This window comes from Rhizobium sp. 18065, assembly GCF_902706095.1.
Classification (GTDB): Bacteria; Pseudomonadota; Alphaproteobacteria; order Rhizobiales; family Rhizobiaceae; genus Allorhizobium.
In genome coordinates this window covers 1-55,707 of record NZ_CACSJP010000013.1, presented here as the reverse complement: position 1 = coordinate 55,707, position 55,707 = coordinate 1, and the positions used below count along the sequence as shown (strand labels likewise).

Annotated in this window: 55 protein-coding genes (1 of these 55 only partly in view); 19 read left to right on the top strand and 36 right to left on the bottom strand. The window is 63.4% G+C overall.

Translation table 11 applies throughout. The features are described 5' to 3' along the window. Nucleotides 1-646, top strand: the 3' portion of a protein-coding gene (locus GVK95_RS22430; RefSeq protein WP_159952908.1) for a DMT family transporter. Its footprint begins 260 nt before the window's first position; the window shows 646 of its 906 coding nt (coding positions 261-906); its start codon lies off the left edge, out of view; it ends in the stop codon at nt 644-646. A gap of 6 nt (nt 647-652) precedes the next feature. Here GVK95_RS22430 and GVK95_RS22425 read toward each other — a convergent pair whose 3' ends face one another. Beyond that, nucleotides 653-1,645 carry a DMT family transporter gene (locus GVK95_RS22425; protein WP_244618868.1) on the bottom strand — a complete coding sequence of 331 codons (993 nt, stop codon included), beginning with the start codon at nt 1,643-1,645 and terminating at the stop codon, nt 653-655. 72 nt (nt 1,646-1,717) lie between these two features. On the opposite strand from GVK95_RS22425, the gene GVK95_RS22420 reads away from it, so the two are divergent. Further along, nucleotides 1,718-2,488: a helix-turn-helix transcriptional regulator gene (locus tag GVK95_RS22420; RefSeq protein WP_159952907.1), complete on the top strand. Its 771-nt coding sequence runs from the start codon at nt 1,718-1,720 to the stop codon at nt 2,486-2,488. Between the two features lie 3 nt (nt 2,489-2,491). Here GVK95_RS22420 and GVK95_RS22415 read toward each other — a convergent pair whose 3' ends face one another. Then, nucleotides 2,492-3,106, bottom strand: a complete 615-nt coding sequence (locus tag GVK95_RS22415) for a L,D-transpeptidase (protein ID WP_159952906.1) — start codon at nt 3,104-3,106, stop codon at nt 2,492-2,494. 180 nt (nt 3,107-3,286) lie between these two features. On the opposite strand from GVK95_RS22415, the gene GVK95_RS22410 reads away from it, so the two are divergent. After that, complete coding sequence (locus GVK95_RS22410; protein WP_159952905.1) at nt 3,287-3,493, top strand: type II toxin-antitoxin system VapB family antitoxin; 207 nt, start codon at nt 3,287-3,289, stop codon at nt 3,491-3,493. Next, nucleotides 3,490-3,864 carry a PIN domain-containing protein gene (locus tag GVK95_RS22405; protein WP_159952904.1) on the top strand — a complete coding sequence of 125 codons (375 nt, stop codon included), beginning with the start codon at nt 3,490-3,492 and terminating at the stop codon, nt 3,862-3,864. Before GVK95_RS22410 ends, GVK95_RS22405 begins: the two co-directional genes overlap by 4 nt. A gap of 58 nt (nt 3,865-3,922) precedes the next feature. Here the strand turns inward: GVK95_RS22405 and GVK95_RS22400 are convergent, their stop codons facing one another. Both GVK95_RS22400 and GVK95_RS22395 read right to left on the bottom strand, forming a co-directional pair. Beyond that, nucleotides 3,923-5,584, bottom strand: coding sequence for an electron transfer flavoprotein-ubiquinone oxidoreductase (locus GVK95_RS22400; protein ID WP_159952903.1), 1,662 nt, complete (start codon nt 5,582-5,584; stop codon nt 3,923-3,925). Between the two features lie 202 nt (nt 5,585-5,786). After that, nucleotides 5,787-6,650 (bottom strand): DMT family transporter, encoded by an 864-nt coding sequence (locus tag GVK95_RS22395; RefSeq protein ID WP_159952902.1) that lies wholly within the window; start codon nt 6,648-6,650, stop codon nt 5,787-5,789. A 131-nt stretch (nt 6,651-6,781) separates the two neighbouring features. On the opposite strand from GVK95_RS22395, the gene GVK95_RS22390 reads away from it, so the two are divergent. Then, the gene (locus GVK95_RS22390; protein ID WP_159952901.1) at nt 6,782-8,194 is read left to right on the top strand and encodes a PLP-dependent aminotransferase family protein; all 1,413 of its coding nucleotides are present in this window, start codon (nt 6,782-6,784) and stop codon (nt 8,192-8,194) included. Between the two features lie 187 nt (nt 8,195-8,381). Next, nucleotides 8,382-9,293 (top strand): NAD(P)-dependent oxidoreductase, encoded by a 912-nt coding sequence (locus tag GVK95_RS22385; RefSeq protein WP_200844359.1) that lies wholly within the window; start codon nt 8,382-8,384, stop codon nt 9,291-9,293. Between the two features lie 58 nt (nt 9,294-9,351). On the opposite strand, the gene GVK95_RS22380 is transcribed toward GVK95_RS22385, so the two are convergent. Continuing rightward, entirely contained in the window at nt 9,352-10,626 is a 1,275-nt protein-coding gene (locus tag GVK95_RS22380; RefSeq protein ID WP_159952900.1) for a PHB depolymerase family esterase, read from the bottom strand. 204 nt (nt 10,627-10,830) lie between these two features. Between GVK95_RS22380 and GVK95_RS22375 the strand changes: the two genes are divergently transcribed. Continuing rightward, nucleotides 10,831-11,616 (top strand): SDR family oxidoreductase, encoded by a 786-nt coding sequence (locus GVK95_RS22375; protein ID WP_159952899.1) that lies wholly within the window; start codon nt 10,831-10,833, stop codon nt 11,614-11,616. 142 nt (nt 11,617-11,758) lie between these two features. Then, nucleotides 11,759-11,959, top strand: coding sequence for a hypothetical protein (locus tag GVK95_RS22370; RefSeq protein WP_200844358.1), 201 nt, complete (start codon nt 11,759-11,761; stop codon nt 11,957-11,959). Nucleotides 11,960-12,008: 49 nt separating this feature from the next. Here the strand turns inward: GVK95_RS22370 and GVK95_RS22365 are convergent, their stop codons facing one another. Continuing rightward, complete coding sequence (locus GVK95_RS22365) at nt 12,009-12,335, bottom strand: HepT-like ribonuclease domain-containing protein (protein ID WP_159952898.1); 327 nt, start codon at nt 12,333-12,335, stop codon at nt 12,009-12,011. Continuing rightward, on the bottom strand, nt 12,335-12,670 hold the full coding sequence (locus GVK95_RS22360; RefSeq protein ID WP_244618867.1) for a nucleotidyltransferase domain-containing protein: 336 nt from the start codon (nt 12,668-12,670) through the stop codon (nt 12,335-12,337). Before GVK95_RS22360 ends, GVK95_RS22365 begins: the two co-directional genes overlap by 1 nt. Nucleotides 12,671-12,855: 185 nt before the next feature. Here GVK95_RS22360 and GVK95_RS22355 point away from each other — a divergent pair, with 185 nt between their 5' ends. The 4 genes from GVK95_RS22355 (at nt 12,856) to GVK95_RS22340 (ending at nt 15,847) form a co-directional block, all read left to right on the top strand. Then, on the top strand, nt 12,856-14,148 hold the full coding sequence (locus tag GVK95_RS22355) for an Hsp70 family protein (protein WP_159952897.1): 1,293 nt from the start codon (nt 12,856-12,858) through the stop codon (nt 14,146-14,148). Between the two features lie 76 nt (nt 14,149-14,224). Next, on the top strand, nt 14,225-15,106 hold the full coding sequence (locus tag GVK95_RS22350; RefSeq protein ID WP_159952896.1) for a uracil-DNA glycosylase: 882 nt from the start codon (nt 14,225-14,227) through the stop codon (nt 15,104-15,106). A gap of 143 nt (nt 15,107-15,249) precedes the next feature. Continuing rightward, nucleotides 15,250-15,441 carry a hypothetical protein gene (locus GVK95_RS22345; RefSeq protein WP_159952895.1) on the top strand — a complete coding sequence of 64 codons (192 nt, stop codon included), beginning with the start codon at nt 15,250-15,252 and terminating at the stop codon, nt 15,439-15,441. A gap of 247 nt (nt 15,442-15,688) precedes the next feature. After that, the gene (locus GVK95_RS22340) at nt 15,689-15,847 is read left to right on the top strand and encodes a hypothetical protein (RefSeq protein ID WP_159952894.1); all 159 of its coding nucleotides are present in this window, start codon (nt 15,689-15,691) and stop codon (nt 15,845-15,847) included. Between the two features lie 95 nt (nt 15,848-15,942). On the opposite strand, the gene GVK95_RS22335 is transcribed toward GVK95_RS22340, so the two are convergent. Then, nucleotides 15,943-16,839: a hypothetical protein gene (locus tag GVK95_RS22335; RefSeq protein ID WP_159952893.1), complete on the bottom strand. Its 897-nt coding sequence runs from the start codon at nt 16,837-16,839 to the stop codon at nt 15,943-15,945. 376 nt (nt 16,840-17,215) lie between these two features. Between GVK95_RS22335 and GVK95_RS22330 the strand changes: the two genes are divergently transcribed. Further along, nucleotides 17,216-18,466 (top strand): MFS transporter, encoded by a 1,251-nt coding sequence (locus GVK95_RS22330; protein ID WP_159952892.1) that lies wholly within the window; start codon nt 17,216-17,218, stop codon nt 18,464-18,466. Between the two features lie 12 nt (nt 18,467-18,478). Here the strand turns inward: GVK95_RS22330 and GVK95_RS22325 are convergent, their stop codons facing one another. Then, nucleotides 18,479-19,417 (bottom strand): DMT family transporter, encoded by a 939-nt coding sequence (locus GVK95_RS22325; RefSeq protein ID WP_159952891.1) that lies wholly within the window; start codon nt 19,415-19,417, stop codon nt 18,479-18,481. A 309-nt stretch (nt 19,418-19,726) separates the two neighbouring features. Here GVK95_RS22325 and GVK95_RS25395 point away from each other — a divergent pair, with 309 nt between their 5' ends. The 3 genes from GVK95_RS25395 to GVK95_RS22310 all read left to right on the top strand — a co-directional run bounded on the left by GVK95_RS25395 (nt 19,727) and on the right by GVK95_RS22310 (nt 26,436). Further along, nucleotides 19,727-20,836 carry a methyl-accepting chemotaxis protein gene (locus GVK95_RS25395; RefSeq protein WP_159952890.1) on the top strand — a complete coding sequence of 370 codons (1,110 nt, stop codon included), beginning with the start codon at nt 19,727-19,729 and terminating at the stop codon, nt 20,834-20,836. Between the two features lie 246 nt (nt 20,837-21,082). Further along, nucleotides 21,083-23,731: an aminopeptidase N gene (pepN, locus tag GVK95_RS22315; RefSeq protein ID WP_159952889.1), complete on the top strand. Its 2,649-nt coding sequence runs from the start codon at nt 21,083-21,085 to the stop codon at nt 23,729-23,731. Between the two features lie 353 nt (nt 23,732-24,084). Beyond that, a complete protein-coding gene (locus GVK95_RS22310) occupies nt 24,085-26,436 on the top strand; it encodes an ATP-binding protein (protein WP_159952888.1) in 2,352 nt (783 codons plus the stop codon). 39 nt (nt 26,437-26,475) lie between these two features. Here GVK95_RS22310 and GVK95_RS22305 read toward each other — a convergent pair whose 3' ends face one another. The 21 genes from GVK95_RS22305 to GVK95_RS22205 form a co-directional block, all read right to left on the bottom strand. Then, complete coding sequence (locus tag GVK95_RS22305; protein WP_159952887.1) at nt 26,476-29,448, bottom strand: bifunctional [glutamine synthetase] adenylyltransferase/[glutamine synthetase]-adenylyl-L-tyrosine phosphorylase; 2,973 nt, start codon at nt 29,446-29,448, stop codon at nt 26,476-26,478. Between the two features lie 60 nt (nt 29,449-29,508). Then, nucleotides 29,509-31,002 (bottom strand): ATP-binding protein, encoded by a 1,494-nt coding sequence (locus GVK95_RS22300; protein WP_159952886.1) that lies wholly within the window; start codon nt 31,000-31,002, stop codon nt 29,509-29,511. Between the two features lies 1 nt (nt 31,003). Further along, nucleotides 31,004-31,759: a response regulator transcription factor gene (locus tag GVK95_RS22295; RefSeq protein ID WP_280178091.1), complete on the bottom strand. Its 756-nt coding sequence runs from the start codon at nt 31,757-31,759 to the stop codon at nt 31,004-31,006. A gap of 98 nt (nt 31,760-31,857) precedes the next feature. Further along, nucleotides 31,858-33,420, bottom strand: a complete 1,563-nt coding sequence (locus GVK95_RS22290; RefSeq protein WP_159952884.1) for a Do family serine endopeptidase — start codon at nt 33,418-33,420, stop codon at nt 31,858-31,860. A 159-nt stretch (nt 33,421-33,579) separates the two neighbouring features. Continuing rightward, entirely contained in the window at nt 33,580-34,023 is a 444-nt protein-coding gene (locus GVK95_RS22285) for a cytochrome c-type biogenesis protein (RefSeq protein WP_159952883.1), read from the bottom strand. Nucleotides 34,024-34,178: 155 nt separating this feature from the next. After that, the gene (locus tag GVK95_RS22280; protein WP_159952882.1) at nt 34,179-36,179 is read right to left on the bottom strand and encodes a heme lyase CcmF/NrfE family subunit; all 2,001 of its coding nucleotides are present in this window, start codon (nt 36,177-36,179) and stop codon (nt 34,179-34,181) included. Then, nucleotides 36,176-36,625 carry a cytochrome c maturation protein CcmE gene (ccmE, locus tag GVK95_RS22275; protein WP_159952881.1) on the bottom strand — a complete coding sequence of 150 codons (450 nt, stop codon included), beginning with the start codon at nt 36,623-36,625 and terminating at the stop codon, nt 36,176-36,178. The genes GVK95_RS22280 and ccmE overlap by 4 nt, the downstream gene beginning before the upstream one ends. Further along, nucleotides 36,622-37,815, bottom strand: a complete 1,194-nt coding sequence (gene ccmI, locus GVK95_RS22270; protein ID WP_159952880.1) for a c-type cytochrome biogenesis protein CcmI — start codon at nt 37,813-37,815, stop codon at nt 36,622-36,624. The genes ccmE and ccmI overlap by 4 nt, the downstream gene beginning before the upstream one ends. 223 nt (nt 37,816-38,038) lie before the next feature. Then, nucleotides 38,039-38,452, bottom strand: a complete 414-nt coding sequence (locus GVK95_RS22265) for a hypothetical protein (protein ID WP_159952947.1) — start codon at nt 38,450-38,452, stop codon at nt 38,039-38,041. A 131-nt stretch (nt 38,453-38,583) separates the two neighbouring features. After that, complete coding sequence (locus tag GVK95_RS22260) at nt 38,584-39,978, bottom strand: HAMP domain-containing sensor histidine kinase (RefSeq protein WP_159952879.1); 1,395 nt, start codon at nt 39,976-39,978, stop codon at nt 38,584-38,586. After that, nucleotides 39,975-40,640 (bottom strand): response regulator transcription factor, encoded by a 666-nt coding sequence (locus GVK95_RS22255; protein ID WP_159952878.1) that lies wholly within the window; start codon nt 40,638-40,640, stop codon nt 39,975-39,977. The genes GVK95_RS22260 and GVK95_RS22255 overlap by 4 nt, the downstream gene beginning before the upstream one ends. Before the next feature lie 89 nt (nt 40,641-40,729). After that, nucleotides 40,730-41,056, bottom strand: a complete 327-nt coding sequence (locus GVK95_RS22250; RefSeq protein ID WP_159952877.1) for a hypothetical protein — start codon at nt 41,054-41,056, stop codon at nt 40,730-40,732. 130 nt (nt 41,057-41,186) lie between these two features. Continuing rightward, the gene (locus GVK95_RS22245) at nt 41,187-41,396 is read right to left on the bottom strand and encodes a hypothetical protein (protein WP_159952876.1); all 210 of its coding nucleotides are present in this window, start codon (nt 41,394-41,396) and stop codon (nt 41,187-41,189) included. A gap of 47 nt (nt 41,397-41,443) precedes the next feature. Next, nucleotides 41,444-45,217: a glycoside hydrolase/phage tail family protein gene (locus GVK95_RS22240; RefSeq protein ID WP_159952875.1), complete on the bottom strand. Its 3,774-nt coding sequence runs from the start codon at nt 45,215-45,217 to the stop codon at nt 41,444-41,446. Nucleotides 45,218-45,220: 3 nt separating this feature from the next. Beyond that, nucleotides 45,221-45,724 carry an NlpC/P60 family protein gene (locus GVK95_RS22235; protein ID WP_159952874.1) on the bottom strand — a complete coding sequence of 168 codons (504 nt, stop codon included), beginning with the start codon at nt 45,722-45,724 and terminating at the stop codon, nt 45,221-45,223. 148 nt (nt 45,725-45,872) lie between these two features. Beyond that, nucleotides 45,873-46,769, bottom strand: a complete 897-nt coding sequence (locus tag GVK95_RS22230; RefSeq protein WP_159952873.1) for a DUF2163 domain-containing protein — start codon at nt 46,767-46,769, stop codon at nt 45,873-45,875. Continuing rightward, nucleotides 46,766-47,401 carry a DUF2460 domain-containing protein gene (locus GVK95_RS22225; protein ID WP_159952872.1) on the bottom strand — a complete coding sequence of 212 codons (636 nt, stop codon included), beginning with the start codon at nt 47,399-47,401 and terminating at the stop codon, nt 46,766-46,768. The genes GVK95_RS22230 and GVK95_RS22225 overlap by 4 nt, the downstream gene beginning before the upstream one ends. A 140-nt stretch (nt 47,402-47,541) precedes the next feature. After that, the gene (locus GVK95_RS22220; RefSeq protein WP_159952871.1) at nt 47,542-48,171 is read right to left on the bottom strand and encodes a phage tail tape measure protein; all 630 of its coding nucleotides are present in this window, start codon (nt 48,169-48,171) and stop codon (nt 47,542-47,544) included. Between the two features lie 176 nt (nt 48,172-48,347). Further along, complete coding sequence (locus GVK95_RS22215; protein ID WP_159952870.1) at nt 48,348-48,563, bottom strand: phage tail assembly chaperone; 216 nt, start codon at nt 48,561-48,563, stop codon at nt 48,348-48,350. Then, nucleotides 48,563-48,934, bottom strand: a complete 372-nt coding sequence (locus GVK95_RS22210) for a gene transfer agent family protein (RefSeq protein ID WP_159952869.1) — start codon at nt 48,932-48,934, stop codon at nt 48,563-48,565. The genes GVK95_RS22215 and GVK95_RS22210 overlap by 1 nt, the downstream gene beginning before the upstream one ends. Before the next feature lie 7 nt (nt 48,935-48,941). Continuing rightward, nucleotides 48,942-49,349, bottom strand: a complete 408-nt coding sequence (locus tag GVK95_RS22205; protein WP_159952868.1) for a phage major tail protein, TP901-1 family — start codon at nt 49,347-49,349, stop codon at nt 48,942-48,944. 217 nt (nt 49,350-49,566) lie between these two features. Between GVK95_RS22205 and GVK95_RS22200 the strand changes: the two genes are divergently transcribed. The 3 genes from GVK95_RS22200 (at nt 49,567) to GVK95_RS22190 (ending at nt 51,865) form a co-directional block, all read left to right on the top strand. Beyond that, entirely contained in the window at nt 49,567-49,848 is a 282-nt protein-coding gene (locus tag GVK95_RS22200; protein WP_244618866.1) for a nucleotidyltransferase domain-containing protein, read from the top strand. Continuing rightward, nucleotides 49,835-50,359 (top strand): hypothetical protein, encoded by a 525-nt coding sequence (locus GVK95_RS22195; protein ID WP_244618865.1) that lies wholly within the window; start codon nt 49,835-49,837, stop codon nt 50,357-50,359. The genes GVK95_RS22200 and GVK95_RS22195 overlap by 14 nt, the downstream gene beginning before the upstream one ends. Nucleotides 50,360-50,647: 288 nt before the next feature. Further along, complete coding sequence (locus GVK95_RS22190; RefSeq protein ID WP_159952866.1) at nt 50,648-51,865, top strand: MFS transporter; 1,218 nt, start codon at nt 50,648-50,650, stop codon at nt 51,863-51,865. A 141-nt stretch (nt 51,866-52,006) separates the two neighbouring features. On the opposite strand, the gene GVK95_RS22185 is transcribed toward GVK95_RS22190, so the two are convergent. The 6 genes from GVK95_RS22185 to GVK95_RS22160 form a co-directional block, all read right to left on the bottom strand. Next, nucleotides 52,007-52,405 (bottom strand): DUF3168 domain-containing protein, encoded by a 399-nt coding sequence (locus GVK95_RS22185; protein ID WP_159952865.1) that lies wholly within the window; start codon nt 52,403-52,405, stop codon nt 52,007-52,009. Continuing rightward, a complete protein-coding gene (locus tag GVK95_RS22180; protein ID WP_159952864.1) occupies nt 52,386-52,553 on the bottom strand; it encodes a hypothetical protein in 168 nt (55 codons plus the stop codon). The genes GVK95_RS22185 and GVK95_RS22180 overlap by 20 nt, the downstream gene beginning before the upstream one ends. Beyond that, nucleotides 52,550-52,897, bottom strand: a complete 348-nt coding sequence (locus GVK95_RS22175; protein ID WP_159952863.1) for a phage head closure protein — start codon at nt 52,895-52,897, stop codon at nt 52,550-52,552. The genes GVK95_RS22180 and GVK95_RS22175 overlap by 4 nt, the downstream gene beginning before the upstream one ends. A gap of 2 nt (nt 52,898-52,899) precedes the next feature. Further along, nucleotides 52,900-53,469 carry a head-tail connector protein gene (locus GVK95_RS22170; RefSeq protein ID WP_159952862.1) on the bottom strand — a complete coding sequence of 190 codons (570 nt, stop codon included), beginning with the start codon at nt 53,467-53,469 and terminating at the stop codon, nt 52,900-52,902. Nucleotides 53,470-53,731: 262 nt separating this feature from the next. Further along, nucleotides 53,732-55,120, bottom strand: coding sequence for a phage major capsid protein (locus GVK95_RS22165; RefSeq protein ID WP_244618864.1), 1,389 nt, complete (start codon nt 55,118-55,120; stop codon nt 53,732-53,734). 4 nt (nt 55,121-55,124) lie between these two features. Continuing rightward, nucleotides 55,125-55,652, bottom strand: a complete 528-nt coding sequence (locus tag GVK95_RS22160) for an HK97 family phage prohead protease (RefSeq protein WP_159952944.1) — start codon at nt 55,650-55,652, stop codon at nt 55,125-55,127. Between the last annotated feature and the right edge of the window lie 55 nt (nt 55,653-55,707).

The window sequence follows — 55,707 nt, the reverse complement described above, 5'->3', positions numbered from 1 at the left end:
TGCACCGTTCTTTCAGGTGGTCGCCTTCGGCATGCGCTCGACCCCAGCGTCGGCTGCCGGCGTGCTGCTGCCCGGTCTGATGCCGCTGGCAACGGCCCTGATCGGCGTGGCTCTGCTCGGCGAGAGACCCGACATGATGCGCAAGATCGGCATGACCGCGATCTTTGCCGGCGGGTTGCTGTTGCTGTTCGCCAATATCGGCGACGGGTCATTGTCCTGGATCAGCTACACCGTGCTGCCGACCGGCGCGACGCTGTGGGCCGTCTATACCCACGCCTTCCGGCGCTCCGGACTTTCGGCCTTCGAAGGTGCCGCGCTGATCTGCGTCTGGTCGACGATTCTCAATCTCTTGTTTCTGCCTTTCGTCGATGTGCACCTGCTTTCCGCGCCGTTTTCCGAAACGGGCCTGCAGATCCTCACCCAGGGCGTCTTGTCTGGCCTGGTCGCCACACTCCTCTATGGCACTGCCGTGCGCAGCCTTGGCGGCACCCAGGCGGCGGCCTATACCGCGGTAACACCCGTTGCGGCGGCGATCGGCGGCAGGCTCATTCTCGGAGAACCGCTCGGCATGGCAGCGATGGCAGCGGCATTGATCACCGGCGTCGGCGTCCTGCTGTCGACCGGTATCCTCTCGCGCCGGACCTGATCGGCTCTATCGCTGGTCACTGGTCGCCGCGGCAATTCGCATGGCGGATGGCTGACGCATACCGATCGCCACACCGGCCAACGCCATGCCACCGCCAACCAGATGGAAGAACGCCAGCGTTTCGCCGAGCAGCAACCATGCGAGCGCCGCCACCAGCAATGGCAGCAGGTTGATGTAAAGCGCACTGCGCGCCGCCCCGAGTTCGCGCACGGCAATCATCCAGCAGAACGGTGCCAGAAGCGATGTCGGGATCGCGGCAAACAGGACCAGCGGCAGGTTGTCCGCCGTGACCGGACTGATGTCACTGAGCAGCCAGAGCGGCAGGAGGAAGGCAGTGGCAACGGCGATCTGGCACCAGATCTGCTGCCACATCGGCAGCGGCGGCGCCCAGCGCTTGAGCAAAACGCCATAGAAAGAATTGGCAATAATCGCGACGATCATCAGCGCGTCACCGATATGAAGGCCGCCCGCCAGAAGCTTGACGGGATCACCGTGGGAAATCAGATAGATCACGCCAAGCAGCGACAGAATTCCGCCGAGGATGCGCGACCTTGTCAGGCGCTCGCCGGCGAATGCCGAAGCCAGAAGAATGGAAATCAGCGGCATCAGCGCCGCCAGAAGCCCCATATTGAGCGCCGTCGTGGTCTTGGCCGCCTCATAGGCAAGGCTCTGGTAGATTACCATGCCCAGCATGCCGAGCACGGCCAGTTTCGGCCAGAACCGGATCGCCACCCGGCGATTGGCCCAAAGGCCGCGCATGACAAAAGGCGTCAGCAGCAGGAGGGCAATCAGCCAGCGATAAAACGCGATCGAGGCCGGTTCGATCAATCCCGCTGAAGCCTTGGTGACGATCGTATTGCCTGACCAGATCAACATGGTCAGCAGCGGCATCAGAGCCAGGATGAAGCGATGGCTCGTTCGATCGGCCGTCTGTGCTGCCGTTGTCATCTTGTGTGCCTTCATCCTCTCAGGACCGCGAACCTCGATGGCGGCGATCATCATCCCTCCTCTAGCAGACGTCCTGATTTCGTTATATACTGAATATAAGACACAAAACTACGGAGAACGGCCATGCTTTATGCGCATGAAGGGATTGACGGCGAGCCACCCCGGCCGGTGTCCTTCCGGACCGTTCGCTACAAAGGCGGCACCGGATTTCCGCTCAAGCGTCAGGTCTGGGGCGAGTTGAACTATGCCCTGCAGGGCATCGCCCAGATCAATATCGAAGGCGTGCGTTTCCTGTCGCCGCCGCAATACGCTATCTGGATCCCGCCGGGCTTCGAACATGACGCAAGCAATCCGCAGGACGTGCTTTATGTGACGACCCATATCGCCGCCGAACTTTGCGCCGATCTGCCGCAGCAGCCCTGCACGCTGGATCTGAGCGCTCTGTTGAAAGCCGTTCTTGCCGATTTCGACCGGCGTGACATACGCCATCCCCGGACGCCGGAAGATCTGCGGCTGGCCATGGTGATCGTCGATCAGGTGCGGGTAGCGCCTCATTTTGCGCAATATCTGCCGACCACCGCCGATATTCTGCTCGGGCCGATGCTCAGCCAGTTGCAGCAGGAACCGGGAGACAAACGCTCGGCTGGCGAATGGGCGCGCCGCGCCGGCACCACCGAACGTACGCTGTCGCGCCGCTGCCAGGAGGTGCTTGGAATGTCGTTCAACGACTGGCGCCAGCGCCTCAGACTGCTGACAGCCCTTGCGCTATTGGACGAGGGAGAAAGCGTTCACGGGGTTGCGGAGCGGCTGGGTTACAGCAACCCCTCCGCCTTCATCGCGATGTTCAAGCGATTGACGGGCGTCAGCCCGTCACAAATGCGCAATCGCGCGTAGATCTCACGCCTGCAGCACGACAACCTTGTCGCCGACACTGGTGCGGGCATACAGATCGATGACGTCGTGGTTCATCATGCGCACGCAGCCGGACGACATGGCCTCGCCGATCGACCACGGCTGATTGGTGCCGTGCAGGCGAAACAGCGTGTCGTTGCCGCCGCGATAGAGATACATGGCGCGGGCGCCGAGCGGATTGTTCGGGCCGCCCGGCAGGCCGCCGGCATATTTCAGGTTCTTTTCCGGATCCCGGCGGATCATGTTCGGCGTCGGCGTCCAGGTCGGCCATTCCGCCTTGCGGCCGATATAGGCATTGCCAGCGAGTGCATAGCCGTTGCGACCGACGCCGATGCCGTAGCGCATCGCCCGGCCATCGCCGAGCACGTAATACAGGCGGCGACCGGGGGTATCGACCACGACCGTGCCCGCCGAATAGGCGGTCTCGTAGGCCACTTCCTGACGGCGCAGTTCCGGCTTGATCTTGTCGAGCGGCACCTTCTTCAACGGATAAGGCTCGGTCGTGACGTCGCCATACATGGCCTGCTGGTTGGGCATGGACTGGCAGCCGGCAAGGAGAAGCGGCAGGCCGATCAACAGGCCCCGGCGGGAAATGGTCATGGATCAAACGTCCTCGGAGATGATTCTTCTGCCGGGAAGCCTAGGAAATTTATGGTTAATGCCGGGTTAAATCCGGAGGTGCGGATTAAGATCAATGGCAGAATGATGGTGAAACCCGGATATCCGCCGCATTGATCAAAGCATCCTCTGATGCTATTTTTGATGCAGAAGGAGACGATCATGCGAACAACCATCAGTATTGATGACGAGTTGCTTGCCAAGGCTCGCGAATACACGGGCGTTTCGGAGACGCCGACCCTTGTCCGTATCGCGCTTCAATCGCTCGTTCAGCGCGAGGCGGCACGACGACTGGCCTTGCTTGGCGGAAGCGCGCCCGACCTTGAGGCGCCACCGCGTCGACACCTTGAACCTATGGAGCCTGAATGATCCTCGCCGACAGTTCGATCTGGGTCGATCACTTTCGCTCAGGTGACCCCGGCCTGCAGGCCCTGCTGAATTCTGAGGATGTGATCATCCATCCGTTCGTGGTCGGGGAATTGTCGCTAGGGCACATACCGCAATACGATCAGATCATGACCATGCTAGCTGATCTTCCGGCGATCGCAAAAGCCGATGACTCGGAAGTCCGCCACTTGATCCGCAGTCGGAAACTGTTTGGGACCGGGATCGGCTATGTGGATGCCCACCTGATTGCATCCGTTGCCTTATCTAGCAAACATCAACTGTGGACACGCGACAAGCGGCTCCACCGAATAGCGCAGCACCTCGATGTCTGCGCACCTGTCTATTTGCACTGATATCTGACGATCGGCGCACCTTTGATTGAAAAGGCGGCCTCTCGACCGCCTTGCCATCTCACATGTTGGGATAGACCGGCCCCTCGCCGCCCTGCGGCGGCACCCAGGTGATGTTCTGGTTCGGGTCCTTGATGTCGCAGGTCTTGCAGTGGACGCAGTTCTGCGCGTTGATGACAAAGACGTCCTCGCCATCCTTTTCCACCCATTCGTAGACGCCGGCCGGACAGTAGCGGGTCGAGGGGCCGGCATAGATGCCGAGTTCTGAACGCTTCTGCAGGTCCATGTCCTTGACCTTGAGATGGACCGGCTGATCCTCCTCGTGGTTGGTGTTGGACAGGAAGACCGACGACAGGCGGTCGAAGGTCAGGACGCCATCCGGCTTCGGATAGGCGATCGGTTTGTGCTTGGCCGCAGGCTCGAGCGACTGGGCGTCGGTCTTGCCGTGCTTGAGGGTGAAAGGCGATGTGCCGAAGATCTGGTTGATCCACATGTCGAGACCGCCGAGCGCCACGCCGAGCACCGTGCCGAGCTTCGACCACAGCGGCTTGACGTTGCGCACGCGCTTCAGATCGCGGCCGATATCGGTCGAACGCCATGCGTTCTCGATCTCGATCGGCTCGTCATTGGCGCGGCCATTGGCGATCGCCTCGGCAATCTTGTCCGCCGCCAGCATGCCCGACAGCACGGCATTGTGGCTGCCCTTGATGCGCGGCACATTGACGAGACCGGCGGAACAGCCGATCAGCGCGCCGCCGGGGAAGGACAGTTTCGGAACCGACTGGTAGCCGCCTTCTGTAATGGCGCGGGCGCCGTAGGACAGGCGTTTGCCGCCCTCGAAGGTCTTGGCGATTGCCGGATGGGTCTTGAAGCGCTGGAATTCCTCGAAGGGGTAGAGATAGGGGTTCTTGTAGTTGAGGTGCACGACGAAACCGACCGCCACCGTGTTGTCCTCAAGATGGTAGAGGAAGGAGCCGCCACCGGTCTTCATGCCGAGCGGCCAGCCGAAGGAGTGCTGAACGAGACCCGGCTTGTGATGCTCCGGCTTGACCTGCCAGAGTTCTTTCAGGCCGATACCGAACTTCTGCACGTCGCTGTCGCGGGAGAGATCGAATTTGGCGATCAGCTGCTTGGCAAGCGAGCCGCGCACCCCTTCGCCGATCAGCACGTATTTGCCGAGAAGTTCCATGCCGCGGGTATAGGCCGGACCCGGCTCGCCGTTCTTTTCGATGCCCATGTCGCCGGTGGCAACGCCGATCACGGCACCTTCGTCATTGTAGAGCACTTCGGTCGCAGCAAAGCCCGGATAGATCTCGACACCCAGCGCTTCGGCATGAGTGGCGAGCCATCGACAGACATTGCCGAGCGAGACGATATAGTTGCCGTGATTGCTCATCAGCGGCGGCATGGCGAAATTCGGCAGGCGGATGGAGCCGGCCGGCCCGAGCAGCAGGAACTGATCGTCCGTGACAGGGGTCTTGAACGGATGATCGGCCTCATGGCGCCAGTCGGGCAGCAGCTTGTCGATACCGATCGGATCGACCACGGCACCGGACAGGATATGCGCGCCCACTTCCGCGCCTTTTTCCAGCACGACGACGGTCAGATCCGGATTGATCTGTTTCAGCCGGATCGCGGCCGACAGACCGGCAGGGCCAGCGCCGACGATCACGACATCGAATTCCATGCTTTCGCGTTCCGGCAGTTCCGTCTCAGTGCTCATCGTCATTCCTCCGCGCGGCGGTTCTTTGCGCCTATCTCCTTGACAAAACCCAACCTGATTGTCGAGCCGAAGCGCGACACTGCAGGCGCAAATTCCGGCAGGGTGCCATGAAGGTCGAGAATATCTGACGTGCACGTAAGCGTCAATCAATGAAACCAGCGCGCAGACGGAACCGGTTTCTTTGTCCGATGCCGGCCGCCGCCTAACGGGCGAACCGCTTTGCACCGGCAACGCACAGCACGACCGCAGCCGTGCTTACCACCATGCCGATGCTCACCGGCTCATGCAGCAGCGTTGCGGCAAGGGCCAGGCCGAAAAATGGCTGCAGCAGTTGCAGTTGGCCAACCGCAGCGATCCCTCCGAGAGCCAGACCGCGATACCAGAAGAAAAATCCGACCAGCATGCTGAACACCGAGACATAGGCGAGCCCGAGCCATTCCGGCATGGTGATCGCCTGCCAGGACACGGGCAAGGTCAGCAGTGCGAGCACGAGCATGACCGGCATCGATAACAGCAGCGCCCAGGAAATCACCTGCCAGCCGCCGAGTTGGCGCGACAACCTGGCGCCTTCGGCATAACCCAATCCACAGAACACTATGGCCGCAATCATCAGCAGATCGCCCATGCTTGACGCTGCTTCACCGGTGACCAAGGCAAAGCCGGCAACGATGGCGCTGCCGAGGCAGGAAAACAGCCAGAACAGCGGCTTCGGTCGCTCGCCGCCGCGTAAGACCGCAAATATTGCCGTCATCAGCGGCAGCAGACCGACAAAAACCACCGAATGCGCCGAGGTAATGGTCTGCAGCGCCAAGGCGGTCAGCAGCGGAAAACCGACGACAACGCCGAGCGCCACGATGCCAAGCGAGACCATGTCGCGGCGAACGGGACGCGCCTGGCGCCAGATGACGAGCAAGACCGCAGCCAGCAGGGCTGCGATCACAGCCCGCGCCGATGTCAGGAACAGCGGTGAAAAGCCGCCGACCGCAACGCGTGTCGCCGGCAATGATCCGCTGAAGATTATCACGCCGAGCAAACCGCTCCCCCAACCGTCCATGGATGTTTTCATTGGTCCTCGCTTTCGGCGCCCGTCCTAGTCCCGGAGGGCTGGCGAAGACAGAAACAGTTCGGTACAATTCTGCGAAACTGTACTGGTCAATTTCCTGTACAGATGCAGCGATTGTCGAGGAGCTAACAGCCATGGACGGCAACACGCGCACGGCTGAGGTGATGGCAGCCATCCGGCAAAGGATCGCCGGTCGGGTGCTGGGTTCCGGCGACCGCCTGCCGTCGATCCGCAGCTTTGCCGGCACGATGGGCGTTTCGCCTTCGACCGTGGTCGAGGCTTACGACCGTCTGGCGGCGGAAGGCCTGATCCGGGCGCAACGCGGTTCGGGCTTTTATGTCGCCACCAGCGTGCTGGCGCCGTTGAAGCTCGCCGAGGCCGCGGCGCCGCTCGACCGGGCCGTCGATCCGTTCTGGGTCTCGCGCCAGTCGCTCGATGCCGATGCCACTGTGCTGAAGCCCGGTTGCGGCTGGCTGCCGGCGGCGTGGATGCCGAATACGGCGCTCCGGCGCGCGCTACGCAGCCTGTCGCGCGCCGATGACGCCTTGCTGTCGGATTACGGCAATACACGCGGTCCGCTTTCGCTTCGCCGGCTGCTGCTGTCGCGTTTTGCCGAAGACGGCATACAGGCGTCGCCCGACCAACTGCTGTTGACCGGCTCCGGCACGCAGGCGCTCGACCTGTTGTGCCGCTTCCTGCTTCGCCCCGGCGAGACAGTGCTGATCGACGATCCCTGCTATTTCAATTTCCAGGCGCTGCTGCGCGCCCATCAGGTCAGGATCGTCGGCGTGCCCTACACGACTACCGGCCCCGACGTCGCCGCTTTCGAGGCCGTGCTTGCAGCCGAGAAGCCGCGTCTCTACATCACCAATTCCGCTCTGCACAACCCGACGGGGGCGACGCTTTCGCCCCAGGTCGCGCACCGCCTGCTCAACGCGGCAGCGCTTCACGACCTGACGATCATCGAAGACGATATCTTTGCCGATTTCGAACCCGAGCCATCGTCGCGGCTGGCAGCGCTCGACGGCTTGAACCGCGTCATCCGCATCGGCAGCTTTTCCAAGACCCTGTCGTCGTCGGTGCGCTGCGGCTATATTGCCGGCCGAGCGGACTGGATCGAGGCGCTTGTCGATTTGCAGGTGGCCACCAATTTCGGCGGACCAAGCCCAGTTGCCGCAGCCTTGATCCTCGAGGTGCTTGCCGGCGGCAGCTATCGCAAACACATGGAGGAGCTGCGCCGCAAACTGGTGCGCGCAAGACGGCAGACGGCCGAGCGCCTGCGGCCACTTGGCATCGAACCGTGGCACATGCCGCGCGGCGGTTTCTATCTCTGGTGCCGGTTGCCGGACGAGGTGGATTCGGCCGAGCTGGCGCAGTCGGCCCTGGCAAAAGGCGTAGTTCTCGCGCCGGGCAATGTGTTCAGCGTGTCGCAGTCTGCTGGCGCCTTTCTGCGCTTCAACGTCGCCCATAGCCAGGATCCGGCCATGTATGCCGTGCTGTCAGGCGCGATAGAGGCATTGCGCAATCACCCGCATCATCAAAGCTGACGAACGGCTCCACGCCTCGCAACAATCGCGGAGCCCCTCTTCAGGCACAGCCGACACGTCGCCCCCCGAAAAACCACGCCCGCCTGTTCTGCCGCGCCACATCGCGTCGCCTGCCAAAATCTGCCTTTGAACACGCCTGCGCTTTGTCGCACTCTCTGCACCAAACGCCACAGAGGACAAGCAGGACATGGCCATCACATACGGTTTCATCGGTCTCGGCCATCTCGGCCGACATCTGGCAGGCAGCCTGGTCAGGGCCGGCTTTGACGTCACGGTCCACGACCTCGATCCGGACAATGCTAAAGACCTGCTCGCCGCCGGCGCGCGCTGGGCGGAAGATCCGCAAGCGGTGGCGCAAGCGGTTGATGCCGTGATCACCTGCCTGCCCTCACCGCGGGTCAGCGAGCGCGTGCTGACCGGCGAACGCGGCATCCTTGCCGGCCTGACATCGGGTGGGACCTGGATCGAAATGTCGACACTCGACGAGCAGGAGGTGCTGCGGCTCGGCAAGATCGCCGCCGATCACGGCGTGCGCATGCTCGAGGCGCCGGTGACAGGTGGCGTGCATCTGGCTGCCTCCGGCGAGATCACCGTGATCACCGGCGGCGATGCCGACCTGCACGCCCTGCATCTGCCGGCGTTCCAAGCCATGGGCAACAGGATCTTCCGCGCCGGCCCGCTCGGCAAGGCTTCGGTGATCAAGGTGATCACCAACATGCTCGCCTTCATCCACCTGATCGCCACCGGCGAGGCACTGATGCTGGCGAAGAAAGGCGGCATCGATCTCACCGACGCCTTCAACATCATCCAGGCGTCCTCGGGCAACAGCTTCGTGCACGAAACCGAGGGCCAGGTGATCCTGAACGGCAGCTACAACATCAACTTCACAATGGACCTCGCCGTCAAGGATCTCGGCTTCGCGCTCGGATTCGGCCGCGAATATGGCGTTCCGCTCGACCTTGCCTCCCATGCGCTGCAGACTTTCATCCGCGCACGCTCCACCTATGGCGGCGATGCCTGGTCTTCGCAGGTGGTCAAGCTGCTCGAAGACGCCACCGGCACGGACCTGCGCGCGCCGGGCTTTCCGGCGGAGCTTTGAAGGGTGGCGGGAGAACGACAACACCGCATAGCGGCTCCGAGCCGCCCTCGCCTCCTGCTCAGGACTTGGTCTGGCGGAAGATCCAGTCACGGATCTCGTCGATCGAATAGGCGATACGCCATGTGTTGACATGGTTGGCGCCGGGACTGTCCTCCTGCCCCGGGGGGACGACCGTGCCCTTTTTCAGCGCGACATAGTTGATCCCATTGCCCTTGGCATCCACCGCGTCGAAGGCCGCCGTGAACGCAGCCGGCGAAGAGGTGCCGTCCCAGACTGCGCGGCTGACCTTGGCGCCTTCCTTTTCATAGACGTCCATCATGGCATTTTCGGTCGGATAGGCCTTCGCATCGCCCTCTGAGACCACCACCCACATCCTGTGCCCTGCCAGCGGCGCTACCTTGGCGGGGTCCCACTGGCCGGCAACCAGATAGGAGGCCGCAAAGACATCCGGATACTTGATGTTCATGGCGATCGTCATCATCGCCCCACCGGACTGGCCGGTGGCATAGAGCCGGTTCGTGTCGATGGCGTATTCGCCGGCGATCTTGCGGACGAGATTGATCGTCGTGTCCAGCAGGCTGGTCGCCTCGGACTGGTCGTTGACCACCTGGCTGGCAAATTGCGGCGCCAGCACAAAGGCCTCGTGCTTGGCCTGATCCTGCGGGCTTGCCCATGATATCGCGCCCAGCCCCTGCACGAGCGTCGTCATCACGATATCGCTGGTGGCGCCGGCATCATGCATGAACAACACCAGCGGATAGGACTTCTGCGGATCATAGGCCTTCGGAATGAAGAGATTGTAGCCGATCGAGTCACCCGTCTGCGGATCCGAATATTCGCGCTGCAGGAAATCATCGACAATCGGGTTGGAGACGGCCGTGCTCATGACCGGCACCCCGCCCGCGGCAATGCTGGTGCCATCGGCCGCCGCGATTGCCTTCACCTGGGACACCGCGACCTTGGCCTCGCGACGGATCACGTCGCGGCGAACCGCGGCATAAAGTGCTGCCGTCTCGTCGGCCGACGACAGCTCGATGATGACAAACCTGCCATTTGCCCCAACCGCGGCGGTCGCTGCCTTCGTGTTTGCATAAGTCCTTGTGATCGTGCGCCCTTCAACGACGAATGCATCGGTGACCAGCTTTTCGTGGTCGATGGCGCGGTCGTAGCCGACGGCAACGGCCACCAGCTTCTGTCCGTCGCCGAAGACGCCCGTGATTGCCGTCACGCCCTTGAGCGATCCTTCCGCCGCCATGGCGGCACGTCCTGGAGCGAAGAACACGCTTGCACCCAATATTGCCCCGGCTTTCAGAACCACCCTGCGTGTTGCCATGTCTCATTGCCCTTTGATCAATTGCCGATGACCTGCATTCACCGAAAGGCGATCCCGGGCAAGTTAAGCTTGCGTAATGTTGCAGGCCCGCGGAATTCGGCATTTCTGCAAAAGGTCACTTGCAGGCACAACAGACCTTTCCAAGCTTTGTCGCGGCTTCTAGACTCGGGTCAACGCAAAGCAATTCAGGGAAGGATTTCACTCATGGATCTCGGAATTTCGGGAAAACGCGCGCTCGTACTCGCCGCCTCGCGCGGGCTTGGCCTCGGCATTGCCAAGGCGCTTGCGGCGGAAGGCTGCCATGTGCTGATCTGCGGCCGCACGGAAGAGAAGCTGAAGGCCAATGTCGAAGCGATCCAGGCTGCCGGCGGCAAGGCTGACTACGTCGTGGCCGATCTCGCCGACGCACATTTCGTCGACACCATGCTTCAAGCCGTGCACCACAAGCTCGGCGGCATCGACATCCTGGTCAACAATACCGGCGGCCCGACGCCCGGCACGGTCGAGGACATGGATGCGGAGAAGCTCTACAATTTCTTCCAGTCGATGGTCGTGCGCGTCATCACGCTGACCAATGCGCTGGTGCCGCTGATGAAGACGCAAGGCTTCGGCCGCATCCTGACCGTCGCCTCGTCCGGCGTCTTCGAGCCGATCCCCAATCTCGCGCTGTCCAACACGCTGCGTGGCGCGCTGGTCGGCTGGAACAAGACGCTGTCGGCGGAAGTCGCGTCCTATGGCGTCACCGCCAACATGCTCCTGCCCGGCCGCATCCATACCGACCGTATCGACGAACTCGACGGCGCAAATGCCAAGCGCAGCGGCAAGTCGCTGGAGGAGATCCGCACGGCATCCGTCAAGTCGATCCCGGCGCAGCGGCTCGGCACCGTCGAGGAATTCGCCGCGGCCGGAGCGTTCCTTTGCTCGGCGCAGGCGAGCTACATCACCGGCACGATGTTGCGCGTCGATGGCGGCGCGGCGAAATCGAACTGAGGACTTGCAAGACTCCGGTCCGGCCGGCGCACCCCCGCTTACCGGACCGCGCGCAGCAGGAGGGCCTGACGCCGTATGGCTGGCAGGCTATTTCCGCACAACCAACATGCAACGACGCCCTTATCGGGCAGGAGAACAAGAGATGCCCATCATTCGCATTCTGCTACGGGTCGTGGGCATCCTTGCGGTCCTGATCGGCCTGATCTGGATCGGCCAGGGGACCGGCGTCTTCCCCTATCCTGCCTCCAGTTTCATGATCAACCAGACGCCGTGGATCCTGCGCGGTGCTATCCTGGCGGCCATCGGGGTCGCCGTGTTGCTGTTTGTCCGCCGGCTGAGATAGAAATCCGCCGCATCGATGCGCCGCCCTATCGCACCAGATCGGCAAGCATTTAGTCGATCACGACGGAAAGTCTGGGTAAGCTGACCGTCACCGTTCGCCACAGGGTCTTCGGTTCGACCCGCTCGTACTCGTGACGGAGAAGATTGCCGATCGATCTGACTGCATGCCATTCGATTTCCGGATAGGATTCCAGCATATCGATGGGCAAGGCCTTGGCCGCCTCGGAGATGATCAGCAATCCTCTTTCGACGGCCCTGATCTGCACAATATCTGCGGCGAACGTTTCGAAGGGCACATCGCGGAACGTTGGCAGGATCCAATCGAGTTCATCACGGATATGCCGTAGCCGAAGCAAAGGCGCTTTCGAGGCCGACATCAGAAAACCCGCACGGCTTCCCGCTCCACGGCAGCCCGAATGTAAGCCGAGAGACCGTTGCGCGTGACATATCCGATTTCGCTGCCGCCAAGAGCTTGTTGGATATCGCGATACGCGCCCATGAAGTTTTCGAGGTCATAAAACCGATCGTTGGCAGGATCGACAAAGACATCGACATCGCTGCCTTGCCGGGCCTCGTCTCGTGCATGCGATCCATAGAGATAAAGGGCGGCCACCCCGTGCGCGCGGATTTGCGGCTCGGCGGCTTTGAGACGGGCAATAGCGACATCACGCTTCATAGACGGCAGAATACTGCCGAAAAGCGCGTTTGTCACGAAGGCGAGACCGCGCGTACATCACAAGCCGTGGGACTTCGCCCTCTCGCAACGCAGCATTTCCGCTTGCCCTTCAGCCCCCCCTGTGGCATCAGGCGCGCTTTCCCGTGCCCGGCCAGAGGCCCGGGCCATGTGCCGGCCTGACCGGCATTCTCTGACAGCATGATGACAAAGGAGCGGCGGCCATGGCACACGCGCTTGGGCTCGATTTCGGCACGACCAATACGGTAATCGCGCAGGCCGAGAACCGCGAACATACCCATTCGATCCGCTACACCTCGCCGGCCGGCACGTCCGACAGCATGCGCACGGCGTTATCCTTCCTGAAGGACCGCCAGCTGGGCGCAGGCGCCTTGAAGGTCGAGGCCGGACAGGCCGCGATCCGCACCTTCATCGACAATCCCGGCGAATGTCGCTTCCTGCAGTCGATCAAGACCTTTGCCGCCTCTGCCGTGTTCCAGGGTACGCTGGTGCATGCGCGGCGCTTCCAGTTCGAAGACCTGATGGAGGTTTTCCTCAAGCGCCTCGAAGCCTATGCCGGCGACGGCTGGCCAAGCGATGCCAAGCGTCTGGTTGCCGGACGGCCGGTGCATTTTGCCGGCGCCAGCGCCGATCCGGCGCTCGCCACCACACGCTACAACGAAGCCCTGACGCGGCTCGGCTTTCCCGAGATCCACTATGTCTATGAGCCGGTCGCCGCCGCCTTCTACTTCGCACAGAACCTGAAGCAGGATGCCACCGTTCTGGTCGCCGATTTCGGCGGCGGCACGACCGACTTCTCGCTGGTACGATTCGAGACCCATGGCGGCAAGCTGTCGGCCCGACCGATCGGCCATTCCGGCGTCGGCATTGCCGGCGACCAGTTCGACGCGCGCATCATCGATCATCTGGTCGCGCCGGAAATCGGCAAGGGCAGCCAGTTCAAGAGCTTCGGCAAGCTGCTCGACGTGCCGAGCAACTACTATCTGTCGTTCTCGCGCTGGAACCAGCTGTCGGTGTTCAAGACGATGAAGGAATTCACCGATCTACAATCGCTGGTGCGCCAGGCCGTCGAGCCGGACAAGCTCGAACTGTTCATCGAACTGATCGAGCATGACGAGGGCTATCCGCTCTACCAGGCGGTGTCGGCAACCAAGATGGCGTTGTCGTCAGCCGAGGAAGCGGACTTCCGCTTCGCGCCGCTCGGCAAGGCCGGGGAAAAGCGGGTGACCCGCGCCGAATTCGAAACCTGGATCGCCGAGGATCTTTCGCGCATGGAGGCGGCCCTCGACCAGTTGCTGACCGAGACCAAGACGACGGCCGACGAGATCGACAAGGTCTTCCTCACCGGCGGCACATCCTTCGTTCCCGCCGTGCGCGACATCTTCAAGCGGCGTTTCGCCGCCGACAAGATCGAAACCGGCGGAGAACTCGTGTCGATCGCCCATGGTCTGGCGCTGATCGGCGAGCGCGACGACATCAGTCAGTGGACAGCCTGAGGCCAAAGGCTGGCGACAGGCTTGCGGCCGCGGAATCGGTTTGCATTACGACGGCGGGCAAGGCTAGAACAAAGCCATGATCCAAGCCCGTGACATGACGCATGCCGAACTGGCCGCGCTTTTGCATTTCCATGCGGAAGCGGGGGTCGAGTGGCTGGTCGAAGACGCGCCGATCGACAGGATCGCAGCCTTTGCGGCGGAGAAGACGGCACGGCAGGTCGTGCGTGCAGCGCCCGAGCCGCAAGGCGCACCCGCAGCTCAGTCGCCGCGCGGCACGTCATCCAACGAACGCCAGGCGGCGCGGCCAGCCCCGTCGCTGTCGTCCGCCCTGCCAGCCATACCCGACGAAAACGCCGTGGCTGAAGCCCGCTTTGCGGCTGAAAGTGCGCGCTCGCTCGCCGAACTGAAGACGGCGATCGAAAGCTTTGCCAGCTGCAATCTCAAGACCAGCGCCCGCTCGACCATTTCGGCGACCGGCGGGGCCGCATCCGGGATCATGCTGATCGGGCCGATGCCCAACGCCGATGACGATCGCGAGGGGCAGGCCTTTTCGGGCCGTGCGGGCCTGATGCTCGACCGGATGCTCGCCGCCATCGGCCAGACCCGCGAGACGGTGACGATCTCCACAATCATCCCGTGGCGCCCGCCCGGCGACCGCATGCCGTCCGTTCCGGAATGCGCAATCTGCCGGCCTTTCATCGAACGGCAGATCGCCCTTGCTGCGCCGAAACAGGTGCTGGTGCTCGGGAATTTTGCCGCGCGATTCTTTTTCGGCGAGAACGGCACGATCCACGCGCTGCGCGGCCAGTGGCGATCGCTCGGCGCCGGCGGCCATGCGGTGCAATCCATGGCAACCCTCCATCCGCAGGAGCTTTTGACCGCGCCGGCCAGCAAGGCATTGGCCTGGCAGGATCTTTCGGCCTTTGCTGCGCGGATCAAGACCGGCGAAACTGATTAAAAAAGCGCCATCATTAAAGAAATATGAAATAAGCCATGCGTTTTTCGCAATGCAGAAGCGCGCTTGGCGATCTTGCCGAATCTATGCTGCACTGCGATATCTGACACCTGAAAGGGAGGACGTGCTTAACAAGGAATTTCATCGTGAGCCTTCGCACACGCCCTATCCATTGCAAATTTGAAACTGTGCGTCTCGCCGGAGAATATGCACGGACAAGCAATCCCTATCACCGTGGTGCGGCGCTGGCCGCCTGCGAACAGCTGAGCGCCCGGTTCTCCGACGCCAACGGCCGCATTGCCCGCCCGGCAACGGTGTTCGCCGATTTCCGCGCCTGAGCCCATCGGCGCTGAAATCAATCGGTACACCGCGCGTCAGGTCTGACGCGCAGATCACGCCGCATGGCATTCGATCGCCTTTCTTATGCTCTTCTCTCGATTTCAGCGCACGCGCTAGTGCGCTCTATGCAGGCTTTCTTGCGCAAGGCGCATAGCAGGGTCGTTGATTTGTGCATTGCACAAACGGTTCAGCCATGAACTAATACGATCCTTGAAGCTGACATGCATTCACAGCAGAGGACTGACCATGACCCTATCTTTCCATCCCGTCCGCAGCCTGCGCCAGGTCGTCAATCAAATCGGCCACGCCGTCAACGCCTCGGCGGAATACTCCCACGCCGCCCGCCAGCGTCAGGCATCATTGTCACGTGGCGAACGTCCGGCGGTTCAGCCGCTGGCTTTCTGATTGATCCGATAGTTCACGACAGCCAAATCACAGCACCAGGCCGGCGCCGTTGCCGCCCGGTCTTCCTGCACGCACAGCAATCTGCGCTTGCGGGCTCACACCTCGCCGACCGCCACCAGATGCGGCTCCGGCTCTTCCAGCCGGGCCGGTCCGCAGATCATCTCGTAGGCATGATCGACGATCGAGAATTTCACTGCCTGCCAGCCGCAATATTCCGCCAGAAAATCAGCCTTCAGCAGATAGCGGCTCTTGGCCTTGTCCGACCAGGCGAGGCAACCGGTCTCGACAGCGCGGCGCACAAGGCGCTGCAAGTGCGTTCTTGAGATCATGAACTGCTCGGCCATCAGCCGGGCGTCGATGCGGCCGATGTCATAGCCGTCGGCACCCGGCGACAAGTCGATCGCCCGGCGAATCAGATCGTCCATCACCAGTCCACCGGCTTCGGTCCACAGAAACAGCGCCACGCGGGGGGGCGGCTCGAGCCAGCGCGGATCAAGGCAGGCCCGTCTGGCGATCTGCGGTTGAATCTTGTGCATCAGCGTCGGCTCTGCGAGCAGACGTGCCACGCGCCCCGCACCGTCAAGGCGATCGAGGACGGACAGATTGGCCAGAACCCATCGATACATCGCCGCATGGGAAATCTCCGTTGCCTCATAGCGGCGCGGACGACGGTTGCTTTCTCCGGCAATGCGCAAAAAGCGATAGCTGAGCAACTGGTCGAGAAAATTCAGCACGGTGTTGCGGCTCGCCGCATTGCTGGAGGTGATGATCTCGCGCAGATTGGTGGTGGTCAGGCCGCTGCCAGGCTGGTTGGCATCGTATTCAAGCTGCAGGGCGAAGGCAGCCTGGCTCAAAAGCCACCGCTGATGCGACGCCAGCATGCGTGACAGGCGCGGGCTTTCATCGAACTGCGCACGAAGCGTGGCGGCGAACCCCTGCAATGCCTCGATAAAGCCGTGATGGCCCGTCACGTCTTCCACCTTCAAAGCCATCGGCAATCTCCAGTGGCCGATGCTCCACGGATCCGTTCGCCACAGTTGCGCTGCAGCCGGTCCCTACGTGAACCATATCGGCACAATGCACCGATCGCGGTTCGACAAGGAACAGCGCGTCGCAGCATTGGAGTTTGTTCAAAACGCATGGAAACCCTGTGGCTTTAAAGAATTCCCCGTATGTCACGTTCACCGTCCGGGAATTTATATTACCGTAAATGAATTCGTGTCGGCTTTTCAATCAATTATTGCCGCGCCGATATGACAATACGTGAAACGACGTAGAAGCTTTGCGTCGCAACACGTCGCAATCGACAGTTCACGCAAGACCGAATATTGGCAGAGTCCGTTTTCCCGTGCTGCGATAGGTATCCAATTGATCAATAGCCTCGCCTCGATCGCCACCCTGATGTTCTCGACGCTGCTGATGATGGCAGGCTTCGGGCTGATGGGGTTCATGCTGCCGATCCGCTCGATCAGCGAGGGCTGGTCCACCTTCACCATTTCCGTCATCGCCACAGGCTATACGTTCGGCTTCACGGTCTCGTGCATCGTCACGCCGATCTTCGTGCGCCGTGTCGGGCATGTGCGGGTGTTCGGCGCGCTGATCACCCTGCTCACCGTGTCCATCCTGCTATGCGCGCTGGTCGTCGAATGGTGGGCGTGGATGATCTTCCGCGGCCTGTCCGGTTTCGCCATCGCCGGCGCCTATCTCCTGATCGAAAGCTGGCTGAACGAACGGGTGAACAATGCCAATCGCGGCGCGCTGTTTTCGGTCTACATGGTCACCTGCCTCGTCGGCTCGATCGGCGGCCAGTATATCGTGCCGCTCGGCAACCCGGACGGACCGGAACTGTTCATGGTCTGCGCCCTGATCTTCTCGCTGGCGCTGTTTCCGGTGGCCCTGTCGACGGCCCAGTCGCCGACGCCGATCGCCGAGGCCAAGTTCGACCTGAAGCGGCTCTATCGCCGCTCGCCGCTGGCCTTCTTCGGCTCGCTGCTGTCCGGCGCGCTGTCCGGCACCTGGGGCAGCCTGGGCGGCGTCTATTCGCAGAATATCGGCATGAACACGACGGAGGGCGCGACGCTGCTCGCCGCCCTTCTCGCCGGCGGCGCCATATCGCAGGTGCCCATCGGGCGGCTGTCGGACCGGATCGACCGCCGACTGGTGATGATCGGGGCCGGTATCTTCGGTGTCCTGGCCTGCCTGATGATGACGATGTTCGACGCCGACAATGCGGTTGCGGTCTATATCGCCGGCTTCTTCGTCGGCACCGTTCTCTATCCGGTCTATTCGCTGAACGTCGCCCATGCCAATGACCTGGCCGAGCCGGACGAATATGTGACGCTGTCGAGCGCCATCATGATCCTCTACGGTCTCGGTACCGTCACCGGACCGGTGATGGCGGGCTCGTTGATGCAATGGCTTGGCCCGGGTGCGCTGATCTGGTTCCTGGCGACGGCTTTCGCGCTTTATGCGAGCTATGCCGGCTGGCGTATTTCGCGCCGGCCCGATAGTGGGAACCAGGCCGACAAGACCGACTTCCTCGCCGTGGCCCTGCCGATGCAGGGCACCGACGTCACCGGCTCGCCAAACACGCCGGACCCGGACGAGCGGCCGCGCTGACAGGCAGACAGATCAGCCCTGCGGGGTTGAGGCCTTGCGTGCCGCGCGGCGCTCGAGGCCCAGCTGGTGCTCGCGGAAGATGATGAAGATCCCGGCGCCGACGACGATCGCGGCACCGATCAGCGTGGTCGATGTCGGGACATCGTCAAACAGGATATAGGCGATCACCGAGCCCATGATGATCGAACAATATTCGAAAGGGGCGATCGTCGAGACATCGGCGAAGCGATAGCTTTCGGTCAGCAGGATCTGTCCCAACCCACCGCAGAAGCCGGCAATCGCCAGAAGGCCGAGCGCAGTCCAGGACAGCTCGACCCAGCCGAAGAACCAGGTGCAGGCGGACAGAAGCGCGGCGATGACGGAAAAGAACAGCACGATCGTCGATGTCTTTTCCACCCGCACGAGCTGGCGAACCTGCAGCATGGCGGCGGCGCCGAGCATGGCGGCCACCAGAACGGCAATCGCACCGAAGGCCTGTTCCGATCCCATGCTGCTGTCACCAAACAGGCTGAGCTTCGGCAGCGAGATGATCAGCACCCCGATCATGCCGACCACGACAGCCGTCCAGCGGTAAAGCCGGACCGTTTCGCCGAGAAAGACCGCGGCGAACACAACGGCAATCAGCGGCATGGCGTAGCCGATGGCGATCGAATCCGGCAGCGGCAGATGCACAAGGCCATAGAATCCGGCGCCCATGGCAAACACGCCGAGAAGCGCGCGCTTGACGTGGCCGAACGGGTTGTCGGTCTGCAGCGCCTGGCGCAATTCGCCCCGCCAGCCGAGATAGAGCATGATCGGCAGGATGGCGAAGGCGGAGCGGTGGAAGCTGATCTGGCCTGCCGGAATGCCGGCACCGGCAAGCTTGATGCAGGTCTGCATGCCGACGAAAACGGTGACGGAACAGATTTTCAGGATAATGCCGCGAAGCGGATCAGGGTCGGCGAATGCCATGCAATTGACTAACGTATCGATGCTGAACAGGGCGGCGGAGAACTGCGACCAGAAGGCTCCGCGACCGGGAATGTCACGGGATGAATCGCTCCACTCAACCTTGCACTTCGCCAGCCGACAGACAAGCCCGCAAATTAACCAGATTAAACCCAGAAATGGCTTGAAATCGGGGTTTTCTCGCCTGATTTCCTTAACGGTTATTTTAACCTCAATTAATTATCTTTCCTAGCAGTAGCAGGTTTGGCCGCCGCTTTGCGGTTCGCATAACATTGATTTTTGAAACGGTCCCTTTTTCACTCGGATGTTGCCATGACACAGACAGCGGCCAAATCAGCCTCCTTCGCAGCAGAACTCGCCACGCCCCGTTCGATGCGGCTGATCACCGAGAGCATCGGATCGGACCTGGAACAGTTCAGCGCCGACAATACCCATGTCGTGCGGCAGATCAGGCTTCTCGCGATCAACGCACTGATCGAGGCGGCGCGGGCCGGCGAAAGCGGCAAGGGCTTTGCAGTCGTTGCCAACGAGGTCCAGCGGCTCGCACAGGGCGCTGCCGACATTGCCGACCGCTTCCAGGAAAACGTGCTGACCCGCATCGGTCTCGGCCGATCAATGGCCGATGCGCTGGTCGAGGAAATGGAAGGCGCGCGGCTGATCGATCTGGCCCAGACGCTGGTCCAGTTCATCGTCCGCAACCTGTTCGAACGCACCGCGGATGTGCGCTGGTGGGCAACGGATTCGGCGCTCTGGGGCGCACTGGCGCAGCCTTCGGCGGGCGCCTTTGCCCATGCCGCCGAGAGACTGGGCGTGATCAACCGTTTCTACACCGTCTATCTCGATCTTGTCATGACCGATGCAAAGGGGCGGGTCGTCGCCTCGGCCAACCCGAAATACCAGCGCAAGACGAAGGATTGCAATCTCGGCGCGGAGGCGTGGTTCAAGGCGGCGCGCGACTGCAAGAGCGGTGACGATTATGTCGTCGACGAAGTCAGGCGCAGCCCGCTGCATGACGATCGCGACGTGCTGGTCTATGCGACAGGCATCCGCGAAGGCGGCCGCAGCGATGGCGCACTTGTCGGCACGCTCGGCGTCTATTTCGACTGGCAGGGCCAGGGCACGGCGATCGTCGAGAAGGAAGCCAACCTGCCGCCGCAGATCGCGGAGAAGACCGAGGTTCTGCTGCTCGACGGCAACAATATGGTCATCGCCTCGAGCCGGCCGCAACGCGCCTATACCCATTTTGCCCTGCACAATCCGCAGCGCGCCATGCGTGGCAGTTACTATGACAACAACGGCGCGATCGTCGCCTTCGCCCGAACCCTCGGATACGAGGACTATGACGGCCTCGGCTGGTATGGCGTGATCATCCAGCAATCCGACAGCGATGACGCGATCTGCCGGCAATTGTCGCTGAAGTAACGGTCCCGCTCCGGTAAATAAGCACCTTTGCGAAGGTGAACCAGCGCCAGATGGGTCGCTATTCTACCCGGCCGTGCCGATTTGCCTCGCCGGGTTCGACCTTTATCGGTCTTTCGAGCATTAAATTGTATCGTGTTTTAACAATCGTTCAGAAATTGATGCAATCATCGCCCTCGATTTGGCCTGGAGAGGCGAGGGAAAACCTTGCCTTGTTCCGGCCTAGCCTCGAAGCGACCAGGACAAAACATGCGCACAGACACGGGCCGGATCGTTCATCTGGCAGACTACCGCCCCACTGACTTCGTTCTGGAACGGGTTGATCTGACCTTCGAACTGGACCCGACGGATACCAAGGTGGAAGCCCGGTTGATCTTCCACCGGCGCGAAGGCGTCGATGCCTCGGCACCGCTCGTGCTTGACGGCGACGACCTCTCCATGACCAGCCTGCTGTTCGACCAGGTCGAGATGGCGAAAGATCGCTACACTGCGACGCCCGAGAGCCTGACGATCCATGGGCTGCCGGCCGAATCTCCCTTCGAGATCACCGTCACCACGATGATCAATCCGGAGGCCAATACCCAGCTGATGGGCCTCTATCGGTCGAACGGCATCTATTGCACGCAGTGCGAAGCCGAAGGTTTCCGCCGCATCACCTATTTCCCCGATCGCCCGGATGTGCTCGCCGTCTACACGGTCAACATCATCGCCGACAAGGCCGCCAATCCGCTGCTGCTGTCGAACGGTAACTTCCTCGGCGGCGCAGGCTTCGGCCCGGACAAACATTTCGCCGCCTGGTTCGATCCGCATCCGAAACCGAGCTATCTGTTTGCGCTGGTTGCCGGCGATCTCGGCGTGGTCGAAGACACGTTCACCACCATGTCGGAACGCGAAGTCACGCTGAAGATCTATGTCGAGCATGGCAAGGAGGCGCGCGCCGCCTATGCCATGGACGCGCTGAAGCGCTCGATGAAATGGGACGAAGAGGTTTTCGGCCGCGAATACGACCTCGACATCTTCATGATCGTTGCCGTCTCCGACTTCAACATGGGTGCCATGGAGAACAAGGGCCTCAACATCTTCAACGACAAATATGTGCTGGCCGATCCGGAAACGGCGACCGATCAGGACTATGCCAATATCGAGGCGATCATCGCGCACGAATATTTCCACAACTGGACCGGCAACCGGATCACCTGCCGCGACTGGTTCCAGCTGTGCCTGAAGGAAGGCCTGACGGTCTATCGCGACCACGAATTCTCCGCCGACCAGCGCTCGCGCTCGGTCAAACGCATCGCCGAAGTGCGTCACCTGCGCTCGGAGCAGTTCCCGGAAGACGCGGGACCGCTTGCCCATCCAGTCCGCCCGACCACCTTCCGCGAGATCAACAACTTCTACACCACGACCGTCTATGAAAAGGGTTCGGAAGTGACCCGGATGATCGCGACCATTCTCGGCCGCGACGATTTCAAGAAGGGCATGGATCTCTATTTCGAACGTCACGACGGCGATGCCGCAACGGTCGAGGATTTCGTCAAGTGCTTCGAGGAAGCCAGCGGCCGCGATCTCACCCAGTTCTCGCTCTGGTATCATCAGGCCGGCACGCCGCAGATCACCGTTTCCTCGACCTTCGACGCTGCGACAAAGACACTGTCGCTGTCGCTTGAACAGATGGTCGCCGCCACCCCCGGCCAGACGGCCAAGGAACCGATGCACATTCCGCTGCGCTTCTCGCTGCTGACCGAAAACGGCGCTGAGGCAACGGCAAGTGCGATTGCCGGCGGCGAAGTCTCGGGCGACGTTCTGCACCTGACCGAACGCAGCCAGACCTTCACCTTCTCCGGCATCGGCGCGCGCCCGGTCGTGTCGCTCAACCGCGGCTTCTCGGCCCCGGTCACGCTGCATTTCGACCAGAGCAAGGATGACCTGTCCCATATCGCCCGTCACGACAGCGACCTCTTCGCCCGCTGGCAGGCGATCACCGACCTCGCCTTGCCGATCCTGACGGCCGCGGCCAATGCGGCGCGCAGCGGTGGCGAAATCTTCGCCGATGCGGCCCTGACCGACGCCCTTCTGGCCATTGCTGCCGACGAAAGCCTGGAACCGGCCTTCCGCGCCCAGGCGCTCGCTTTGCCAAGCGAAGCCGACATCGCCCGCGAACTCGGCAGCAACAACGATCCTGACGCCATCCATGCCGGTCGCCAGGCCGTGTTGGCGGCGATTGCCCAGTCCGGCGTCGAGATCTTCCGCACGCTGTACGCGGCCCACGCGGACACCGGCGCCTTTACCCCGGATGCAGCCGGTGCTGGTCGCCGGGCACTGAAGAATGCGGCGCTGTCCTTCCTGACCCAGGCGGAAAACAGCCCTGCCCTTGCGGCCGAAGCCTTCGCCAAGGCCGACAACATGACCGACCTGTCGCAGGCGCTGACCGTGCTGGCCCATCGCTTCCCCGATGCCGCCGAGAGCAAGGCCGCATTGGCGAGCTTCGAACAGCGTTTCGCCAGCAATGCGCTGGTGCTGGACAAGTGGTTCGCGATCCAGGCGACCATTCCGGGTGCTGCGGCACTCGATCGCGTGCAGGACCTGATGAAGAACCCGAACTTCATCGCCAGCAATCCGAACCGCGTCCGTTCGCTGATCGGCACCTTTGCCTTCTCAAATCCGACCGGCTTCAACCGCGCCGACGGCAAGGCCTATCAGTTCTTTGCCGAGCAGATCCTCGACATCGACCCGCGCAACCCACAGCTTGCCGCACGTCTGCTGACAGCCTTGCGCTCCTGGCGCCTGCTGGAGCCGGTTCGGGCAGACCATGCCCGTTCCGCCCTGCAGGTCATCGAAAGCACAGGTACTCTTTCGACCGATGTCAGTGATATCGTCGAGCGTATCCTGAAGGGCTGATCGCCTTTACAAGCAAACAGGCAGAACAAATGAACATGGCGCGGGCAGGTCCCGCGCCATGTTCATTTGGACCCGTGAGAACCACTGCGCCGACGCACTGCCGCATTGGTGCAATCGGACCCCGATGCCATCGGTTCGCGCCTGCGTCGGGCTACAGCGAGAAGCTGCAGAGACGCTGAAATTCAATCCTGGCCCATCATTCGCAAACGCCGGCGCAGAAAAAGCGGATTCGGAAGAACGGCTTAAGATTTTCTTTACCCTCCCGCTCTGGACAAGCCGAATCGGGCATGATTCCTTGGGCTTGGTTCGGGCGAGCGGCGCAGCGAATCACACGAGGGATAGAGGCAGGGGCGATGTTGAACGCGCGGCGGGTTTCCGCAGCCGATGATCGGTTGCGCATCAAATTTTCGGGTGTTGCGGCAGTGTTCGAAGAGTTCGGCCGGAGGCTGTTCCGGTCTTCGCCGTCCCTGCGGGTGGATGGCAGCGGGCCATCGCGTCCCGTCGAAACCCTGTTGCGTCGATCCATACCCATTCTGATCATCGCTTTCCTGTCCGTCGTCGCTCTGGCGCGCTTCGTCGGCATCCTGTCCGAGCATGGCCGGATGGAAGCATCGATCCGGCAATCCACATCGCTGATCTCGGCCACGGCGCAGGCAGCGCTCTCGACCCGTCCGGAACTGTTCGTCGAGCGCAATCGTGAAGGCGCCGAACAGGCGCTGTTTTCCTATCTGTCGCAGGAACACCTGTCCGACGGCGCCTTCGTGCTGCTGGTCGATCCGGCGGGCCGCGTGTTCGGCGCATCGCCGAGCGCTGCCGGTCAGGTCGGCTTCATGCTGGCGAGCCTTTTGCCGGAAGTTACCACCATTCGTCGCTTCGGCGACCGATCCGGCGCGATCGAGACCAATATCAACGGCCAGCCGCACTATGCCGTCGTGACACCCGTGGGTACCGATGGCGCCCTGATCCTGACCGCCCATTCGCTGCAATCGGTGAACGAGTTCTGGCGTCGCGAGCTGTCGCTCAACGTCACGCTGTTTGCCGGTATCTCGCTGACGCTGCTGGTCGTGCTCTATGCCTATTTCCATCAGGTCCGGCGGGCCCGCGAGGCCGACGACATCTTCCTCGAATCCAATATGCGCGTCGAGGCGGCCCTGTCGCGCGGCCGCTGCGGCCTCTGGGACTTCGACCTGTCGAGCCGCAAGCTGATCTGGTCGCGGTCGATGTATGAAATGCTCGGCCTTGCCCCGTCCAACCAGCCGCTGGCCTTTGCCGATGCGGCGCGCCTGATGCATCCGGCCGACGGCAATCTGTACGCACTGGCCCGCTCGGTCGGCCGCGGAAGTTCGCGCCAGATCGACCAGGTCTTCCGCATGCGCCATGCCCAGGGCCACTATGTCTGGCTGCGCGCCCGCGCCCAGATCATCTGCTCCAATACCGGCTGCCTGCATGTCATCGGCATCGCCATGGACGTCACCGAACAGCACCGCCTGGCCCAGCGCTATGCCGAGGCCGACCAGCGCCTTGCCGACGCGATCGAATGCACCTCGGAAGCCTTTGTGCTGTGGGACAAGAACGACCGACTGGTGATGTGCAATGCGCATTTCCAGAAGGTCTACGGTCTTTCCGACAGCGTGCTCGTACCCGGCACGGAACGCGCCAGCGTTCTCGGCTCGGCCTCGCGTCCGATCATCCAGCGCCGCATCGCCGATCCCGATCTCGGCACGACCTCGCGCACCACCGAGGTCCAACTCGCCGACGAGCGCTGGCTGCAGATCAACGAGCGCCGCACCCGTGACGGCGGTCTGGTCTCCGTCGGCACCGACATCACCCTGCTCAAGCGCCACCAGGAACGGCTGCGCGATCAGGAACGCCGGCTGATGGCGACCATCGGCGACCTGTCGTCGTCGCAAAAGATCCTCGAGCGGCAGAAGACCGAACTGTCGGATGCCAACGAGAAATATCTGGCCGAAAAACAGCGTGCGGAAGCGGCCAACAAGGCCAAGTCGGAATTCCTCGCCAATATGAGCCACGAGTTGCGCACGCCGCTCAATGCCATTCTCGGATTTTCGGAAATCCTGCTCGCCGGCATGTTCGGCCCGGTCGGCTCGCCGAAATACGAGGAATATGCCAAGGACATCCACGAGAGCGGCAAACATCTGCTGAACGTCATCAACGACATTCTCGACATGTCGAAGATCGAGGCCGGGCAGATGAAGATTCGCTGCGAGACAATCGATCTCGGACCGCTGATCGAAGAGAGCATGCGCCTGACCGCCATTCCGGCGCTGGAAAAGAACATCACCGTGTCGCAGCGCGTCGACAATGGCCTGTCAGTCGTTGCGGACCGTCGCGCGATGAAGCAGATCCTGCTCAACATCCTGTCCAATGCGGTGAAGTTCACCAATGCCGGTGGCAAGATTTCATTGCGTGCCCACAAGGTCGAAGGTGCGGTGATCGTATCGATCGTCGATACCGGCATCGGCATCCCGAAAAACGCCCTGAGCAAGATCGGCAATCCGTTCGAGCAGGTGCAGAGCCAGTATGCCAAGTCGAAGGGCGGCTCCGGCCTTGGGCTTGCCATCTCGCGCTCGCTGGTGTCCCTGCATGGCGGATCGCTCCGGATCCGCTCCCGCGAAGGTCAGGGCACGGTCGTGTCGCTGCGGATCCCGGACATGATCGTCATGCCGATGCGCCGCCGGGCCTGACGGCCCGATGGCTCGATGGCCGGCAGCGGGCCGCTCGTCTCACCCGCGCTGCACCACCCGGCCGAACACCTTGCGCACCGCCTTGGACAGTCGCCTGATCTCTGCCTCCAGCAATTTCAGGTCCGGGCTGTCACCGGCCCGGCAGACTAGATCGGTCAGGCCGGTCGGCACATTGGCCGGCTCGAACTGGCCTTCGATGCACAGCCGGATCACCTGCGACACATCGGTGTAAAGCTTCAGCGCCTGCTGGCAGGTGTCCAGATCGTTCGGATCAATGAGGGCGGCCAGCGCCTTCAGCGCTTCTGTTGTCGAAAGACCGTTGGTGCGCACAGGTGTGCCGCGACCAGCGGCAACCAGGGCCAGATGCTGGGCGATGAACTCGATATCGATCAGGCCACCGGCAATCAGCTTCAGGTCCCAGATGTCACGCGGCGGCTTTTCCTTGTCGATCAAGGCCCGCATCTCGGCCACGTCCCTGGCGGTCTTCGCGTCATCACGGTTCAGCGCCATGATCTCGGCAACGATCGCCTCGGCATCGGCAATCAGCGAGGCATCACCGCACAGCAGTCGCATGCGCGAAAGCGCCATATGCTCCCAGGTCCAGGCTTCCTCGCGCTGATATTTGGCAAAGGCCCTCAATCGAGTCGCAACCGGTCCCTTGTTGCCGGACGGGCGCAACCGCATGTCGACTTCGTAAAGCACGCCTTCAGCCGTCGGCGCCGAAAGGGCCGCGATCAGTCGCTGGGTCAGGCGGGTGTAGTAGCGCACGGCATCGAGCGGCTTCGGCCCGTCGGATTCATGCGCATCGTCGTCATGTTCATAGAGCAGGATCAGATCGACATCGGAGCCCGCCGTCAGCTCATAGGAGCCGAGCTTGCCCATTCCGGCCAATGTCACGCGCCCGCCGGCCAACCGGCCATGGGCCAGCTCCATTTCGCTGATCACAGCCTTCAATGCGCTTTCGATCACCAGTCCGGCAAGATCGGTGAAGGCGCGACCGGCCTGGCTGCCTGCAATCGAACCGGTGAGCAGGCGAATGCCGATCAGGAAACGCTGCTCGGCGGCAAAGATGCGCAGCCGGTCGAGGATTTCTTCATAGTGGCGGCAGCCGCCGAGAAAGGCGGACAGCCGTTTCGCCAGATAGTCGTGGGTCGGGATCTCCACCATCAGGCCCGGATCGAGCATGCCGTCGAAGACATGCGGCCGGGCTGCAATGATCTCGGCAAGCCTTGGCGCCGAAGACATGATGTTGACCATAAGGTCGAGCAGCGCCGGATTGTTGCCGAGCAGGGAAAACAGCTGGATGCCGGCCGGCAGTCCGGCGAGAAAACTGTCAAAACGCAGCAATGCCTCGTCGGCGCGACGGCTTTCGCCGAAGGCTTTCAACAGATCCGGCGTCAGTTCGGTCAGGCGCTCACGCGCTTCGACGGATTGCGTGGCGCGGTAGCGGCCATAATGCCAGGTACGGATGACGCGGGAAATATCTTCCGGCCGCTCGAAGCCGAGCCCTTTCAACGTCTTCAACGTGTCGGGATCGTCCTTCTGGCCGGTGAAGACCAGATTGCCGGTCGCGCTCGACAAGCCTTCCTCCTTCTCGAACAGCCGCGCATATCGTCGCTCGACCGTTTTCAACACGGATTCGAGCCTGGTCGAGAAGGCCGTGGTGTCGATGAAGCCCAGCATGAAGGCAATGCGCTTCAGCTCCACCTCCGTGTCCGGCAGCACATGGGTCTGCTCGTCATGCACCATCTGGATGCGGTGCTCGACATCGCGCAGGAACCAGTAGCAAGCTGTCAGCTCCTCGGCCGTCAGCGGATCGATCCAGCGGGCGCCAGCCAGCGCGTTCAGCGCCGCCTCGGTCGGGCGCAATCTGAGATCCGGCATACGGCCGCCGGCGATCAGCTGCTGGGTCTGGGCGAAGAATTCGATCTCGCGAATGCCGCCGCGACCGAGCTTGACATTGTGCCCCTTCACCGCGATCGCGCCATGACCCTTGTGCACATGGATCTGCCGCTTGATCGAGTGAATGTCGGCGATCGCCGCATAATCGAGATATTTGCGGAAAACGAACGGCGTCAGCTCGCGCAGAAAACCCTCGCCGGCCTTCAGGTCACCGGCCACCGGCCGCGCCTTGATATAGGCGGCCCGCTCCCAGTTCTGGCCGCGTCCCTCGTAGTAGATCAGCGCCGCCTCGACCGACACGGCCAGCGGCGTCGAGCCGGGATCGGGCCTGAGCCGCAGATCGGTGCGGAAGACATAGCCGTCCGCCGTGCGTTCCTGCAAAATGCGCACCAGCCGGCGCATCATCCGGCCATAGGTCTCGGTGGCGTCGTCGGGGTTTTTCAGGATACCGGCTTCCGGATCGAAGAAGACGACAAGGTCGATATCGGAGGAATAATTGAGCTCGCCGGCGCCGAGCTTGCCCATGCCGAGCACGATCAGGCCGCTGCCAGTCGCCGGCGCGCCCATGTCCTTCAGCGTCAGCTTACCGGCCTGATGACCGGCCAGCAGCAGATGGTCGATGCTAGCTGCCACCGTCGCATCGGCCACAGCGCTCAGCCAGGCCGTCGTGTCGCGTGCGTCAAAGATGCGGGCGAGATCGGCCAGTGCGGTGAGGAAGGAAACCCGGCGCTTGGCATTGCGCAGCCGCGTCATCACCTCCGCTTCCGTGGGAACGATGCCTTCTGCACTGGGAACCCAGGCAGACCGCGCCTCGGCCACAGCAGTTTCGAGCAGCGGTTCCAGCGGCTGGCTGATCGCCTCGGCCAGAAGTGCCGGCTTGAGATTGGCGATGTCGCGCAGGTAGGGAGACAGCGTCAGTGCATTGGCGAGAAAAGTCTTCAGCGCTGTCTCGCCGGCCATCAGCGCGGCAATCACCGGCTCCTGCTTGGCCAGATCCTTCAGCGTCGCGGTGGCTGCCTTCAGTTCCGTCTGATTGAACGGCCGGATGACCCCGTCCGCCACATCGGCCAGCCGTCTTGCTGCCTGCTTCGCCCCAGTTTGCTGCACCATCGCATGAGCCTCCCTTCCCTTGCGCCGGAGATCTCGCCGAATCTCTCAAGCGCAGGCAGGTTATGGCTTCATGCCGGGAAAGACCATGGTTGCCGTCAGGCCGGGTGCTGCTTCGTCGCCGCTGCGCGTATCGGACAGCACAAGCTGGCCGCCATGCAGGGCCATGATCGCCTCGACCAGCGACAGACCCAGGCCGGTTCCGGGCTTGGAGCGGCTCTTGTCGAGGCGGACGAAGCGCTTGACCACCTCGGCCCGCTTGTCCGCCGGCACGCCCGGCCCCTGGTCGGAGACGGAAATCTCGACGCCGGAGGCACCCTTGGTAACCCGGACCTTGATCTCTGGCACAACCTCGGTCAGGTCGTCCGAATCCGCTGCCCCATCTTTGCTTGGCCCCTCTTCGCATGGCCCGTCTTCGCTTGGCCCGTGCTTGATCGCGCCATACTTGATGGCATTGTCGATCAGGTTGGAGATCGCCTGCCCGATCAGCTCGCGGTTGCCACGCACCGATAGCCCCGGCGCGATATCGCAGACCATCTGCTGTCCGGCCTCCTCGACCACCGGCTCGTAGAGTTCGGCGCTGTCGGCGGCAATCGCGGAAAGATCGATATCCGTCAGTTCGGCGGCAATCGAGCCTGCCTCGACGCGTGAAATCATCAGCAATGCGTTGAAGGTGCGGATCAGCTGGTCGGATTCGACAATAATTGCTTCCAGCGCGGCGTGCTTGGCGCTTTCGTCCACGGCCGACAGGGCGTCGGACGCCTTGTTGCGCAGCCGCGTCAGGGGTGTCTTCAGGTCATGGGCAATGTTGTCGGAGACCTGGCGCAGGCCCTCGTTCAACTGTTCGATGCGGCCGAGCATGCCGTTCAGCGACGACGACAGGCGGTCGAATTCGTCGCCGGAGCCTGAAACCGGCAGGCGCTGCGACAGGTCGCCCGCGGTGATCTTCTGGCTTGCGGCCGAGACGCGGTCGATGCGTTTCAGCGCATTGCGGCCGATGGCAAACCAGATCACCACGGCACCGATGCCCATGATCAGCAGCGCCACCATCAGGGCCTGGCGGACCAGCAGCCGCAGCTTGCTCGGCTCGCCAAGGTCGCGCCCGACCAGCACACGAAAGCCGTTGTCGAGGAAAAACACATGCGCCGTCGCCAGATGCCGCTTCACGCCGCCGCTGTCATCATAGCGCTCGTAGCGGAAGGGAAAACCCGTCCAGCCCTCTTCGTCGAAAACGCCCGGCTGGACGGATGCGACATTGCCGGCCACGATCTCGCCGTTCGGCCCGGCAATCACATAGAGGTTTGCACCCGGCTGGCGGGAGCGCCGCTCCATGGTGCGCAGAAGCTGGGTAACCCCGCCCCGCTCATAAGCCTTCTCGATCTCCTGCACTTCTTCCTTCAGACTTTCACGGGTCTGGTTGTTGAGGATGCGCTCGGAAAGTCCCGTCACGTAAAAGACGAGGAAAGCGGCACACAGGGCAAAGAGCAGAATGTAGAGTGCAGACAGCCTGACGGCCGTCGACCTGAACAGGACGCTCATACGGCTTTTCAGCGGCATGTCAGCCTTCGTCCTTGATCATATAGCCGGCACCGCGCACGGTTTTCAGCAGCGGCCGGTCGAAATCCTTCTCGATCTTCGAACGCAGGCGCGATACATGCACGTCGATGACATTGGTCTGCGGATCGAAGTGATAGTCCCAGACGTTTTCGAGCAGCATGGTGCGGGTGACCACCTGTCCGGCGTTTTTCATCAGATATTCGAGCAGGCGGAATTCGCGCGGCTGCAGCAGCACGTCCTTGCCGGCGCGTTTCACTTCATGGGAGAGCCGGTCCAGTTCCAGATCGCCGACACGGTAGACCATGTCCTGTTCCGGCTTGCCTTTGCGGCGGCCGAGAACTTCCACGCGGGCGAGCAGTTCGGAAAAGGCGTAAGGCTTGGGCAGGTAATCGTCGCCGCCGGCGCGAAGCCCTGTGACGCGGTCGTCAACCTGGCCGAGGGCCGAAAGGATCAGCACCGGCGTATCGACGCCACGCTTGCGCAGTTCGGTGATGACGGACAAGCCATCGCGGCGTGGCAGCATGCGGTCGACCACCATCACGTCATAGGTGTTTTCCGAGCCCATGAAGAGGCCGCTTTCGCCGTCGCTCGCATGATCGGCGACGATGCCGGCCTCGCGGAAAGCCTTCGTCATATAGGCCGCAGCCTCGAGGTCGTCTTCAATCACCAGTATTTTCATGTGGGCGACATTAGCGCCCGCTGTCGCATCCGTCCAACCGGTTTCACCACTTTGCACGCCTGTCCCATCAAGGTTCATCGTCTGATCGCTGGCCATGCCGTCACTCCCTGTCCGTGAATGGAAAAGGGCGCCGCCGGTTGGCAAAACCGTCGGCGCCCTCGTCATCTGGCGGGTGATCAGCCCTGGTTGATCGGGAGAGCGACGAAGCGGCTGCCGCTTTCCGATTCAACCTGGAAGAGGGCACGGGTGCGGCCGTCCTTCTTGGCCTGATCCACCACCTTCTGAACATCTTCAACCGAAGAGACCTGCTGGTTGTTGACCGATGTGATCGTCTCGCCGGCCTTCAGGCCCTTGTCGGCCGCATCGCTATCCGGATCGACATCGACAATGGCCAGGCCCTTGCCGTCTTCAGCCGGGCGAACGGAGAGGCCGAGATTGGCCAGTTCCTGCTCGACGGCCGGAGCCGGTGCGGCATCTTCTTCTGTCCCTTCGGTAGCCGAGGCCTGTTCCATCGGCAGTTCGCCGAGCTTGACCTTGATTTCGGTCGACTTGCCTTCACGCCACACGGCGACATCCACCGTGGTATCGGGAGCAAAGGCTGCAATGCGGCGGGCGAGATCGCGCGGATCCTTGACCGGGTCGCCATTGACGGCGGTGACCACGTCACCCTGCTTGATACCGGCCTTTTCACCCGGCGAACCCGCCTGCGGCGACACGACCAGCGCACCCGACGCTTCCGACAGGCCGAGCGAGTCGGCAATGTCTTCGGTCACCGGCTGGATCTGGACACCGAGCCAGCCGCGTTCGACCGTGCCGCCATCCTTCAACTTGGCGATAACATCCTTGGCAACCGAGGCCGGGATGGCAAAGGCGATGCCGACATTGCCACCGGACGGCGAGAAGATCGCGGTGTTGATGCCGACGACTTCGCCGTTCAGGTTGAAGTCAGGGCCACCGGAATTGCCGCGGTTCACCGCAGCATCGATCTGCAGGTAGTCGTCATAGGGGCCGGAGCCGATGTCGCGACCACGGGCCGAGATGATGCCGGCGGTAACAGTGCCGCCAAGACCGAACGGATTGCCGACAGCCACGACCCAGTCACCGACACGGGACTTTTCGTCATCGGCGAACTTCACATAAGTGAACTTCTGCTTCGGGTTCTCGATCTTCAGCAGCGCGAGATCGGTGCGGCTGTCCTTGCCGACCAGCTTGGCATCGAGTTCCTTGCCGTCGTTCATCACGATGGTGAAGGCAGCGCCGTCGTCGACGACATGGTTGTTGGTGACGATATAGCCGTCTTCGGAGATGAAGAAGCCGGAGCCCTGGGAGGTCGGACGCAGGCGACCTTCATGACGGCCGGGACCCTTGGGGCCACGCGGCGGACGGGCTTCCTCGTTCGGGCCGCCCGGACCGCCGAATTCCTTGAAGAAGCGCTTCAGCGGATGATCGTCCGGCAGGTCGTTGAAATCACGACCGCCAAAATTGAAGGAGAAATTGCTTTCGTCGTTGGACGTGTTCTGGATATTCGACTGAACACGAACCGACACGACGGCCGGCTGCACGGCGCTGACGACGTCGCTGAAGCTCGGAACCTGTGGTGCCGCAACCGATACCGGATCGGCATAGGCGTTCAGAACAACAAGCGGAACCGCGCCGACCATCATCGCGGCCGCCAGGCCGGCAACGGTCGAATTCTTCAGGATCGTCTTGAGGTGGGAGCGATCTTTAGTCTCGGTCATGGATCTTACCTTCATCATTTCTTCCGACTGGAGCCGCCGGCTATCGGCGGTTTTGAAGCGGTGGATGAAGAGAGATATAGGGGCTGTCACCTTACGGCGAACTGTACGGCAGATGAATTCTTGGTAATCTTTGCAGAAAGTTCCCGGGAGGGAACAGGACTATTCGTCCATCAGCTTTCCGAGCCGCGCCTCTTCCTCGGCCGACAGCTTTTCCACCGGATCACGATCACTGACCCGGCGGCGGGCATAAAAGACGGCAACCATCAGGGCAATCAGCGCAAGTCCCGCCGGCGCGCCCCACAGGATCAGCGTCTTGGCGCTCAGTCGCGGCTTCAACAGCACGAATTCGCCGTAGCGCGACACGACATAGTCGAGAACCTGTTCATTGCTGTCGCCATTGACCAGGCGCTCGCGCACAACAAGCCGGAGGTCACGGGCAAGCTCGGCATTGGAATCGTCGATCGACTGGTTCTGGCAGACCATGCAGCGCAGTTCCGACGACAGAGTGCGCGCCCGCTGTTCCAGCACCGGATCCGCGAGTACCTCGTCGGGATTGACCGCAAAAGCATGGATGGGGGTGAACAGAAGGACGAGGAGGAGCAATGCGGCCCGAAATCCCCCTCTGGCCTGCCGGCCATCTCCCCCACAAGGGGGGAGAAGCCCCGGGGAAGCGTCTCGCTCCGCCACACAAGGCAGCACGCGGCGCCAAAGCCCCTCCCCCTTGTGGGGAGGGGTTGGGGAGGGGTTCTTACCCACACTCATTCCGCCGCCCCCGCAACCGGTCCAGGCACCGGCGCCACTGCCTTGGCCTTGCGTTTCGGCACGCCGACACGCAGCCGCCGGTCCGACAGTGACACGACACCGCCGGCCATCATCACCACGGTACCGAGCCAGATGCACAGGATCCACGGCTTCCACCAGATGCGCACGACCAGGCCGCCATCGGCCATCGGGTCGCCGAGCGAGACATAGAGCTGGCTGAGCCCGAAGGTGACGATGCCGGCTTCCGTCGTCGGCATGCGCCGGGCCGTATAAAGCCGCTTGGACGACCAGACATCGGCGACAGCCACGCCGCCCTTGCGGATGGTGAAATGGCCGCGGTCCTCGGTATAATTCGGCCCCTGGCCCGCCCGCATGCCGTCGAAGGTCAGCACGAAACCACCGGCCTCCGCAGTCATGCCCGGCTTCATCTCGACCACGGTTTCCGTCTCGAATGTCGTCACCGCAACGATGCCGAGCACGGTGATACCGAGCCCCATATGGGCAAGCGAGGTGCCGAAGGCCGAGCGCGGCAGGCCCTTCAGCCGGCTCCAGGCGACGGATGCCGTCTGCTTGCCGAAGCCGGCGCGATACCAGAGATCGGCGACAGCGCCGAAGATCATGAAGAAGGCCATGGCCATGCCGACAACGGCCAGCACCGGGCCGCCGTTTTCGGCATAAAACAGAGCCAGGCCCGCCATCAGCGCCAGTCCGGCGGCCAGATAAAGCCGCTGCAAGGCCGCCAGCAGGTCGCCGCGCTTCCAGGCAAGCATCGGCCCGAAGGGCACCGCCAGCAGCAGCGGCGACATGAGGAAACCGAAAGTCAGGTTGAAGAACGGCGGGCCGACCGAGATCTTCTCGTTGGTCAGCGTTTCGAGCAGCAGCGGATAAAGCGTGCCGATCAGCACGGTTGCCGCCGAGACGGTCAGGATCAGGTTGTTGAGGACCAGCGCGCCCTCGCGCGAGATCGGCTGGAACAGGCCGCCGGCCTTCAGCGTCGGTGCGCGCAGGGCAAAGAGCGAGAGCGCCCCGCCGATGAAGATGATCAGGATGCAGAGGATGAAGATGCCGCGGGTCGGGTCGGTAGCAAAGGCATGCACCGAGGTCAGGACGCCCGAGCGCACCAGGAAGGTGCCGAGCAGCGACAGCGAAAAGGCGATGATGGCGAGCAGCACCGTCCAGATCTTCAGCGCGTCGCGCTTTTCCATCACCAGCGCCGAATGCAGCAATGCCGTGCCGGCGAGCCAGGGCATGAAGGAGGCGTTTTCGACCGGATCCCAGAACCACCAGCCGCCCCAGCCGAGTTCGTAATAGGCCCAGTAGGAGCCCATCGAGATGCCCGCAGTCAGGAAGGTCCAGGCGGTCAGCGTCCAGGGCCGGACCCAGCGCGCCCAGGCGGCGTCGATGCGCCCGTCGATCAGGGCTGCGATGGCAAAGGAGAAACACACGGAGAAGCCGACATAGCCGAGATAGAGCAGCGGCGGATGGATGGCGAGGCCGATATCCTGCAGCACCGGATTGAGGTCCTGGCCTTCGGCCGGCACCGGCGACAGGCGGATGAAGGGGTTCGACGTCAAGAGGATGAACAGCGTGAACGCCGTGGTGATCCAGGCCTGCACCGCGAGCACATTGGCCTTCAGCCGATCCGGCAGATTGGTGCCGAAGAAGGCGACCATGGCGGAAAACAGCGTCAGGATCAGCACCCAGAGCATCATCGAGCCCTCGTGATTGCCCCAGACGCCGGAGATCTTGTAGATCATCGGCTTCATCGAATGGGAGTTCTCGTAGACGTTCTGCACCGAGAAGTCGGAAACCACATAACCCCAGGTCAGGACACCGAAGGAGAAGGCGACCAGGCAAAACAGCGCATAGGTGCCCGTGGTCGCGACCGCCATCATGGCCGCGTCGCCGCGCCGTGCGCCGATCACCGGCAGCACCGAGATCACCAGACAGGTGGCAAGCGCCAGCACCAGCGCATAGTGGCCAAGCTCGATGATCATTGGGTCTTTTCCCCGCCCTGCCAGATACCGTCCTGTTTCAGACGGTCGGCAACTTCCTTCGGCATGTAGTTCTCGTCATGCTTGGCAAGCACCGTGTCGGCAACAAACACCTGGCTGCCGGCGGTAAACATGCCTTCGGTCACCACTCCCTGCCCCTCGCGGAACAGGTCGGGCAGGATGCCGGTATAGGTGACCGGCACGGTGCCATTGCCGTCGGTCACGGAAAACCTGACCGTCGAGCCCTCGCTGCGCACCACCGAGCCTTCGGCGACAAGACCGCCAAGGCGGATGCGGGTATCGGGGCCAACGCCCTTCATGGCAATGTCGGACGGCATGTAGAAATAGGCGATCGACTGGCCGAAGGCGAACATCACCAGAAGCACCGCCATCAGGATAAAGCCCATGCCGCCGGCAATCACGGCGAGACGCTTCTGCTTGCGGGTCATTGTACGATCTCCTCGACAGCCAGGCCGAGATCGCGGGCCGCCGCGATCAGTTGCTGGCCTTCAGCACCTGAAGCCGGGAAGGTTTTCAGGCCCTCTTTCAGTGCTTCGACGGCGCGGTCCGGTTGCTTGAGCATGGCATGGGAGCGGACCAGCCGCATCCAGCCTTCGAAATTGTTCGGATCCTCTTTCAGCTTGGCGTCGAGGCTATCGACCATGCCGCGGATCATTGCCGACCGGTCGCCTTCGGACATGCCTTGAGCAGCCGCCACATCCTCAGCCGTCGGCGCGCCGAGCGGCTTGGCGCTGCCCACTTCGGCAACAGGTGCATCGGCGAGCGGCATGCCGACGCTATTGGCTTCGATATGCCGGTTGATCAGGTCCATCCAGGGGGCCGTCGGCGGCGATGCCTTGGCGATGTTCTGGAATGCGACCAGAGCATCTGCTTTGCGGCCAGCCTGCTCCAGCGCCAGCGCGAGATAGTAGTCGGCGCGCGGATTGTCCGGCTGGAGTTTGACCGAAGCCTCGAAGGCCTGACGTGCATCCTCGGTTACGATGCCGTCATTGAGCGTGACCAGTGTTTCCGCCAACCCGTTCATGCGGTCGGCGCTCGGACCCAGCAGGCGGATGGCATTGCGATAGGCAAGCTCGGCATCGGCCAGGCGCCCGACCCGCACATAGACCGGTGCCAAGACGTCCCAGCCGGCGCCGTCTTCGGGACTGGTCGCCAGATGCCGCTCGACCTTGGCGATCAGCAGCGTCACGTCGTCGCCGGGGTTCTCGATGCGGGCTGCGAGCGGAGCTGCCGGTGTCCCCGGACTGCCGGTCAGCAGATACAGATAAAGCCCGACTGCGGGAAGACAGAGAATGATGAACGCCTGCGACAGGAGATAGGCCTTGTGCTTTACCTGGATTGCCCCCGGCTCCGGCCCGACCTCTGCCGCATCCGCGGCATTCTCCACGCCCGAGACAGCCAGAAGCCGGCGGCCGATTTCGGCGCGGGCATAGGCGGCATCCTCGGCCGAGATCAGCCCGCCGGCCTTGTCGCGCTCGAGTTCGCGCAGCTGGTCGCGGTAGACTGCGGCCTCGCCTTCGTCGTCACCATGGGTACGGGCTCCCGCGCGCATCAGCGGCAGCAGGAGCAGGACAGCGACGGCAACCGTCAACAAGGCGGATAGGATCCAGAACAGCATAAGGCCCAATTACTTCAAGGCAGGTCGCATTCCAACAGACAAACAGCCAATGACACAAAGTTGAGGCGTTTGGCCGCAAGAGCGATCTATAGGGGAGCGATTGCCGGCCAACTTTGACCTAGCGCAATTCCACACGCGGTTTTCGTCGCCTGCGAAGCCGCCATCAGCCTGAACTCGGGCCTGTGTGATGCCCAAGGCGTCAGGTCGGCGGGTCAGGTCCGCGTCAGCTCAGCGGCGTCCAAGTGCCGTTCGCGTTGCGACAGGCCACGCCCCGCGCCTGGATCTCGCGGCCGTCGTCGTTCAGCTTGTGGGTAAACTGGCGGCAATTCTGCTTGCCGACCTGATAGGGCGCCGCTGCCACCACCTGGCCGCTGACGTTGCGGCCCGCCCAGATCACCGGCTGGCCGCCGGCGGCTGCTTCGAGCGCCCGATATTCGGCCTCAAGTGCCCGCTGCGTCTCACTCTTCGACAGCTCGACACCAGTGCGCGAGACGATGCCACCCTGAAGGGCTGCAATATACACGGCGGAACCAGTCTTTGCCGAAGCTGCCTCCTTGCCACCCGTCGTGGTGCAAGCCGAAAGCGCCAGCATCGCCACGACGGCGACTGCTGCGGACCCATATCGCGAAACACCCATCACACCAGTCCAAGTCTCATCGAAACGTTCAAGCATTACCACGGTATCCGCTTTGCTGTGTCAAACACATGGCATCTTTACGGCCCACCGCCATAGTTTCATAGCTCTATGTAATCTCATAGGAAAATTGATCACGCAGTGTCCTTTGTCACAGCCGGAAGTATCATTTGTGCGCGAAGTCCGCCGATCTCGGCGCGCGACAGGCCAAAACTGCCCTGGTATTCGCCGGAAATCTCCTTGACGATCGACAGGCCGAGGCCGGTTCCCGGCTTGCTCTCGTCGAGCCTGCGGCCGCGCTTCAGCGCCTCGCCGATCTGTTCGGGCAACAAACCCGGTCCGTCATCCTCGACGGTCACCTCCACCCAGCTGCGCCGTCCGTCCTGTATGCCTTCGACGGGCGTCGTTGCGGCGATGCGGGTCACCACACGGGTCTTGGCAAAACGCGACGCGTTTTCGAGCAGGTTGCCGACGACTTCCTCGACATCCTGCTGCTCCATGGCAAAGGTCAGGTCGGGTGCGACCTCCAGGACAAATTCGATCTCGGCATTCAGCTTGCGCATCACCCGCACCAGCCGCTCCAGCACCGGCTGGGCATCCGTTCTGGCCAGGACACTGTCACGCTGGGCGGCGATGCGGGCGCGGTTGAGATAGGAGCCGACCTGCGCCTGCATCGCTTCCGCCTGGCTGCTGATCACCTCGGCATGGGTCTTGTCGAGCGTGCGCGCCTCGTTAAGCAGCACGGCGATCGGCGTTTTCAGCGAATGGGCGAGATTGCCGACCTGCATGCGGGCGCGCTCGACCAGGCGGCGGTTGCTCTCGATCAGGGCGTTGATCTCGCTGGCCAGCGGCTGGATCTCGCGGGGGAATTCGCCCTCGATCCGCTCCGCTTCGCCGCGGCGGATGCGCTCCAGCGCCCGGCGGGCACGATCGAGCGGCTTCAGGCCGTAGAGAATGGCGAGACCATTGACGATCAGGCCGCCGATGCCGACCACGGCCAGCGCCGCATAGAGACGGTTGCTGAAGAAGGCGATTTCTTCCTCGATGACTTCCAGATTGCCGGAAACGCGAAACCGCGCCGCCCGGCCCTGGTCGTCGAGAACGACTTCGGTTTCGACGACGCGGATGCGGTTTCCGACGCTGTCGTCCATTTCATAGAAACGCTCGTAATTCTCGTCGAACGGCGTCTCGTCGAGACCCGGCACCGCGAGATTGGCCATGCCGAGCGACGCCGAAGCGAGCGGCGCCGTCGCGTAGTTTCCCAGCGGCTCGACCAGCCAGTACCAGCCGGTCTCTGGCTGGGAAAACCGGAGATCGCCAAGCGCCGGACTGCCGGCAAGGCTGTCGCCGTCGCCGATCGAGACGGAATTGACGACGTTGTAGAGCTGGGCACGCAGGAGATTGTTGAAGCCGCGTTCGACACCCTCGCGGTAGAGGGTGGAAATCGCCACCGCAATCGTCACAAATGACAGCGCCGACCAGAGGGTGGCGAGCAGGAGGACGCGCGCGGTGAGCGAGCGGATCTTCATGCAGCAGGGGCTTGGATACGGTAGCCGAGGCCGCGCACGGTCTCGATCATGTCGATGCCGATCTTCTTGCGCAGGCGGCCGACAAACACCTCGATCGTATTGCTGTCACGATCGAAATCCTGGTCGTAGAGATGCTCGACCAGTTCGGTGCGCGACACGACCTCGCCCATGTGATGCATCAGATAGGACAAGAGCCGGTATTCGTGCGAGGTCAGCTTCAACGTCACGCCGTTGACCACCGCCTTGGAACTCTTGGTGTCGAGGCGCACCGGTCCGCAGACGATTTCCGACGAGGCATGGCCGGCGGCGCGGCGGATCAGCGCGCGGATGCGGGCGAGCACTTCCTCTACATGGAACGGCTTGGTGACATAGTCGTCGGCGCCCGCATCGATGCCGGCAACCTTGTCGCTCCAGCGGTCACGGGCGGTCAGGATCAGCACCGGCATGACCCGCCCCGACGCACGCCACTTTTCCAGCAAGGTGATGCCGTCCATCTCCGGCAGGCCGATATCGAGGATCACCGCATCATAGGGCTCCGTATCGCCGAGAAAGTGGCCCTCTTCGCCGTCAAAGGCCTTGTCGACAACATAGCCGGCCTCCTGCAAGGCCTCGACCAGCTGACGATTGAGATTGATATCGTCCTCAACGACGAGAATGCGCATGAAGCCCTACCCCCAGTATGCTCAGATGTATTGTATTCTCAAATGGTTCGGCACGGATCTCACCAGCCCGACACAACGGTCGGCGCCCATCACCCGGCGACCCGCATGGTCACCTTGCGGGGGCGCTCGCTGCCATTGCCCGGCACGAGCACGATGATCACGCATTCACCGCCCGATTCGCGCACCGAAAGCAACTGCCCACCGATTTCCGCCACGACACGCGCCGCAGCAGCCCGGCAGTCGGCCGCATTCTGTGCCACCAATTGACCGTCAACCCGCTGCGGCTTTACAGCCTCTTGCCCGAATGCAGGCAGGGGAGCCACGGCCGCGGACGCGACCCCGGTCACTGCCACCGACGCGGCGCCAGACACGGCTATGGCGAAGGCCAATCCCGTGATTTTCATGAATAATGCCATTGCTGCTTCTTCTTGGTGACGTCCACTCTGACAATTTATGTACCGCAGACCTTCTGAATGGCAAATGAATGCTTGTCCATGTGGCGCGGATGATCGTGGTCGGGGGCTGCATTTCTCGTCATTTCGTCCTTCAGCCCCCCACGCCCTTCGTCGCCGTCAACCGGCCATAGAGCGCCAGCAGGCCGCCGAAGGTGCCGGCCAGCGTCACCAGTGCATCGGCCAGCGCTGCCTGATCGCCGCTTCCGAGATCGAGCCCCGCGCCGCGCAGCAGCGGTGCGGCCATGGCGATCAGGGCGCCCCAGACGGTCTTCGACTGGTACCAGGGTTTCATATCCAGCATGATGTCTCTCCTGTTTGTCTTGGCTATTTGTCTTGGTTGGATGAAAATCAACGGATGCGGACCGTCGCCTCCGCCGCAATACCGGCCGAAAGCCGGCCGACCTGTGCGACCCGCAGCGTCAGCGTCATCTGCGGCGCGCCGAAATCGGCGATTTCCGCCGGTTGCGCATAGGTCCAGCGCGGCTCGGCCACCTCCGCCACGCGCCGGACGACCGCGCCGTCCAGCAGGTCCAGCCGGTAGGCCTCGCTCGCCTCATCGAGCGGAATATCGCTTGCGGTCCAGCCATCGGCCTCGATCCGCCCGCGTCGGATCCAGGCGATATGCACATCACCGCCCGGCTTGCGGGTCGCTGTCAGATGCACTGGCGAAAGTGGCGTTTCCGCCCTCAGCCCGCCGGAAAACACCCGCCGCTCGGAAGCTCCGGCTGCCATGCCGAGCGGTTCGAACATCCAGTTCTGCGACCTGCCGCGCTCGCCCGCCGACAGTCCAAGCGGCTGCACCGCCTGGTCGAGCAGGACCACGGCTGCCCCCTCCACCGCCCCCGATGCCATCGCGTCTTCGGTGCCGCCGAGTGCGCGCAACAAACCGGTCAGGCGGAAGCGGTTGACCGATATCTCCTCGGCCGTGGTGAAGGCGACAACCTCGCAGAGCCCGTTTGCGCATAGGACCGCCAGGCGGTTCTCGCCGTTGAGCACAGCAAGCCGGCTGACGGAAGCAAGCGCCCCGAAGGTCAGGTCGACGACCAGCGCCTGGGCGCGGTCAAAGCGTCCCGATGGCCCTGGCGAAAGCGGCTCGGCCAGCCGTCCGAGCGTTGCCGGTCGCTCCAGAGTCAGCCGTGGCTGATAGCCCTCGGCCTCCACCGAACTCGACACGACAATGCGCCGCCACGGCCGGCAAAACGCAGCCACGGCCGCATCGCCTCCCGCCGTGCCATCCTCCAGCCGTGGCAGATCGAGAAATTGCACCACCGGCGCAAAACCATGTGCTGCCGGATTGTCCGGGCTGCGGCCGGTCTCCTGCGGCACGACAGGCGCCGAGACCTGCCCGGCAAAGCTACGCAACGTCAGCTTCCGCTCCAGTCCGTCATCGATCTCGGTGACCAGAAAGCGGCCGGCCGGACCGTCGGCAATGCGCAGCACATCACCCGGCTGCACCGCCACCTCGCCCGGCCCGAGCGCCAGCTGCAAAGTCCGGCGCGCCAGACGGTTGTCGCGCAGCCAGGTTTCGGCAGCGGCAATTCCGGTCTCTTCTGCGATCACCGCCGGCAGGTCGCGCGCCAGTTGCCGCTTTGTCGCGGCATCCAGCCTGCGCGAGCGGGCGCTGGTCTCGCCATAGTCCGCTGCCGGATCATAAAAGGTGATCAGCGCTTCCGAGGCAAAATCGCCGTCATGGCCGCGCGTCTCGCTCCACAGCGCCTGCCCGTCGATATCGGCCAGCACCTCGATCCGGCGCGCCGGCAGGCTTGCTGTCGTGCGGGTGCGAAAGCGCAGGGTTCCGCCATCCTCGATCACGTCGATCTGGAACACCTCGATCAGCGGTTCGATCAGGTCGCGCGCCGAACTCAGGTCGCCCTTGACATAGCCGCCGAGATCGCCGGCCACCTCGGAAACGTCGAAATCAAAAAATCCATGATCGGTGAGGATGGCGGCAATCGCGTCGGCCAAAGTCACCGTGCCGAGCCTGCCGTTCAGCCAATGCCCCGTGCGCCAGTTGATGCCGTCGGCCCAGAGGCTTGTATCGGCCGGAAAGGCCGGCTGCGGCCGCGCATCCCAGGTCCAGACGAACACATGATCCGGATCGACCATGCCGGCCGGTGCTGCACCATCCTGCCAATGGCCGAGATGCGCCTCGAGGAAACGCCGCTGCTGGCTGTCGCTGCGCCGGCCAGCGGAAAAATACGGCCGGGCGCTTTCGGCCGATTTGCCGTCGACAAAGACATTCGGCTGGTTCGCCCCCCTGTCGGCCGCGCCGCAGCCAAGCTCGGTGAACCAGATCGGCTTCATGCCCGGCTGCCAGGCGGTCGGCGTCGCCACTTCCGCGCCACCGAGCCGGTTGAAATGCCGGTTTCTCCACCAGCCTTCGAGATCCTTGAACCGGTAGACCCAGGGCTTGCCCGCCGTGCCGTCAGTGATCGGGGTGCGAATGCGGTTCTGCCGGTCGCTTTCCGAGGCATAATACCAGTCGAACCCCTCGCCGGCCGTGATCATTCGGGCAAAACCCGCCCGGTCGTCGGCACCGGAAAAACCGTCCGGGCTTGCGCTTTCCAGATCCGCGTCGCGCCAATCGGCCAGCGGCATGTAGTTGTCGATGCCGACTGCGTCGATCGCCGGATCTGCCCAAAGCGGATCGAGATGAAAGAAGACGTCGCCGGACCCATCATTCGGCTGATGGCCGAAATATTCGCTCCAGTCAGCGCCGTAGGTGATCGCCGTGCCAGCGCCGAGCGCCGTCCTCGCCGCCTGCGCCAGTCCAACCAGCGCCTCGACAAAGGGAAAGGCGTCGGCGCCGTCCCTGAGTGTCGTCAGCCCGCGCAGTTCCGAACCGATCAGGAAACCGTCGACGCCGCCTGCCGCCGTTGCCAGCGCGGCATAATGCAGGATGAAGCGCCGGTAGCCCTCGGCGCGATCAACAAATGTCTCGATATCGGCCCGCGCCGCCGTCGTGCCGTCGGCCGACATCGGAAAGGCGGTGATCCGCCCGCGCCAGGGATAGGCCGCCTGCTCGGCTGCGCCATAGGGGTCGGGCAGGCCGTTGCCGGCCGCGATATCCATCATCACGAAAGGGTAGAGCGTCACCTTCAGGCCGCGTGCTTTCAGATCGCGGATCGCCTCGATGACGCTGTCATCGCTCGGGCTGCCGCCATAGGCCGGTCCACCATTGTAGCGGCTGACCACATGGGCCGCATCGCGCCCCATGCCCGCCACGCTCCAGACCCGGCTTTCTCCCTGCCGATAGGGCACCTCCACACCGGGCAGCACCCGGCATTGCCCGGCCCTGAGATCCGTGCCGAACCAGGCGACCACCAGCGCCACATACTCAAGGTTCGGGCACAGCGCCTGCAACTCGTCGAGCGAAGCCTGCCAGTCGGTCTCGGCGGTCAGCGTGTTGCGGTTGAGAAAACGCTGTTCGCCGTCGCCCGGCTGCTCCGATACTTTCACCGTCGCATAGCCATGTTCGGTCGCGCCGGGGATGATCGTCACGGCGCGGATGCGGCTCTCCAGCTCGCCGACCGCCCGGATCACCTCGAATTGCAACAGCGGAATGCGATTGCCGAAATCGTCGAGTGGCAGACGCTCGAAGACGACATAGGCGAGACCGCGATAGGCCGGAACCCTGGTCTCGCCCTGGCGGGCCATGATCAGCGGATCGGCCGGCTGGCCGGACGTCCCGCGATAGACGCGCATCTCGATCCCGGTCAGATCCAGTTCGCGGCCATCGGCCCAGACCCGCCGCACGCCGGACACCTCGCCTTCACACAGCGACAGCGCCAGATTGGCAAAATAACGATAGCTCTTTGTCCGCGTGCCGCTCGCCTTGCCGCCCGCCCGCTCGGTGACAGTCTCCTCCTCGAAGCGCGTCGCCCAGATCAGCGTGCCGCCAAGCCGTGACGTGCCATAAAGCCGTGGGATTGCCGTACCCTCGCTGGCGCCGGTCAGCCGTGCCGACGACAACCGCGCGCCATTGACCGTCGTGCCGCCCAGCAGACTGCGGTCGATCACGCTGCCGGCCAGTGCGCCCGCCGCCCGGCCGAGCACCGCGCCGACCGGCCCGAAGACCGAACCGAGAGCCGCCCCTGCTGCCTGCAATAGAACCGTTGCCATGGATCAGACCTCCGGAAACCGATAGAGCCCGGTAATCCGCCGTCTCCACGCCGGCACCAGCGTCGAGCGGATCACCGCGGCCTGCTCATAGGCATGAATGAAATGGTCGGGTGCGTCCCAGGCAGGCGAAGGCTCGCCGAGCGAAACACCGGTGGCAGAAACACCCGTGGCCGAGCCGCCCGGACCCGCCAGAATACCCGCATGTTTGGCCGCACAGCCGGGCCGGAACCGAAAGATCACCAGATCGCCGGGCAGGCTTTGCCGGAACGAGCCCACCGGCCGGAAATGCCGCCCGGCCGCCTCCAGCAACCGCTCCTCGCCCGAGCGCTCGGCCCAGTCGGCCGCATAGGCCGGCACATGCTCCGGCTCGCGTCCATACAGTCCGCGCCAGATCCCACGCACCAGCCCCAGGCAATCACAGCCGACACCGATCACTGAGCCCTGATGCCGATAGGGCGTGCCGATCCATTGCTGGGCCATGCCCAGCACCCGCGCATTGATGCTCATCCCAAGATCCTTGATGAAAGTGGTTTCGGCCAGCCTCGCCAGCCCCGACGCCTTCCCTCTCCCCTTGAGGGAGAGGACACAATTTCAGCAGCTTAGCGTCCGCTAAGTGCTAGAAATTGTCGGTGAGGGGGTAACTGCATACCGATCCTCACGCAAACAGCACCGACCCATCATGCGTGGTCTCGCCGCCGACATAAGAATAGGCAAAATCGCTGCCCGGCATATGCGGAAAGCCCTGAAAGTTCAGGCCATTGCCGAAGCGCTCCCGGCACATGGCAAAACTCTTGTCGCAGCCGACCGACAGCGTCACCGCATCGCCGAGCGCAGGCTCCGCCTCCAGCGGCAGCCAAAGCCGCACCGTTCCAGTGCCAGCGTGCGTCGCCCCGCTTTCCTCCACCGCCACCGTGCGCCCGGCCAGGATGCCGCCATCAAACCGCAGCCGCCCCAGCCTGAAATGTCCGGCGCCGAGATCCGGCAGTCCGGCAATCACCAGCCGGTCCGGCGTTTCCACCGCCTGCACAGCACCCGTCACCCGCCGCCCGGCCACCGCCATGTCGACCCGGCAGCGGCCGTCGCCGAGTTCGGCATCGCAGCGCCGGTTGTAGATCCGCCCGGTCGGCTGTTGCAGCCGATGGGCAAAGCTCCTCAACTCGGCCGAAAAGCCCGGTCCCGCCCGGCTGACCTCGCCGATCTCCTGCACCGCCAGCAGCACATGCTGATCCTGCGGCGCCTGCCAGTTGACCAGGAACAGTTCGACCCGCGCGCCGTCGTAACGCCCGGCAGCGAGATCGACTTCGGTGATCGCCGCGCTGGAAAAGCCGCCCTCGACACCGGCTGCCGGCGCCTGAAGACCGCTCGCCACCCGCGCCTCGGTCGCCGCAAAGCCGCTGGCCGCCTCGAATGTCGTGCCGTCAAAATCCAGCGTGTGATCATGCTCGGTAAAACCGAGCACCGCGCCGTCCTGCCGCGTCAGCCGCCAGGCACGGCACAGCGTCGTTTCGCCTGTGGCGATATGGGCCTTCAGGGCTTCAGGCAATGCTCTCATGGCACGATCTCGATCAGCGGAATGGAGGGAATGCGACCGGCGCGAAAGGCTTCGAGATTGAGTTCGATACGGTCGATGTCGAAGCGCACCGGCACGTCGAATTCAAAGCCGGCGCGGATCTCGACACCCTCCGCCGGCACATGGTCCGCGGCAAACTGCACGATGCCCGTTGCCGCATCGACGACAAAACCGTCTGCTGCCACCGGCCCGCCGCCGACCGCGATGCGGACCGTGCCGTCGATCGGCTTCGAGATCTCGCGCCGATGGCTTGCCGCCGCGTCGCCATAGGTCTTTGCCAGCTGGAACGCTGCCGTCTCGCCGTCGCCAATCCCGATCAGCTGGTCGAGGCCGGTTGCCGGATCACCCGGTGCGCTGGAGGAAAAATCGACCGGATCGCGAAAGCGGAAGCCGTGCAGGCTGCCGCCGCGCGCCTCGAAGAATTCGAGCAACGCATAGAGATCAGCCACCGACCGCACGCCCGACCCGGCATCATAACGTCGCCTTGCATCGCGCCAGCGCCGGTTGCGCGCCTCGCGGCCGTTCGACAGGTTGACGATATCGACCTTGCGTTCCGGCCCGCCGCTGACCGACAGCGACAGGCGCAGCGGAAAACGCACCTCGTGGAAGCTCATGGCTCTCTCCGATTGAAAAATCCCTGCAACGCCAATGGCGTCAGCCGCGATGCCGAAATCCGGCACCTCAGCCTTCCGGCAGACGCCGTGCCCCTGCCTCAGTGGTGCCTTGCACCCGCCATGCCCTGCAACTGCCGGGCCTACAGATTGCGTCGCCCACGCCCGACCGAGCGCGCCAGCATGGCGGTGATCTGGCCTTCGCTGCGGGCAAAACTGGAAGCGTCGGTCGCCGTCACGTTGAAATGGATCTGGGTCGCGCCGCCGCCGTCCGATGCCACGCCGAGCGATCCGTCGGCGCCGCGCTTCAACGGCAGGATCGCCTCGGCACCGGCCTCGCCCATCAGGCCGAAGCCGCCGGCCATCGGAAAATAGCTCGGCGCAGAAACCACGCCTCCTTCGGCAAACGGCATGATGCGCCCCGGCACACCGCCTGCGGCAAAGGCCGTTGCGGAACCCGCGCTGGCCGACAGACTACCGGTCAGGCCCGAAGTCAGTCCAGAGGTGAGTGTCGACACCAGCCCCGGCGTCACCTGGCCAAGCAGGTTTTCCAGCGGTTTCAGCCCGGCCGACAACGCAATATCGGACAGCCGCAGCCCTACCGTGCGCAGCGTCTCCTCCAGCCCCTTGCCACCCGTCGTCGCCGTCTTCAACGCACCCGTCAGCGCCCGGCCAAAACTGGCCGAGCGGCTTTCGAGATCATCGAGCACGGCCAGCGCCGCCGATCCGTCAAGATCAAGCGAAACGGCCAGCCGGTCATCATCATCCGCCATGATTTTATCCTGTCCTGGTTTGCGCCCCGCGCAGCGCCGATAAAAGGCTGCGACGAATGCCGGATTTCCCACCTACCCCTTGAGGGGGAGGTCGGCGCGAGGCGGCGGGTGGGGGTGATCCCCCCGTCCCGTCTGCCGTTCCTTTTCGCCCTCAAGGAGAGCGCGCAGTCACCGCGTCACCCGTCCGGAAACCGCTGCATCAACCCCGCCAGTACCGGCCGCGTCAGATGACTGCCGCCATGGCCGATCAACCCGGCAACGGCTGCAAACTCGCGCATTGTCAGCGCCCAGAACACGCTTGGTTCAAGCCGCAGGCGACCGAGCCCGACAGCCATCGCCATGTCCCACGGAAAGGGACGCGGCGCTGTTGCCGTCTCATCGCCTGCGGCCATCAAGGGGAGGCGTTTGTCCCCCTTGATCCTGCACCATTGCCATCCGCAAACGTCACCGCCAAAAGCTCCCCGACCAGTCTTGCCGCCCCCGCCAGCCCTCCCTCGACCGCCATCTCGGCGACATCCTCGTCTGACAGCCGGTTGCCGCCGCCGCGCAGGCCGCAGGCCAGGATGCGGATCAGGTCGGCGCTTTTCAGCCGATTGCCGGCAAAGCGCGCGCCAAGGTCGGCCATGCTGTCGGCACCGAACGCGGTTTCCAGCTCGGCCAGCGCACCCAGCGTCAGGCACAGGATGCGCCGTTCGCCGTCGATCACCGCCTCGACCTCGCCACGATGGCGATTGGCCCGGTTTACCGTCACAGGGTCGCGCATCGCCACCTCACAATGCGGCAAAGGAAACGGCACCGGCCGATTCCAGCGCCAGTTCGAAGGTCAGCTCGCCATCGTGATTGCCGGCATATTCCAGCGCGGTCACCTGGAACGGCGCCGTCACCGTACCGAAATCGGGGATCACCACCTGCCAGTCGAGGATCGAACCGGCAAAGAAACTCGCCCTGACCAGAGCATCCGATGCCTGGTCCTTGAACAGACCGGCCCCGGTCAGCGAAGCCCGCCGCACACCGGCATCCGCCAGCAATTCGCGCCAGCGCCCGGCGCTCTCGGCATCGGTGACGTCGACCGTCTGCGCATTGAACGCCAGCCGCCGCGCCCGCAGTCCCGCCACCGTCACGAAACCCGCCCCCTCGTCGATCTTGAGCAGCAGGTCCTTGCCCTTCTGTGCCACCATGTCCGTCGTCCTTGTGTTGAAGTTTTGTGTTGCAGTGTGCCTGAACGGGTCCGACGGACGCGTTGGAGCTACCCAGCCCTTGCCTCAAGCGGCGAGCAGAGGCGGAGCAGGGTGCAACCGCGGCCACTGTTCGCTTGCCGCCCAATGCGGTAAAGTCGGGCAAAATTTGAGGTTCCGCATGAGCAGGATGGCTGTATTGACGGCGAAGAGACGGGAGATGCGGCGCGATATTGCGTCCGCAGCCGTTTCTCGCATCCTGCAAGAGGCAACGGTTCAGAGTGTCAGTATAACTTTGGTCGGCTCCCTTGCGCGAGGCGATTTCCGCTCGCATTCGGATGTCGACCTGCTCATCCGCGGTCCGATGAGCCCCGCCCGCCGTCTTTTGGTCGAACGGCTTGTTGCCGACGCTATGCGCGGGTCTGACATTCCCTATGATGTCATCTTCGAAGCCGACCTGACCGAAGATCGCCTTCAGGATTTTCTAAATGACATCATTTAGCCTGCCGGCCTTCTCACGGCTGACGCCAAAGATCCTCCGGGCCGAGCGCGAACTTGCGCAAATGCAGCAGTTTTATGAGAAGCATTCGGCCGAGGTGGCCGCCGGTGACTGGGGCGCCATGTCGGCGGTCTCTTCGGGGATCCACAACGTCTATAACGGGGTCGAGAATATTCTTCTCAGTCTCGCAAGAGATGTCGACGACGATGTGCCAACGGGGCCTTCCGCCCATCAAGATGTGCTGGACCAGATGGCGGCGGACGTTGCCGGAATGCGACCGGCGCTGCTCGATCTTGAGCTCTATGAGGCTCTCACGGAGCTCAAGGGGTTTCGACACCTCGTGCGCCACAGATACGGCCTTGAGCTAAAGCCAGACAAGGTCGTCGAAAATCTCGCACTCCTCCAGAAAGCCTTCCCCTCGTTCCTTGCCGCAGTGATTGCCTTGGAGCAGACGATGAGCGACAGCGAAGATCATGACGGTGCAAGCGGCGCGTCCGGCGAACCGACGAGGTAGCCCTTCAGATTGCCGGCCATGGCGGTCCTTCTGTCCTTTTTTTTCCCGTCAAGTCGATCAGAACCCCGCCGCTGGCCGATGAAGGTCAGCGCCACATTGCACAAGGGCGGAACGCACCGGTCCACAGCAAACGTCGAGTAGCCCTCTCCATCAAGCCCTTCCCATCCGGTCCTCGGCACCCAGCCCGACAATCCATCTACACCCATCAGTCTCCCCCCTATCCCCGCCCAGCCTTTCCCCCTACAACCGCGCCATCCCTCCGGTTGCATTCCCCCATTCTGAGTCGTTATGAACATTCCCCGCACCGCCCTGATTGCCGCCCTGTCTGCCAGCCAGATCATCGGCTGGGGCACCAGCTACGACATGCCCGGCCTGCTCGGCCGCAAGATCGCCGCCAATCTCGGCATGGCCAATGAAGCGGCCTTTGCCGGCCTGACGGTGATGATGCTGGTCATGGCGGCGCTCGGGCCGATGACCGGCCGGATGATCGCCAGGCATGGTGCCGCGCGCACGCTGGCGCTCGGCTCGCTGCTGATGGCATCCGGCCTGTTCACGCTTGCCGCAGCACAGGGCATCGTTGTCTATGGCCTCGGCTGGCTGCTGCTCGGGCTCGGCGGCAGCCTCGGTCTTTCCGTGCCGGCCTTTGCCGCCGTCGTCGAACGCGAAGGCCGCAGCGCCAAGCGCACGATCGGCATCCTGATGATCTTCACCGGCCTGTCGTCTGCCATCTGCTGGCCGCTCCTGGCGCTGGCCGAACAGGCGCTCGGCTGGCGCGGCGCGCTGGTCGCATCCGGCCTTGCGCAACTGATCCTCTGCCTGCCGATCCATCTCGGCATCGGCCAGATCGCGATCGCGCGCAGCGATGCCGAGCGTGCCGCCGACAGCGTCGAGCCTTTGGCGCTCAGCCGGCGCATGGGCATCGCCGCCTTCCTGCTGATCGCGCTGTCGACCTCGCTGGTCAGCCTGATCACCTTCGGCCTGTCGCCGTCGCTGCTGCATATCCTCGAACTCTCCGGCGCCACGCCGCAACTGGCGCTCGAACTCGGGTCGCTGCGCGCCGTGTTCGGCATTTCCGCCCGTGCCGTCGATGTCGTCTTCGGCGCACGCTCGACGCCCTTGATCACCGGCATGGTCGGCACCGGCCTGCTGGTCATCGCCACCCTGTCGCTGATCTTCTCCACCGGCGATACGACCGGGCTCTTCATCTTTACAGCCCTCTATGGCTTCGGCTCCGGCGTCTCGACGATTGCCCGCGCTCTTCTGCCGTTGAGCTTCTTCTCCGCCAGCCGCTTCGCCGCACAGTCTGCCCGGCTCGCGCTGCCGCAAAACCTCGCCAATGCGTTGGCCCCGGTGCTGATGACCGCAATCATCGACCGCTCCGGCGTCGATGCCGGGCTCTATCTCTGCGTCGTCTTCGCCGTCATCGCCTTTGCCGCCGTCGCAGCGCTTGCCGTGATCGCGCGGCGCTCCGCTCCGGGTGAGGCCACGCAGGGCGCTTCGGCGTAGCCGGTCCATTGGCCCGGGCGTCACCGCCCGTCTCACCAACTGTCTTGCCCCGTCGCTGCCCCCGTCTGGCCCTCCGTCTTGCAATCAGGGCGTCAACGGCATGGCCGACGCCCCTTCAGCCGGGATAGCCAGAAAACCTCGCTATTCCACCACCGCCCGCATCGTCACCTCGGCCACGAACAGCCCGGTCTTCGCCTCCCGCCGGCTCACCGTCCGGCGATGGACCATGTTGACCAGCCGAAAACTTGCCAGTGCCGGCTCCAGCCCTTGCGCCACCCGCCGCACACCCTCCGCCAAATCTTCCGCCTCGCGTCGTCCGCGTTCGCTCCAGGCCTCCAGCGTCAGGATGATCTCGAAGCCCGTCTCGGTCCCCGTCGACCAGTCCCGCGCCTCGACCGTGCCGATACTGAGGGCCGGGAAACGCGTCGCGCGCAGCCGCCGGTCGGAAAATCCGTCCGCACCGATCCATGTGGCGAGCGCCGCATCGGCTATCACCGCCGCCTGCAGGGCGGCCAGCAGTTCATTGACCGGTGCGCTCATCCTCGATCTCCGTCACATTGGCAAGTCTGTCCTGCTTTCGCCCGTGCAAAGGCGATAAGCGCGCTTCATCCCGGCGTTCCAGCCGCGTCCGCAATGCCTGCCGCAGCAGACGCGCCAAAATCGCGCCGGTGTCTTCGAGCGCCGTCATCCGACATCCTCCCGGCAGCGGGCCAGCGCATAGCGCCCGGTCTCGTCTGGGTCGCGCAATGCGGCGATGACAAACAGCCGCGCGCCCTTGCGAAACCGCTGGCCGGGCGCCAGATCGGCGCGTGCCCGCAGCGTCACATGGTGCGTGACGCTCGATACCGCGCCCGCCGCCCGCTCTTCCTCGGCAAAGCTCAGCGGCTCGATCAGCGCCCAGACACGGGCAAACTCGACGAAACCGGTCTCGGCCCCGCCCTGGCCGTCGCCCACAGGTTCCGGCCGCTCCAGCACAAGCCTTGCCGTCAACCGACCGGGATCGAGATCCATAAGTGCCCCCGGAACTGCCATGATCAGAGCCTCCGCCGGCAATAGGGCGCAACCAGCCTATCGTAGCCCGGCGGCACCACCGCCGGCTGGGCATCGGCCGGCACCACGCCGCGAAAGGCAAACATCGCCGCGACATGCAGCAGCATGGCCCGCTTCAACGTGTCGGGCACCTCGGCGCCGGTCGCGCCAAGACCCGCCTCGAAATCCACCTCGATGCCGTTCAGCGCCTGACCCGGCTGCGGCACATCCCGCAGCCAGATCCGCGCCGGCCGCGCTTCGCCATCCAGCAGATGCCCGTCGAGCGACACCACCTGCGGCGTGCCCTCGCCATCATAGACAATCACCGAAGTCACCGTTCGCACCGGCCCATGCGCCAGCGTCAGGATGCCGTCGTCCGGCCAGCGGTCGAGGCACAAGCGCCAGCCTTGCGTGATCAGCGACAGCCCCGTCTCGCGCTCCAGATGCTCGCGCGCCGTAGCGATCAGACCGAGCAGCAGCGCATCTTCATCCTCGGTATCAAGCCGCAAATGCGCCCGCATCTCGACCATAGTGAGCGGCTCCATGGCGGGCATAGCCGTCCGGATATAGGTCATGGGATTTTTCCTGTTGACTGGACCAAGAAGATTGGGGGCTGCGTCAGCGCCGCAGCCCGCTTCTTTCCTTGCGGGAGAAGAAACAAAATCGGGGGCTCAGCCGAAGGCTAAACCTCAGATTTTGCCGATGAGGGGGTGGGGTGACGTCTCCCCCCTTGCGGGGGAGAATGGAATTTCAGCATCTTAGCGAAGCTAGGTGCTAGAAATTCCAAGAGAGGGGCTATTCCTACCCCATGCCCCGCCCCATCCTCAGGCCCCATCCTCAGGCTGAAAACTTCACCAGCTTGATCGCCTCGAAGTTCTGCACCCCGCCGCCGACGCGCTTGGTGGTGTAGAACAGCACATAGGGCTTGGCCGAATAGGGATCGCGCAGCACGCGCACCCCGACCCGGTCGACGACCAGGTAGCCCGAACGGAAATCGCCAAAGGCGATCGCCGTTGCACCGGCCGCAATCGTCGGCATGTCCTCTGCCTCGGCCACCGGGAAACCGACCAGCGATGCCGTGTCACCGACCCGTGCCGGCGGCTGCCAGAGATAATTGCCGTCGGCATCCTTCAGCTTGCGGATCTCGCCCTGCGTCCGGCGGCTCATGACGAAGCTGCCGTTCTGGCGATGTCCGGCCTTCAATGCGTAGATGACGTCCATCAGCACGTCCGACGCGCCGCTGGCGGCAAAACCACCGGCGACGCCGGTCGCCTTGTAGCCGATACTGCCCCAGGTCCAGGCGCTGTCGGCCACCTGCGTGTAACTCAGGAACCCCTTCGGCTTGTTGATCCCGTCGCCGGAGACGAAGGCCGTGCCCTCCTGCTCGGCAAAGGCGATGTCGACCTCGGACGCGATCCAGGCCTCGATGTCGACGGCGGCATCATCGAGCAGCGCCTGGCTGGCGGCCGGCATGGCATAGAGTTCCATGGTCGGAAACGACAGTTCCGACAGTTCAGGCGTCGCCGTCTGCGGCCGGGCCGCCGTCTCCGCTACCCAGCCGGCGGCAAAGCCCGCAGCGGCAAACGGCTTTTTCAGCACCGAGCCCGACACCTGGCGCACGGTTGCCAGCGCCCGGATCGGCGAAATCGCCGTCAGCCGCCGGCCGATCTCGCCATCGGTTTCCGGCGGCACGAGATAGCCGCCCTCGCCCGACACGCCGGCATTCAGCGCCTTCTGGTCGAGGTCGCGCAGGGCCGCATCGTCGCCGCGGCGGATATAGGCCTCGAAGGCCGCCTTATGCTCGGCATCGGCCTCGCCATCGTGACCACCATGGTGCAACCCTTGGTGCCCGCCATCGCGGCTACCGCGCGACAGCGGCGGCCGGAGCTTCTTCAGTGCCAGTTCGTCGAGCAACCGGCTTTGCTCATCCATCGCCTTGTTGATCCGCTCGACCTTGTCGCGGGTCACCACATCGGCGGTCAGCTTGTGCTCGATCTCCGACAGCCGCTGGTCGTTGCCCTCCTTGAAAGCCTCGAAGGCCTGCATGAAGTCCTCGAACGCCGCCGTCACCGTATCCGGTGCGGCCTTGACCTCGAGCGCCACCGGCGCCAGTCCCTGGCCTGCCCGTTGACTTGCCCGTTGACTTGCCCGCTCACCTGCCCGTTCGCCCACCCGGTGGCCCGCCCGTTCCGCCATCACGCTTTCCTCTATCCCCTGCTCGTTCATCGCGTCATCCTTTCGTGAAGATATTGCCTGCCATCGACCGTGCCGCCCGGCGCATCAGCCGGACCAGTTCGGTTTCCCTGTCGCGGTAGAACCGCTGATGCTTGACGTTGGAGACCCTGGCCGTCGGCAGCATCGGAAAGGTCACCACCGAGATTTCCCAGAGATCTGCCTCGAGGATGCGCCGCACGCCGGTCCTGCGATCATTGCGCGATTTCACCGCGCGAAAGCCGATCGACAGGCCGTCGAGCGCGCCCGCCTTCATCAGCGCATGCACCTCGCGGGCGCGGACAACATCGGTCGCCAGCCGGCCTTCGACATAAAGCCCACGCTCATCCTCGCGCAGCGCCGTCCAAGTGCCGATCACGTCGGCCGGATCATGCTGGTAGAGCATGCGAACCCCGCCCGCGCCGCGCTTGGCGAGCGAGGCCCTGAACGCGCCCGGCTCGATCGCATCGCGGCCGAGATCGACCTCGCCGAACAGGCTGGCATAACCGGAAAACGTGCCATCGCCGGAAACGCCCTTGAGCACCAGTCCGGCATATTTGAAACTCGGGGCTCCCGCTCCCGCCCCCGCACTTGCCCCAGCC

Excerpts from the sequence above, each read along its gene's own strand:
- GVK95_RS22425 (WP_244618868.1), bottom strand. The coding sequence starts at position 1,645 with ATGATCGCCGCCATCGAGGTTCGCGGTCCTGAGAGGATGAAGGCACAC.
- GVK95_RS22420 (WP_159952907.1), top strand. The coding sequence starts at position 1,718 with ATGCTTTATGCGCATGAAGGGATTGACGGCGAGCCACCCCGGCCGGTG.
- GVK95_RS22415 (WP_159952906.1), bottom strand. The coding sequence starts at position 3,106 with ATGACCATTTCCCGCCGGGGCCTGTTGATCGGCCTGCCGCTTCTCCTT.
- GVK95_RS22410 (WP_159952905.1), top strand. The coding sequence starts at position 3,287 with ATGCGAACAACCATCAGTATTGATGACGAGTTGCTTGCCAAGGCTCGC.
- GVK95_RS22405 (WP_159952904.1), top strand. The coding sequence starts at position 3,490 with ATGATCCTCGCCGACAGTTCGATCTGGGTCGATCACTTTCGCTCAGGT.
- GVK95_RS22400 (WP_159952903.1), bottom strand. The coding sequence starts at position 5,584 with ATGAGCACTGAGACGGAACTGCCGGAACGCGAAAGCATGGAATTCGAT.
- GVK95_RS22395 (WP_159952902.1), bottom strand. The coding sequence starts at position 6,650 with ATGAAAACATCCATGGACGGTTGGGGGAGCGGTTTGCTCGGCGTGATA.
- GVK95_RS22390 (WP_159952901.1), top strand. The coding sequence starts at position 6,782 with ATGGACGGCAACACGCGCACGGCTGAGGTGATGGCAGCCATCCGGCAA.
- GVK95_RS22385 (WP_200844359.1), top strand. The coding sequence starts at position 8,382 with ATGGCCATCACATACGGTTTCATCGGTCTCGGCCATCTCGGCCGACAT.
- GVK95_RS22380 (WP_159952900.1), bottom strand. The coding sequence starts at position 10,626 with ATGGCAACACGCAGGGTGGTTCTGAAAGCCGGGGCAATATTGGGTGCA.
- GVK95_RS22375 (WP_159952899.1), top strand. The coding sequence starts at position 10,831 with ATGGATCTCGGAATTTCGGGAAAACGCGCGCTCGTACTCGCCGCCTCG.
- GVK95_RS22370 (WP_200844358.1), top strand. The coding sequence starts at position 11,759 with ATGCCCATCATTCGCATTCTGCTACGGGTCGTGGGCATCCTTGCGGTC.
- GVK95_RS22365 (WP_159952898.1), bottom strand. The coding sequence starts at position 12,335 with ATGTCGGCCTCGAAAGCGCCTTTGCTTCGGCTACGGCATATCCGTGAT.
- GVK95_RS22355 (WP_159952897.1), top strand. The coding sequence starts at position 12,856 with ATGGCACACGCGCTTGGGCTCGATTTCGGCACGACCAATACGGTAATC.
- GVK95_RS22350 (WP_159952896.1), top strand. The coding sequence starts at position 14,225 with ATGATCCAAGCCCGTGACATGACGCATGCCGAACTGGCCGCGCTTTTG.
- GVK95_RS22340 (WP_159952894.1), top strand. The coding sequence starts at position 15,689 with ATGACCCTATCTTTCCATCCCGTCCGCAGCCTGCGCCAGGTCGTCAAT.
- GVK95_RS22335 (WP_159952893.1), bottom strand. The coding sequence starts at position 16,839 with ATGGCTTTGAAGGTGGAAGACGTGACGGGCCATCACGGCTTTATCGAG.
- GVK95_RS22325 (WP_159952891.1), bottom strand. The coding sequence starts at position 19,417 with ATGGCATTCGCCGACCCTGATCCGCTTCGCGGCATTATCCTGAAAATC.
- GVK95_RS25395 (WP_159952890.1), top strand. The coding sequence starts at position 19,727 with ATGACACAGACAGCGGCCAAATCAGCCTCCTTCGCAGCAGAACTCGCC.
- pepN (WP_159952889.1), top strand. The coding sequence starts at position 21,083 with ATGCGCACAGACACGGGCCGGATCGTTCATCTGGCAGACTACCGCCCC.
- GVK95_RS22310 (WP_159952888.1), top strand. The coding sequence starts at position 24,085 with ATGTTGAACGCGCGGCGGGTTTCCGCAGCCGATGATCGGTTGCGCATC.
- GVK95_RS22305 (WP_159952887.1), bottom strand. The coding sequence starts at position 29,448 with ATGGTGCAGCAAACTGGGGCGAAGCAGGCAGCAAGACGGCTGGCCGAT.
- GVK95_RS22300 (WP_159952886.1), bottom strand. The coding sequence starts at position 31,002 with ATGCCGCTGAAAAGCCGTATGAGCGTCCTGTTCAGGTCGACGGCCGTC.
- GVK95_RS22295 (WP_280178091.1), bottom strand. The coding sequence starts at position 31,759 with ATGAACCTTGATGGGACAGGCGTGCAAAGTGGTGAAACCGGTTGGACG.
- GVK95_RS22290 (WP_159952884.1), bottom strand. The coding sequence starts at position 33,420 with ATGACCGAGACTAAAGATCGCTCCCACCTCAAGACGATCCTGAAGAAT.
- GVK95_RS22280 (WP_159952882.1), bottom strand. The coding sequence starts at position 36,179 with ATGATCATCGAGCTTGGCCACTATGCGCTGGTGCTGGCGCTTGCCACC.
- ccmE (WP_159952881.1), bottom strand. The coding sequence starts at position 36,625 with ATGACCCGCAAGCAGAAGCGTCTCGCCGTGATTGCCGGCGGCATGGGC.
- ccmI (WP_159952880.1), bottom strand. The coding sequence starts at position 37,815 with ATGCTGTTCTGGATCCTATCCGCCTTGTTGACGGTTGCCGTCGCTGTC.
- GVK95_RS22265 (WP_159952947.1), bottom strand. The coding sequence starts at position 38,452 with ATGGGTGTTTCGCGATATGGGTCCGCAGCAGTCGCCGTCGTGGCGATG.
- GVK95_RS22260 (WP_159952879.1), bottom strand. The coding sequence starts at position 39,978 with ATGAAGATCCGCTCGCTCACCGCGCGCGTCCTCCTGCTCGCCACCCTC.
- GVK95_RS22255 (WP_159952878.1), bottom strand. The coding sequence starts at position 40,640 with ATGCGCATTCTCGTCGTTGAGGACGATATCAATCTCAATCGTCAGCTG.
- GVK95_RS22250 (WP_159952877.1), bottom strand. The coding sequence starts at position 41,056 with ATGGCATTATTCATGAAAATCACGGGATTGGCCTTCGCCATAGCCGTG.
- GVK95_RS22245 (WP_159952876.1), bottom strand. The coding sequence starts at position 41,396 with ATGCTGGATATGAAACCCTGGTACCAGTCGAAGACCGTCTGGGGCGCC.
- GVK95_RS22240 (WP_159952875.1), bottom strand. The coding sequence starts at position 45,217 with ATGGCAACGGTTCTATTGCAGGCAGCAGGGGCGGCTCTCGGTTCGGTC.
- GVK95_RS22235 (WP_159952874.1), bottom strand. The coding sequence starts at position 45,724 with ATGAGCATCAATGCGCGGGTGCTGGGCATGGCCCAGCAATGGATCGGC.
- GVK95_RS22230 (WP_159952873.1), bottom strand. The coding sequence starts at position 46,769 with ATGAGAGCATTGCCTGAAGCCCTGAAGGCCCATATCGCCACAGGCGAA.
- GVK95_RS22225 (WP_159952872.1), bottom strand. The coding sequence starts at position 47,401 with ATGAGCTTCCACGAGGTGCGTTTTCCGCTGCGCCTGTCGCTGTCGGTC.
- GVK95_RS22220 (WP_159952871.1), bottom strand. The coding sequence starts at position 48,171 with ATGGCGGATGATGATGACCGGCTGGCCGTTTCGCTTGATCTTGACGGA.
- GVK95_RS22215 (WP_159952870.1), bottom strand. The coding sequence starts at position 48,563 with ATGGCCGCAGGCGATGAGACGGCAACAGCGCCGCGTCCCTTTCCGTGG.
- GVK95_RS22210 (WP_159952869.1), bottom strand. The coding sequence starts at position 48,934 with ATGCGCGACCCTGTGACGGTAAACCGGGCCAATCGCCATCGTGGCGAG.
- GVK95_RS22205 (WP_159952868.1), bottom strand. The coding sequence starts at position 49,349 with ATGGTGGCACAGAAGGGCAAGGACCTGCTGCTCAAGATCGACGAGGGG.
- GVK95_RS22200 (WP_244618866.1), top strand. The coding sequence starts at position 49,567 with ATGCGGCGCGATATTGCGTCCGCAGCCGTTTCTCGCATCCTGCAAGAG.
- GVK95_RS22195 (WP_244618865.1), top strand. The coding sequence starts at position 49,835 with ATGACATCATTTAGCCTGCCGGCCTTCTCACGGCTGACGCCAAAGATC.
- GVK95_RS22190 (WP_159952866.1), top strand. The coding sequence starts at position 50,648 with ATGAACATTCCCCGCACCGCCCTGATTGCCGCCCTGTCTGCCAGCCAG.
- GVK95_RS22185 (WP_159952865.1), bottom strand. The coding sequence starts at position 52,405 with ATGAGCGCACCGGTCAATGAACTGCTGGCCGCCCTGCAGGCGGCGGTG.
- GVK95_RS22180 (WP_159952864.1), bottom strand. The coding sequence starts at position 52,553 with ATGACGGCGCTCGAAGACACCGGCGCGATTTTGGCGCGTCTGCTGCGG.
- GVK95_RS22175 (WP_159952863.1), bottom strand. The coding sequence starts at position 52,897 with ATGGCAGTTCCGGGGGCACTTATGGATCTCGATCCCGGTCGGTTGACG.
- GVK95_RS22170 (WP_159952862.1), bottom strand. The coding sequence starts at position 53,469 with ATGACCTATATCCGGACGGCTATGCCCGCCATGGAGCCGCTCACTATG.
- GVK95_RS22165 (WP_244618864.1), bottom strand. The coding sequence starts at position 55,120 with ATGAACGAGCAGGGGATAGAGGAAAGCGTGATGGCGGAACGGGCGGGC.